Origin of the sequence: Candidatus Arthromitus sp. SFB-mouse-NL (assembly GCF_000709435.1) — a bacterium.
Classification (GTDB): domain Bacteria; phylum Bacillota; class Clostridia; order Clostridiales; family Clostridiaceae; genus Dwaynesavagella.
The window spans coordinates 692,060-749,730 of sequence record NZ_CP008713.1; the positions used below are offsets into that span (position 1 = coordinate 692,060).

62 protein-coding genes, 1 pseudogene and 1 CRISPR repeat array (2 of these 64 running past the window's edge) are annotated in these 57,671 nt (G+C 29.1%); of the genes and pseudogenes, 51 read left to right on the top strand and 12 right to left on the bottom strand.

Features of this window, described 5'->3' with window-relative positions:
- Positions 1-762, top strand: partial view of an aldo/keto reductase gene (locus SFBMNL_RS03355; protein WP_005806479.1) — the 3' portion only. 87 nt of this gene lie to the left of the window's left edge; 762 of the gene's 849 nt are visible here — the last part of the coding sequence; its start codon lies beyond the left edge, outside the window; the stop codon is at positions 760-762.
- A gap of 31 nt (positions 763-793) precedes the next feature.
- The gene (locus SFBMNL_RS03360; protein ID WP_014017904.1) at positions 794-1,888 is read left to right on the top strand and encodes a DUF871 domain-containing protein; all 1,095 of its coding nucleotides are present in this window, start codon (positions 794-796) and stop codon (positions 1,886-1,888) included.
- A 188-nt stretch (positions 1,889-2,076) separates the two neighbouring features.
- On the opposite strand, the gene SFBMNL_RS03365 is transcribed toward SFBMNL_RS03360, so the two are convergent.
- A complete protein-coding gene (locus tag SFBMNL_RS03365) occupies positions 2,077-3,969 on the bottom strand; it encodes a PTS fructose transporter subunit IIABC (RefSeq protein WP_005806477.1) in 1,893 nt (630 codons plus the stop codon).
- Positions 3,970-3,988: 19 nt separating this feature from the next.
- On the bottom strand, positions 3,989-4,909 hold the full coding sequence (gene pfkB / locus SFBMNL_RS03370) for a 1-phosphofructokinase (RefSeq protein ID WP_005806475.1): 921 nt from the start codon (positions 4,907-4,909) through the stop codon (positions 3,989-3,991).
- 198 nt (positions 4,910-5,107) lie between these two features.
- Between pfkB and nusB the strand changes: the two genes are divergently transcribed.
- From nusB to spo0A, 10 genes are all read left to right on the top strand, one after another.
- The gene (gene nusB, locus SFBMNL_RS03375) at positions 5,108-5,557 is read left to right on the top strand and encodes a transcription antitermination factor NusB (RefSeq protein ID WP_005806474.1); all 450 of its coding nucleotides are present in this window, start codon (positions 5,108-5,110) and stop codon (positions 5,555-5,557) included.
- Positions 5,547-6,752, top strand: coding sequence for an exodeoxyribonuclease VII large subunit (gene xseA, locus SFBMNL_RS03380; protein ID WP_042294540.1), 1,206 nt, complete (start codon positions 5,547-5,549; stop codon positions 6,750-6,752). The genes nusB and xseA overlap by 11 nt, the downstream gene beginning before the upstream one ends.
- 13 nt (positions 6,753-6,765) lie before the next feature.
- Complete coding sequence (gene xseB, locus SFBMNL_RS03385; RefSeq protein ID WP_005806470.1) at positions 6,766-6,954, top strand: exodeoxyribonuclease VII small subunit; 189 nt, start codon at positions 6,766-6,768, stop codon at positions 6,952-6,954.
- Between the two features lie 4 nt (positions 6,955-6,958).
- Entirely contained in the window at positions 6,959-7,828 is an 870-nt protein-coding gene (locus tag SFBMNL_RS03390) for a polyprenyl synthetase family protein (RefSeq protein ID WP_005806469.1), read from the top strand.
- A 6-nt stretch (positions 7,829-7,834) separates the two neighbouring features.
- Positions 7,835-8,656: a TlyA family RNA methyltransferase gene (locus SFBMNL_RS03395; protein WP_005806467.1), complete on the top strand. Its 822-nt coding sequence runs from the start codon at positions 7,835-7,837 to the stop codon at positions 8,654-8,656.
- 13 nt (positions 8,657-8,669) lie between these two features.
- The gene (locus SFBMNL_RS03400; RefSeq protein WP_005806465.1) at positions 8,670-9,491 is read left to right on the top strand and encodes an NAD(+)/NADH kinase; all 822 of its coding nucleotides are present in this window, start codon (positions 8,670-8,672) and stop codon (positions 9,489-9,491) included.
- Positions 9,492-9,514: 23 nt separating this feature from the next.
- Positions 9,515-9,976 (top strand): arginine repressor, encoded by a 462-nt coding sequence (locus tag SFBMNL_RS03405; protein WP_040054093.1) that lies wholly within the window; start codon positions 9,515-9,517, stop codon positions 9,974-9,976.
- A 10-nt stretch (positions 9,977-9,986) separates the two neighbouring features.
- A complete protein-coding gene (gene recN / locus SFBMNL_RS03410) occupies positions 9,987-11,651 on the top strand; it encodes a DNA repair protein RecN (protein ID WP_042294541.1) in 1,665 nt (554 codons plus the stop codon).
- 88 nt (positions 11,652-11,739) lie between these two features.
- Positions 11,740-12,924 (top strand): SpoIVB peptidase, encoded by a 1,185-nt coding sequence (spoIVB, locus tag SFBMNL_RS03415; RefSeq protein WP_007440729.1) that lies wholly within the window; start codon positions 11,740-11,742, stop codon positions 12,922-12,924.
- Positions 12,925-13,059: 135 nt separating this feature from the next.
- Positions 13,060-13,890, top strand: a complete 831-nt coding sequence (gene spo0A, locus SFBMNL_RS03420; RefSeq protein ID WP_014017905.1) for a sporulation transcription factor Spo0A — start codon at positions 13,060-13,062, stop codon at positions 13,888-13,890.
- Positions 13,891-13,927: 37 nt separating this feature from the next.
- Here spo0A and SFBMNL_RS03425 read toward each other — a convergent pair whose 3' ends face one another.
- Positions 13,928-14,329, bottom strand: coding sequence for a hypothetical protein (locus tag SFBMNL_RS03425; RefSeq protein ID WP_005806455.1), 402 nt, complete (start codon positions 14,327-14,329; stop codon positions 13,928-13,930).
- Between the two features lie 144 nt (positions 14,330-14,473).
- On the opposite strand from SFBMNL_RS03425, the gene deoC reads away from it, so the two are divergent.
- From deoC to SFBMNL_RS03490, 13 genes are all read left to right on the top strand, one after another.
- On the top strand, positions 14,474-15,130 hold the full coding sequence (gene deoC / locus SFBMNL_RS03430; RefSeq protein ID WP_005806452.1) for a deoxyribose-phosphate aldolase: 657 nt from the start codon (positions 14,474-14,476) through the stop codon (positions 15,128-15,130).
- A gap of 313 nt (positions 15,131-15,443) precedes the next feature.
- Positions 15,444-16,115 (top strand): SGNH/GDSL hydrolase family protein, encoded by a 672-nt coding sequence (locus SFBMNL_RS03435; RefSeq protein WP_005806447.1) that lies wholly within the window; start codon positions 15,444-15,446, stop codon positions 16,113-16,115.
- A gap of 339 nt (positions 16,116-16,454) precedes the next feature.
- On the top strand, positions 16,455-20,021 hold the full coding sequence (gene smc, locus SFBMNL_RS03440) for a chromosome segregation protein SMC (RefSeq protein ID WP_042294543.1): 3,567 nt from the start codon (positions 16,455-16,457) through the stop codon (positions 20,019-20,021).
- A gap of 15 nt (positions 20,022-20,036) precedes the next feature.
- Positions 20,037-20,945, top strand: coding sequence for a signal recognition particle-docking protein FtsY (gene ftsY / locus SFBMNL_RS03445; protein WP_042294545.1), 909 nt, complete (start codon positions 20,037-20,039; stop codon positions 20,943-20,945).
- Between the two features lie 57 nt (positions 20,946-21,002).
- A complete protein-coding gene (locus SFBMNL_RS03450) occupies positions 21,003-21,341 on the top strand; it encodes a DNA-binding protein (RefSeq protein ID WP_005806442.1) in 339 nt (112 codons plus the stop codon).
- A gap of 14 nt (positions 21,342-21,355) precedes the next feature.
- A complete protein-coding gene (ffh, locus tag SFBMNL_RS03455; RefSeq protein ID WP_005806440.1) occupies positions 21,356-22,720 on the top strand; it encodes a signal recognition particle protein in 1,365 nt (454 codons plus the stop codon).
- A gap of 45 nt (positions 22,721-22,765) precedes the next feature.
- Complete coding sequence (rpsP, locus tag SFBMNL_RS03460; RefSeq protein WP_005806438.1) at positions 22,766-23,005, top strand: 30S ribosomal protein S16; 240 nt, start codon at positions 22,766-22,768, stop codon at positions 23,003-23,005.
- Between the two features lie 6 nt (positions 23,006-23,011).
- The gene (gene rimM, locus SFBMNL_RS03465; RefSeq protein WP_042294548.1) at positions 23,012-23,533 is read left to right on the top strand and encodes a ribosome maturation factor RimM; all 522 of its coding nucleotides are present in this window, start codon (positions 23,012-23,014) and stop codon (positions 23,531-23,533) included.
- Positions 23,530-24,198: a tRNA (guanosine(37)-N1)-methyltransferase TrmD gene (gene trmD / locus SFBMNL_RS03470; protein WP_042294550.1), complete on the top strand. Its 669-nt coding sequence runs from the start codon at positions 23,530-23,532 to the stop codon at positions 24,196-24,198. Before rimM ends, trmD begins: the two co-directional genes overlap by 4 nt.
- A gap of 21 nt (positions 24,199-24,219) precedes the next feature.
- Positions 24,220-24,579 (top strand): 50S ribosomal protein L19, encoded by a 360-nt coding sequence (gene rplS, locus SFBMNL_RS03475; RefSeq protein ID WP_005806433.1) that lies wholly within the window; start codon positions 24,220-24,222, stop codon positions 24,577-24,579.
- Positions 24,580-24,655: 76 nt separating this feature from the next.
- Positions 24,656-25,516, top strand: coding sequence for a ribosome biogenesis GTPase YlqF (gene ylqF / locus SFBMNL_RS03480; RefSeq protein ID WP_007440102.1), 861 nt, complete (start codon positions 24,656-24,658; stop codon positions 25,514-25,516).
- 13 nt (positions 25,517-25,529) lie between these two features.
- Positions 25,530-26,321 carry a ribonuclease HII gene (locus tag SFBMNL_RS03485; protein WP_005806430.1) on the top strand — a complete coding sequence of 264 codons (792 nt, stop codon included), beginning with the start codon at positions 25,530-25,532 and terminating at the stop codon, positions 26,319-26,321.
- A gap of 42 nt (positions 26,322-26,363) precedes the next feature.
- A complete protein-coding gene (locus SFBMNL_RS03490; RefSeq protein ID WP_207640344.1) occupies positions 26,364-27,464 on the top strand; it encodes an NADH-dependent flavin oxidoreductase in 1,101 nt (366 codons plus the stop codon).
- Between the two features lie 100 nt (positions 27,465-27,564).
- On the opposite strand, the gene SFBMNL_RS03495 is transcribed toward SFBMNL_RS03490, so the two are convergent.
- Entirely contained in the window at positions 27,565-27,927 is a 363-nt protein-coding gene (locus tag SFBMNL_RS03495) for a YraN family protein (RefSeq protein ID WP_005806428.1), read from the bottom strand.
- Positions 27,928-28,480: 553 nt separating this feature from the next.
- On the opposite strand from SFBMNL_RS03495, the gene SFBMNL_RS03500 reads away from it, so the two are divergent.
- On the top strand, positions 28,481-28,798 hold the full coding sequence (locus SFBMNL_RS03500; RefSeq protein ID WP_007440160.1) for a DUF898 family protein: 318 nt from the start codon (positions 28,481-28,483) through the stop codon (positions 28,796-28,798).
- 43 nt (positions 28,799-28,841) lie between these two features.
- Here the strand turns inward: SFBMNL_RS03500 and SFBMNL_RS03505 are convergent, their stop codons facing one another.
- Complete coding sequence (locus SFBMNL_RS03505; RefSeq protein ID WP_042294552.1) at positions 28,842-29,216, bottom strand: TetR/AcrR family transcriptional regulator; 375 nt, start codon at positions 29,214-29,216, stop codon at positions 28,842-28,844.
- A 499-nt stretch (positions 29,217-29,715) separates the two neighbouring features.
- On the opposite strand from SFBMNL_RS03505, the gene SFBMNL_RS03510 reads away from it, so the two are divergent.
- From SFBMNL_RS03510 to SFBMNL_RS03525, 6 genes and pseudogenes are all read left to right on the top strand, one after another.
- On the top strand, positions 29,716-30,051 hold the full coding sequence (locus tag SFBMNL_RS03510; protein WP_005806422.1) for an MBL fold metallo-hydrolase: 336 nt from the start codon (positions 29,716-29,718) through the stop codon (positions 30,049-30,051).
- A 498-nt stretch (positions 30,052-30,549) separates the two neighbouring features.
- A pseudogene (locus tag SFBMNL_RS08435) lies at positions 30,550-30,879 on the top strand (type I restriction enzyme subunit R domain-containing protein); the annotation flags it as partial.
- A 45-nt stretch (positions 30,880-30,924) separates the two neighbouring features.
- Positions 30,925-31,140 carry a hypothetical protein gene (locus tag SFBMNL_RS08440; RefSeq protein ID WP_242838786.1) on the top strand — a complete coding sequence of 72 codons (216 nt, stop codon included), beginning with the start codon at positions 30,925-30,927 and terminating at the stop codon, positions 31,138-31,140.
- Positions 31,082-31,315, top strand: coding sequence for a type I restriction endonuclease subunit R, EcoR124 family (locus SFBMNL_RS08445; protein WP_042294555.1), 234 nt, complete (start codon positions 31,082-31,084; stop codon positions 31,313-31,315). The genes SFBMNL_RS08440 and SFBMNL_RS08445 overlap by 59 nt, the downstream gene beginning before the upstream one ends.
- Before the next feature lie 302 nt (positions 31,316-31,617).
- Positions 31,618-31,761, top strand: a complete 144-nt coding sequence (locus tag SFBMNL_RS08300) for a hypothetical protein (protein ID WP_005806420.1) — start codon at positions 31,618-31,620, stop codon at positions 31,759-31,761.
- Between the two features lie 118 nt (positions 31,762-31,879).
- Entirely contained in the window at positions 31,880-32,686 is an 807-nt protein-coding gene (locus SFBMNL_RS03525) for an alpha/beta hydrolase family protein (protein ID WP_014017908.1), read from the top strand.
- Positions 32,687-32,752: 66 nt separating this feature from the next.
- Here the strand turns inward: SFBMNL_RS03525 and SFBMNL_RS03530 are convergent, their stop codons facing one another.
- From SFBMNL_RS03530 to rbsK, 6 genes are all read right to left on the bottom strand, one after another.
- Positions 32,753-33,127 (bottom strand): hypothetical protein, encoded by a 375-nt coding sequence (locus tag SFBMNL_RS03530; protein WP_042294556.1) that lies wholly within the window; start codon positions 33,125-33,127, stop codon positions 32,753-32,755.
- A 165-nt stretch (positions 33,128-33,292) separates the two neighbouring features.
- Positions 33,293-34,198, bottom strand: coding sequence for a ribose ABC transporter substrate-binding protein RbsB (gene rbsB / locus SFBMNL_RS03535; protein ID WP_007440332.1), 906 nt, complete (start codon positions 34,196-34,198; stop codon positions 33,293-33,295).
- 23 nt (positions 34,199-34,221) lie between these two features.
- Positions 34,222-35,160, bottom strand: a complete 939-nt coding sequence (locus SFBMNL_RS03540; RefSeq protein ID WP_042294558.1) for an ABC transporter permease — start codon at positions 35,158-35,160, stop codon at positions 34,222-34,224.
- Positions 35,161-35,176: 16 nt separating this feature from the next.
- Positions 35,177-36,682, bottom strand: a complete 1,506-nt coding sequence (locus SFBMNL_RS03545) for a sugar ABC transporter ATP-binding protein (RefSeq protein ID WP_005806409.1) — start codon at positions 36,680-36,682, stop codon at positions 35,177-35,179.
- A 19-nt stretch (positions 36,683-36,701) separates the two neighbouring features.
- Positions 36,702-37,097, bottom strand: coding sequence for a D-ribose pyranase (gene rbsD, locus SFBMNL_RS03550; RefSeq protein WP_005806407.1), 396 nt, complete (start codon positions 37,095-37,097; stop codon positions 36,702-36,704).
- Positions 37,098-37,102: 5 nt separating this feature from the next.
- Positions 37,103-38,032, bottom strand: a complete 930-nt coding sequence (gene rbsK, locus SFBMNL_RS03555) for a ribokinase (protein WP_042294559.1) — start codon at positions 38,030-38,032, stop codon at positions 37,103-37,105.
- A 142-nt stretch (positions 38,033-38,174) separates the two neighbouring features.
- On the opposite strand from rbsK, the gene SFBMNL_RS03560 reads away from it, so the two are divergent.
- From SFBMNL_RS03560 to SFBMNL_RS03610, 13 genes are all read left to right on the top strand, one after another.
- Entirely contained in the window at positions 38,175-40,406 is a 2,232-nt protein-coding gene (locus SFBMNL_RS03560) for a CRISPR-associated helicase/endonuclease Cas3 (RefSeq protein WP_042294560.1), read from the top strand.
- Positions 40,407-40,423: 17 nt separating this feature from the next.
- Positions 40,424-41,104: a type I-C CRISPR-associated protein Cas5c gene (gene cas5c, locus SFBMNL_RS03565; RefSeq protein WP_005806402.1), complete on the top strand. Its 681-nt coding sequence runs from the start codon at positions 40,424-40,426 to the stop codon at positions 41,102-41,104.
- Positions 41,101-42,936, top strand: a complete 1,836-nt coding sequence (gene cas8c / locus SFBMNL_RS03570; RefSeq protein ID WP_042294562.1) for a type I-C CRISPR-associated protein Cas8c/Csd1 — start codon at positions 41,101-41,103, stop codon at positions 42,934-42,936. Before cas5c ends, cas8c begins: the two co-directional genes overlap by 4 nt.
- A 2-nt stretch (positions 42,937-42,938) precedes the next feature.
- On the top strand, positions 42,939-43,802 hold the full coding sequence (cas7c, locus tag SFBMNL_RS03575; RefSeq protein ID WP_005806398.1) for a type I-C CRISPR-associated protein Cas7/Csd2: 864 nt from the start codon (positions 42,939-42,941) through the stop codon (positions 43,800-43,802).
- On the top strand, positions 43,789-44,457 hold the full coding sequence (gene cas4, locus SFBMNL_RS03580; protein ID WP_014017912.1) for a CRISPR-associated protein Cas4: 669 nt from the start codon (positions 43,789-43,791) through the stop codon (positions 44,455-44,457). The genes cas7c and cas4 overlap by 14 nt, the downstream gene beginning before the upstream one ends.
- Positions 44,458-45,486: a type I-C CRISPR-associated endonuclease Cas1c gene (gene cas1c / locus SFBMNL_RS03585; RefSeq protein WP_042294564.1), complete on the top strand. Its 1,029-nt coding sequence runs from the start codon at positions 44,458-44,460 to the stop codon at positions 45,484-45,486. It begins immediately after the preceding gene.
- A gap of 12 nt (positions 45,487-45,498) precedes the next feature.
- The gene (gene cas2 / locus SFBMNL_RS03590) at positions 45,499-45,789 is read left to right on the top strand and encodes a CRISPR-associated endonuclease Cas2 (RefSeq protein ID WP_005806392.1); all 291 of its coding nucleotides are present in this window, start codon (positions 45,499-45,501) and stop codon (positions 45,787-45,789) included.
- Between the two features lie 170 nt (positions 45,790-45,959).
- A CRISPR array of direct repeats spans positions 45,960-47,439; the repeat unit is 32 nt; unit sequence GTCGCACCTTACGCAGGTGCGTGGATTGAAAT.
- 71 nt (positions 47,440-47,510) lie between these two features.
- Positions 47,511-47,879, top strand: a complete 369-nt coding sequence (locus SFBMNL_RS03595) for a DUF2442 domain-containing protein (RefSeq protein WP_042294565.1) — start codon at positions 47,511-47,513, stop codon at positions 47,877-47,879.
- Positions 47,880-48,135: 256 nt separating this feature from the next.
- Positions 48,136-48,561 (top strand): type II toxin-antitoxin system HicB family antitoxin, encoded by a 426-nt coding sequence (locus SFBMNL_RS03600; protein WP_042294566.1) that lies wholly within the window; start codon positions 48,136-48,138, stop codon positions 48,559-48,561.
- Between the two features lie 58 nt (positions 48,562-48,619).
- Positions 48,620-48,793 carry a hypothetical protein gene (locus tag SFBMNL_RS08305; protein ID WP_005806383.1) on the top strand — a complete coding sequence of 58 codons (174 nt, stop codon included), beginning with the start codon at positions 48,620-48,622 and terminating at the stop codon, positions 48,791-48,793.
- Between the two features lie 265 nt (positions 48,794-49,058).
- A complete protein-coding gene (locus tag SFBMNL_RS08450; RefSeq protein WP_242838787.1) occupies positions 49,059-49,238 on the top strand; it encodes a PTS transporter subunit EIIB in 180 nt (59 codons plus the stop codon).
- Positions 49,239-49,250: 12 nt separating this feature from the next.
- Entirely contained in the window at positions 49,251-50,978 is a 1,728-nt protein-coding gene (locus SFBMNL_RS03605) for a glucose PTS transporter subunit IIA (RefSeq protein WP_242838788.1), read from the top strand.
- Positions 50,979-51,003: 25 nt separating this feature from the next.
- The gene (locus SFBMNL_RS03610; protein WP_042294568.1) at positions 51,004-52,419 is read left to right on the top strand and encodes a glycoside hydrolase family 1 protein; all 1,416 of its coding nucleotides are present in this window, start codon (positions 51,004-51,006) and stop codon (positions 52,417-52,419) included.
- Positions 52,420-52,480: 61 nt separating this feature from the next.
- Here the strand turns inward: SFBMNL_RS03610 and SFBMNL_RS03615 are convergent, their stop codons facing one another.
- Complete coding sequence (locus tag SFBMNL_RS03615; protein WP_042294569.1) at positions 52,481-53,215, bottom strand: heparan-alpha-glucosaminide N-acetyltransferase domain-containing protein; 735 nt, start codon at positions 53,213-53,215, stop codon at positions 52,481-52,483.
- A 743-nt stretch (positions 53,216-53,958) separates the two neighbouring features.
- Between SFBMNL_RS03615 and SFBMNL_RS03625 the strand changes: the two genes are divergently transcribed.
- The 6 genes from SFBMNL_RS03625 to SFBMNL_RS03650 form a co-directional block, all read left to right on the top strand.
- Positions 53,959-54,291, top strand: a complete 333-nt coding sequence (locus SFBMNL_RS03625) for a DUF898 family protein (RefSeq protein WP_005806373.1) — start codon at positions 53,959-53,961, stop codon at positions 54,289-54,291.
- A 225-nt stretch (positions 54,292-54,516) separates the two neighbouring features.
- Positions 54,517-55,641, top strand: coding sequence for an HNH endonuclease (locus SFBMNL_RS08085; RefSeq protein WP_052341889.1), 1,125 nt, complete (start codon positions 54,517-54,519; stop codon positions 55,639-55,641).
- An 18-nt stretch (positions 55,642-55,659) separates the two neighbouring features.
- Positions 55,660-56,265: a DUF5780 domain-containing protein gene (locus SFBMNL_RS03635; protein ID WP_042294572.1), complete on the top strand. Its 606-nt coding sequence runs from the start codon at positions 55,660-55,662 to the stop codon at positions 56,263-56,265.
- 38 nt (positions 56,266-56,303) lie between these two features.
- A complete protein-coding gene (locus SFBMNL_RS03640; RefSeq protein ID WP_005806369.1) occupies positions 56,304-56,645 on the top strand; it encodes a hypothetical protein in 342 nt (113 codons plus the stop codon).
- A gap of 86 nt (positions 56,646-56,731) precedes the next feature.
- Positions 56,732-57,286, top strand: a complete 555-nt coding sequence (locus tag SFBMNL_RS03645; protein WP_005806368.1) for a TetR/AcrR family transcriptional regulator — start codon at positions 56,732-56,734, stop codon at positions 57,284-57,286.
- Between the two features lie 148 nt (positions 57,287-57,434).
- On the top strand, positions 57,435-57,671 hold the 5' portion of the coding sequence (locus tag SFBMNL_RS03650; protein ID WP_005806366.1) for a DUF2871 domain-containing protein. It continues 183 nt past the right edge of the window; the window shows 237 of its 420 coding nt (coding positions 1-237); the start codon lies at positions 57,435-57,437; its stop codon lies off the right edge, out of view.

The window sequence follows — 57,671 nt, forward strand, 5'->3', positions numbered from 1 at the left end:
AATGAATGTATAAATCTTGTCAAAGGTGCAATCAAGAATGGATATCGTCTGATTGATACAGCTTCATTTTATGATAATGAGGTGGGTACAGGTAAAGGTGTTCATGAAGGAATTAAAGAAGTAGGTTTAAAAAGAGAAGATATTTTTGTTACTACGAAAGTTTGGAATGCTGGACTTTCTTATGAACAAACTATGGATTCTTTTAATCAAAGTATGAACAAGCTTAAACTTGATTACTTGGATTTATACTTAATACACTGGCCAGGTAATCCATATTCTTTTCAGGAACCATGGAGAGCTTTGGAAGATTTATATTTTCAAGGCAAAGTTAAATCTATAGGTGTTTGTAATTTTAATGAAGAACATTTTGAAAATCTTATGACATTCGCCAAGGTTAAACCAGTGCTGAATCAAATTGAAATTCATCCAAAATTAACTCAAGAAGCTTTAAGAAAATATTGTAAAGATCATGATATATTAGTTCAAGCATGGTCACCTCTTATGAGAGGTCAGGTATTTACAGATGATGTGATTGTAGAACTTTCAGAAAAGTATAGAAAAACTCCGGCACAAATAATTCTTCGTTGGCATTTACAACAAGATATTCTAGTTATATTTAAGTCTTCTAATATGGAAAGGATTATAAGTAATGCTGATATTTTTGACTTTAAAATCAGTCCCGAGGATATTAATAAAATATCATCATTGAATGAAGATTTAAGAACAGGACCTGATCCTAAAGTTTTCAACTTTGTAAAATAGGAGATTAGTGATTTAACAGGAGGATATTCTTATGAAGAGGCTAGGAATCTCCATTTACCCCGAAAAAACTTCGAAAGAGGAATTGCTGGAATATATTGATAGAGCATCTTATGCTGGATTTTCGAGAATATTTTCTTGTTTACTTTCTGTGGTAGATGATAAAGAGAAGATAAAAAAAGATTTTACGTATATAAATGAGTTTGCAAAGTCTAAGGGTTTTGAAATTATCGTGGATGTAGCTCCAAGTGTTTTTTCTAAATTAGGAATTACATATAATGATTTGAAATTTTTCAAAGAAATTCAAGCGGATGGTTTTAGATTGGATGAGGGGTTTACAGGAAACGAAGAGGCGTTAATGACCTTTAATGAGTATAATTTAAAAGTTGAAATAAATGCAAGTATTAATGTTCATACTATAGATACAATTATGGATTATTATCCTAACAAATATAATTTGTATGGATGTCATAATTTTTATCCTCACGCTTACTCGGGTTTGGCTCTTGATTATTTCGATGAATGCACAGATAGATTTAAAAGATACGGATTAAGAACGGCTGCTTTTGTTACGAGTCAGAATCAAAATACATTTGGACCATGGCCTGTTACTCAAGGATTGGTTACCCTTGAGATGCATAGAAATTTATCATTACTGACACAGGTTAAACATTATTTATCTATGGGAAATATTGATGACATCATAATATCCAACTGTTATCCATCGGATGATGAATTAGAGCAATTTAAGGATTTAGACCTTAGGTTCGTGACTTTTGATGTGACTGTGGAAGATGGGGTGCCTGAACTTCAACGTAGAGTTATGTTTGAAGAATTGCACATTAACAGAGGGGATGTTAATTCTAACATGATCCGATCAACTCAGCCTCGGATTAAATATAAAGGAAATAAATTTGAATTATTTAATGTCCCAGAGATAATTAAACGTGGAGATATTGTAATAGAAAGTAGTGAATATGGTCATTATGCAGGAGAGTTGCAAATTGCAAAAAAAGATATGAAGAATACAGGATTTTCAAATGTTGTTGGGAAAATAACAGAAGAAGAATTATTCATATTAGATTATTTGAAGCCTTGGCAGAAATTTAAATTAAAAATTAGTGGTTGATAAATGATTGTATAAAATAGGTTTGTAAAATAATGTGTATGTCTAATGTATAGATTAGCTATTAAAAAATTATTAGAGAAAGTATATTAAGATAAAAAAGGTTAGACTAAGGTTATAAGAGATTATAGAATGATAAATTCAAACTAAAAAATTAATTCTAATGAGGGAGAAAGCCTAAGATTTAAATCTTAGGCTTTCTTTATTTTATTATTCATGTTTTTTGTTAACATTCCAAGTATCAAAGCTCCAATAATTGATCCAATAAGTATTGATACTAAATACATTATCCAATTTTCAACAATTGGAAATACAAATATTCCTCCATGTGGTGCTCTAAGCGTGCAATTAAAGATCATTGATAAAGCTCCAGTAATTGCAGATCCTATAACACAAGATGGTATAACTTTAAGTGGATTAGCTGCAGCAAAAGGAATTGCTCCCTCTGTGATAAAGGATAATCCCATTATATAATTAACTTTTCCTGCATTGACTTCTTCTTTAGTGAAATTATTTTTAAATAAAGTTGTGGCAATAGCTATTACTAGAGGAGGAACCATTCCGCCAGCCATAACTGCAGCCATTACATAGAAGTTTCCAGATTCAATTGATGCAATACCAAATACGTATGCAGCTTTATTAATAGGGCCTCCCATATCTATTGCCATCATGGCTGCAACTATAGTTCCCAATAAGATTTTTGAGTTAGTTCCTAAATTTGATAAAAATGTAATAAGTGAATTATTTAGAAATGTAATTGGTGGATTAAATACAAATGTCATTATAATGCTTATTAATAACGTTCCAAACAGTGGGTACAGGAGTACTGGCTTGATTCCTTCGAGTGATTTTGGTAAAAATGAAAAGATTTTTCTAAGTGCAATAACTAAGTATCCAGCAAGGAATCCGGCAATTAGTGCTCCTAAAAATCCAGCACCGCTAGTTTTTGCTAAAATTCCTCCAACAAAACCAACAACCATAGCAGGCCTGTCAGCAATACCTACAGCAATAAATCCAGCAAGTACTGGCAATAAAAATTCAAATGCTATGTCACCAGTTGTTTTAAGAAATTTTGATAGAGGAGTATTTGATCCAAAATTTTCAGGATTTATTTCGTAATTATCGAATAAGAATGCGAGTGCAATTAAAATCCCACCAGCAACAACAAATGGTAGCATATGAGATACGCCATTCATTAAACTCTTGTAAATTTTACGTCCTGCATTTTCTTCAAAGCTTTCATCATTTCTATTATTTATTCCAGAATTATAAGTTGGAGCATCTCCAGAAATGGCACGTCTAATTAATTCTTCTGGCTTATGTATTCCATCTGCAACTTTAGTTTGAATAACTTTCTTACCATTGAATCTTTCCATTTCAATTTTCTTATCTGCTGCTACTATTATTGCATTACAATTGTCAATTTCATCTCTTTTTAATGCATTTTTGATTCCAGAAGAACCATTTGTTTCAACTTTGATACTAACACCCATTTCACGAGCTTTATTTATTAAAGATTCGGCTGCCATAAAAGTATGAGCTATTCCTGTTGGACACGCTGTAACAGCAAGCACTTTTGGAAAGGGTGAATCTTGGTTAGATGTATCATTTTCTTCAGCCCCAAATTTTTCGTTTTCCTTTTTGTCTATAAGAGATATAAAATCTCCAGGAGATTTTGCACTAATTAGAGATTTGCGAAAATTTTCATCCATTAGTAGAGTAGATAGTCTTGCAAGTACATCTAAATGGATATTGTTAGCTCCTTCTGGAGCACCAATCATAAAGAATAATTGGGCATCAGAACCATCTAGGGATTCATAATTGATCCCATTTTTACTAACACCAGCAGAAAGACAAGCATTTTTGACAGCTGATGTTTTAGCATGAGGTATTGCAATACCTTCTCCTATTCCTGTTGTGCCTTGATTTTCACGTTTTAAAATTTCTTCTTTATATAATTTTTTATCAGATATATTTCCACTCTTTTCGATTAGATCTACCAGTTCATTAATCACATCTAGTTTATTTTTTGAACTTAAATTTAAACTTATTGAATTTAAATCTAATAAGTCAATAATTTTCATAAATTATTACCCCCAATTGTTATAATTTTTTGATTTGTATTTGGTTTACTAAAAGATTAATTAGGGATATTTTGCCCAAATTATCTGAAAATGCAGTGGCACTTCCACTAGCAGCTCCAAGTTTTAAAGCCTGAGTATAATCGTTTGTTTTTAAATATCCAGCAATGAATCCAGCAACCATTGAATCTCCAGATCCTACTGAATTTTTCAAAACACCATTAGGTATGTTGCTTAAATAGATTTCATTAAATTCATTTATTAAAATTGCTCCATCTTTTCCCATTGATATAAGAACGTTTATAGCTCCCATTTTTTTAAGTTTTTTTCCGCACTCAATTAAATCTTCAATAGTAGGATCAGATAAATTAAATATTTCCATTACTTCATGATTGTTTGGTTTTATCAAAAAGGGTTTATACTTAAGTACGTTAAGTAACAAATTCTTTCTAGCATCAACAATCACTTTTATGTTTTTGGATTTAATTCTCTCTATGATATCTTCATAGAAGTTGTCTGATAGTGAATTTGGGATACTACCTGACAATACAATGATATCACTATCACTAATTGCATCAATTTTACTATTCAAAAGTTGAACATGAGAGTCTGATATTCTAGGTCCCAAACCGTTAATTTCAGTTTCAGTTTCTCCGATTTTCATTTTGATATTGATACGTGAAAAGTTATTTTCAACGCTTATAAAGTCAGTTAAGATATTGTCATTATTAAGAGATTCTTCAACAAATTTTCCTGTAAAACCACTAATGAAACCTAATGTCTTACTTTTAATGCCGTGTTCGCTTAGAATTTTTGATACGTTTATTCCTTTTCCTCCAATGTAGACATCATTAGAATTTACTACGTTTATGCAATTTTCATTTAATTTTTCTAAATTTATTACGTAGTCAATAGAAGGATTTAGTGTAACAGTGTAAATCATTTTATTTAAAATGCCTCCTTTAGATATTTTTTTATTTATTGATAAACTTATACACTTATCGATTATAGTAGTAAATTTAAATAAAATAAATATATAAAGTAGTTAATTTTGTATTTTTAATCTCAAGAGTTGTTATGATTATGATATAATTAATTTAAAAAGTTTTTAAGATTAGGAGATAATAATTTAAGAAAAATTATGGGTGGTTATAGAAGTAAATCAAGGGAATTACTTTTGCAAATTATATTTTGTTTAAATTTTAATAAGGTTAATCAGGGATATAAAGAATTTATAAATGATTTTGAGAAAGAATTTAAAGAAAATGATTCTGATATCGAAATGAGGTTCCTAAATAAAGATTATTGTTTGAATGTTTTGAATGGAATAAATATTCATAAAGATGAAATTGATGATCTTATACAGAAAAATTTGAAGCGCTGGAAAATAAATAGAATATCAAAAGTAGATTTATCGATTCTTAGATTAGCTGTTTACGAAATGTGTTTTGATGAATTGCCTCCGAATATTGCAATAAATGAGGCGTTAAATCTTACCAAAAAATATAGTATAGATAGATCTAAGGGGTATATTAATGGGGTTTTGGATTCCATTAAAAGATTTAGAGAGGGCAATTTAAATGAAACTTAAAAAATTTACTGTCTCATCTCTAACAAATTACATAAAAGTTAGTCTTGAAAGTGATATTCTTCTTTCAAACATAAATGTAAGTGGCGAAGTTTCAAATTTTAAAAAGCATTCTAACGGGAACATATATTTTTCTCTTAAAGACGATGCATGTAAGATTAATTGTGTGATATTTACAAAATATATGGATGAAATGGATATTGTTGATTTTAAAGATGGAGAAAAGATTGATGTTTTAGGAAAGATATCTGTGTACAGTAAAGAGGGATCGTATCAAATAATCTGTTATATAGTAGAGAAGCAAGGCGTTGGGGATTTACATAAAGAATTTGAAAAATTAAAGGATAAACTTAGGGAGAAGGGATACTTCGATGAATCAAATAAGAAACAAATCCCTTCTTTTTCATTTAATATAGGAGTTATTACTTCAAAGACTGGAGCAGTAATACAAGATATTTTAAATGTGGCGAAGAGAAAGAACCCTTTTGTTAACATAAAAATTTTTGATTCCCTCGTGCAGGGTATAGATGCATACAAAGATATAATACAAGGCATTAGGTATTTTAATATAGAAAATAATGTCGATGTGATAATAATCGCAAGAGGTGGAGGATCCATTGAAGATCTTTGGACTTTTAATAATGAAATTTTAGCTGAAGAAATTTATAAATCAAAAATACCAATAGTGAGTGGTGTTGGTCATGAAACAGATTTTACTATTTGCGATTTCGTTAGTGATTTGAGGGCATCTACGCCTACGGCATCTGCAGACATATGTATACCTGATATGGATTCTATTTTGTTTTTGATTGATAGTGCTAGAGATAGTTTAAATAAAAACATGGATAGAGTAATCAGTAATTTTAAAAATAGAGTTTATGAATATAAAATGTATATAAGTTCCTATTCGCCTAAGAAAATTTTAAATGAAAAATCAATTAAAATTAATAATGTAGCACTATATTTAAATGGGAAAATGAAGGATTTGATTTTTGAATTTAAAGATCGATTTAATGAATTAAGATTAAAACTTGAAAAAAATGATATAAATCAAATACTTGATAAAGGATTTGTTTTGGTTTGTGATGAGGATTTAAATATAATAAAAGATCCTAAAAAGATGAATAGAGAGAGTGATATTTCACTCATGTTTAAAAATGAAACTATAAGAGGGAAATTTATTAAAAAGGAGGTTTAGATGATTGAATAATATGACATTTGAACAGAAGATGGGATTACTTGATAAAATTGTAAAGGAACTTGATAAAGGTAATTTATCCATAGAAAAGATTTTTGAGAAATATAAAGATGGAATTGAATTATGCAATGAACTTAATGGTTTTATAAAGGAATTAGAAGGTAAGGTTGAGTATATAGAATCATCCTTAAAGGGAGATTAATATTATGAAGTTTGATTATTTAAAACAAGAAGTTGATTATGAAATAAATAATTTGTTTTCAAATAAAGAGGGTTTAAATAAGATAATCTATGAATCTATGTCTTATAGTTTATCAATCGGGGGTAAGAGGGTTAGACCTATTTTATTTTTATATACATATTTGCTTTTTAAGGATAATTATAAGGATCTTATTCCATTTGCGTGTTATATAGAAATGATTCATACATATTCACTAATACATGATGATTTGCCAAGTATGGATAATGATATGTTAAGGAGAGGTAATTTAACTAATCATGTGAAATTTAGTGAGTCCATTGCGTTATTATCTGGTGATGGTCTCTTGACTGAAGCTTTAAAAAATATGATTGAGTTTTCTATAAGGTATGGAATGAAGGCATTGTATGCAACTTTTGTAGTTGCTAAAAGTATTGATTGTGATGGAATGATTGGCGGACAAGTAGTAGATATTATAACAAAGAATAAAGAACTTAATGAATATACCCTAAAGTATATAAACAGAAATAAGACAGGAGCACTCATAAAGGCTTCTGTGTTATCTGCAGCTTATTTTGGTGATGCTAGAGATGAAGAAATTGTAAAATTATCCGAGTACGCTCATTATATAGGTTTAACTTTTCAAATAATTGATGACATTTTAGATAAGACAAGCGATACTCAGACTCTTGGTAAAACTTCTAATATTGATAATCGAAATAAGAAGTTTACATACGTTGATTTGTATGGAATTGATGAGTGTAAAAAGATTTGTGAGGAGAATACGAATAAAGCTATAAATATACTTAATTCTTTAGATAAAGATGTATCTAATTTAATTGATTTTACAAAATATATGTTGAATAGGAAGTTTTAATTATTTATGGGTGAGAAAAAGAGATTAGATATTATCTTAGTTGAGAGAGGATTTTTTGACTCAAGGCAAGTATCTAGGACAAACATAATGTGTGGTAATGTTGTTGTTGATGGTATTAAAATAACTAAGGCTGGAGAAAAAGTTGATTGTGACTTGAATATTGAAATACTTAAGCAAAAAGAAACAACTTATGTTAGTAGAGCAGGAGCGAAGTTAAAAAAGGCAATTGATGTATTTGGAATTAATTTAAGTGATAAAATATGTTTTGATATTGGTGCATCGACTGGTGGATTTACTGATTGTATGCTCCGTGAAGGTGCTTTTAAGGTTTTTGCTATTGATGTTGGGTATGGACAATTTGATTACAAACTTAGAACAGACGAGAGAGTTGTAGTGTTTGAAAGGATGAATGTTCGTTATGCAGATTCGGAAAATTTTCCAAATAAAGGGGATTTTGCATCAATTGATGTTTCATTTATTTCTTTAGAGAAAATATTAAATAAGGTTCGAAGTTTTTTAAAAGATAATGCACATATTGTTGCATTAATAAAGCCGCAGTTTGAAGCTGGAAAAGGGAAAGTGAATAAAAAAGGAATAGTTAAAGATAAGGAAGTACATTTTGAGGTTATAGATAAAATTGTAAAGTTTGTTAGAGAAAACAATTTTGGAGTACTTGATTTAACATATTCACCCATAAAAGGTGGACATGGGAATATTGAATTTCTTGTATATCTAGGTGTTAAGAATGCACATAGTAATACTGTGGTTGATAATGAATTTATTGAACGAGTTATAAATGAGGCACATATAGAGCAAAACTATAATTAAGGAGAAATCTAAGATGATATTTGGTATATCAGTTAATACCTCTAAAAACAATTATGACAAGATTGTTAGTATGATAGAATTTGTACTGAAAGAGAAAATCGATAATTGTGAGGTTAGAATATTTTTAGATGGAGCTAACCTAGAGAATGAAAAACATGAACTTTCATTTTTGTTTATAGTTGGTGGTGATGGAACAATTCTTAGGGTTGTGAAAATTATAGATGCCTATGATCTCCCTCTAATTGGAGTTAATTATGGAACTTTAGGATTTATGGCAAGTATCGAGTTGAATGATATTGAAAGGGCAGTCGATCAGATAACGAATAATGAATATTACATAGAAAAGAGATTGATGATAGAAACTTGTGTAGATGGATCTTATGATAAGGGATATATGGCTTTAAATGATATAGTTATAACTAAATTGCCGCTATCAAGGTTATTAAAATTTAATATATTTATTGATGATAAATATTATGCTTCTTTTTATGGTGATGGAATGATAATTTCAACTCCTACAGGCTCAACGGCATACTCTTTATCTGCTGGGGGGCCAATAGTTTCTCCAGATATTGAATCAATCATTATAACTCCAATATGTCCACATTCGCTGAATGCTAAAAGCTTAGTGATTAGTCCACGAAGTATTATAAATTTAGAAATTGATGGAGCAGATGATAATTTATATGTGATTATAGATGGACAAAATCAAGAGATGAAGATAGAAAATAAAATTCTTAAAATACAAAAATGTAAGAAATATTGTTCACTTGTTAGATTTAATTTTTATGATTATTATAGTGTTTTACGCGAGAAACTGATTAATAGGATTTAAACTTTAGGGAGATTTGGGAAATGATAAAAAATAAACGCCATGAGAAGATAATAGATATTATAACAAATAAAGATATTGAAACTCAGGAAGAATTGGCAGATGAACTAAGAAGTGCGGGGTTTGATGTAACTCAGGCAACAGTATCTAGAGACATAAAGTTATTGAAACTTATAAAAATTTCTACAAATTCTGGGTCTTATAAATATGGAATTTTAAATAATCAAGAATTTAGTGAAGTTACTAAAGTTGAAAGATATAAAAACATAATAGCTAGTAGTATTTTATCGATGGAACAAATCGATAAAACTTTAGTAATACGTACACTTCCAGGAGCAGCTTCAGTTGTTGGTGAAGTTATAGATTCATTAAATATAGAAGATATTGCAGGGAATGTAGCGGGCGATAATACTATTTTTGTTATGGTTAGAAATGAAAATTCTATAGCTAGTATACAGGAAAAAATAAATTACCTTATAAAGAATTAGGTGAATTTTAATGTTAAATAAAATGAGGATAGAAAAGTTTGCTTTAATAGATAATATGGATTTGGAATTTAAAAATGGATTTACAGTAATTTCCGGAGAAACGGGATCAGGGAAATCTATTTTAATCGATGCCATATGTTTTATACTTGGATTTAAATTTAGCAAAAGCATCGTTAGAAATGGGGAAGACAAAACGTCTGTTGAAGCAATTTTTGATATATATCATGAAAAAATAAATGAAATTCTTAATGAAAATGGCATTGAAATAGAAGATTATCTATTTATAAGGCGTGAAGGCTATGTAAATGGAAAGAGTATCGTTAGAATAAATGGTCATGTTGTAACAAATAATACCTTAAAATTAATCTCTAAATATTTGATGGATATACATACACAGCATCAAAATTATGAGTTGTTAAATAACGCTAAGCATATTAATTATTTAGATAAATATATAGGTAAGAAAATTGATTTTAAAAATTATTTGGACGTATTTAGAGAATGGAATGAGATAAGATATAAAATAAATGAGATTAAAAATAATGATCTTAATGATAGTTATATAGAATATGTGAAGTTTCAAATAAATGAGCTTACTTCTGCAAAACTTATTATAGGTGAGGACTATGAATTAGAAGAAAAGATAAAGTTGCTTAATAATAGTGAAAAAATTAGCAAGACTCTTAATTTTTCATTAGACTCGTTGATTTATAGAGAGCAGTTTGCTATAAATAGTGAGTTGATTAATATTATAAAGTCTATTAGAATGATTGATTTGAAAGATCTTAATGAAATTTCAAATAAATTGGAAGGAATTTACTATGATTTAGAAAGTATAAGTGAAGATATAAAAGCGATATGTGATAAAACTCATTTTGATGTAAATGAATTTGATAGTATAAATGCGAGAATATATAAAATAAATGCTTTGAAGAAGAAATTTAACAAAATGAATGTTGAAGAGCTAGTTAAGTATAATGAGGAATTACAATTATATTTGGATAATGTTTTAAATCAAGAGAGGGTTCTTAAAGATTATGAAAAAATCGAGTATGAAAAGCGTAAGCAACTTAAAATAGAGGCAGATAAAATAACAGAAATACGTAAAAAGTATGCAAAAATGATTGAAAATGAAATAGTTAATGAATTAAATTACATGGGAATGGAAAATATAATTTTTAAGATTAATATTGAAAAAGATAAAGATTTTACACAAACTGGAAATGATAACGTTAACTTTTTTATTTCTACAAATAAAGGTGAACCCTTAAAAGATTTATCAAAAGTTGTATCTGGCGGTGAATTATCTAGAATAATGCTAGCCTTAAAAATTGTATTTTTAGGAAATGAACCTATTTCTGGGATAATTTTTGATGAGATTGATACTGGAGTTAGTGGTAAGATAGCTCAGAAGGTCGGAGAAAAAATGTATTCATTATCTAAGAGATGTCAAGTTTTTTGTATAACTCATCTTGCTCAAATTGCAAGCTTATCTGATAATCACTATGTTGTTTCAAAAAAGATAGAAAATGATAAGACATATTCTCATATAAAAATGATAGGTGATGAAGAAAAGGTAAGTGAGATTGCTAAGATGATTGGTGGAGAGAGTATTACTGAAGGAGCATTTATTAGTGCTAAGGAACTTATTGGCAATAAAAAATTATTAGAATAAAATATGCCCAAAATGAAACAATAAATCGTGAGTGTATATGCTCATGATTTTTTTTGTCTATATAGTTAATGTAAAAGGAGGAATGAGTATGCGAATAAAAAAGTTTTTAAAGATTTTCGCAGTATTTACTCCTATATTAGTATTATTTTTGTATATTTCCTCTGTTTTAGTTAGTATACCAGAGGTTGTATTTTTGAGAGATGGAAATAATTTAAAATCTAATAAAGGGATAATAAATTATACACTAGATAAGATTTACGATAATATTGCAGAGTATAATGCTGAATTTTTGGGTTTTAAAATTCGAACAGTTGAGGTTATGGCAATTTCTAAAGAAGTTGAACTTTATCCTGGAGGTCATATTGTTGGAATTAAATTAAGAACTAATGGTCCACTTATTGTTGGATTTTCTGATATAGAGAATGATTTGCAAAAACCTTATAGTCCATCAAAAGATGGTGGACTTAATGTAGGAGATATAATTTTATCTATAAATGATATTGAGATTAATTCATCTGAACTTTTATCAGAAACATTGAATAGTTTGGATGCTGATGAATTGGATATTAAAGTAGAGCGAGATGAAAAAATTATTGTAAAGAAGATACATCCAATTAAAAGTGTTGATGGTAAGAATAAAATAGGACTTTGGGTTAGAGATTCAACAGCTGGGATTGGGACAGTAACATTTATTGATCCTGTTACTGGTATTTACGGAGCGTTAGGCCATCCTATAACAGATGTTGATACAGGGGATATAATTAAAATTAGTAAAGGTAATATTGTTAGTTCTTCGATTGTCAATGTTAAGCGTGGAGAGAAAGGAAATCCTGGAGAACTTAAGGGAGTTTTTATAAATGATGATATAAATTTAGGAAGTGTTGAGCAGAATACGAAGTTTGGTATATTTGGAAAATATAGTTTAGAGAATATTTATACTGAAAAGTTAAAGATAGCCTTAAAAGATGAAATTCAGGAAGGACCAGCTCAAATAATTTCGACAGTTGATAATGGAGAACCAAAGTTATATGATGTTGTTATTGAAAAATTGCTTCAACAGGATAATCCAAGTTCTAAGAGTATGATAATTAAGGTAGTAGATGAAGATTTACTTAAAAAGACAGGAGGAATTGTACAAGGAATGAGTGGAAGTCCTATAATACAAAATAATAAAATAGTGGGCGCAGTAACTCATGTATTAGTTAATAAACCAGATACTGGTTATGGGATATATATAGAATGGATGCTTAAAGAAAGTAAAATTTTTGATTAGAAACTACATTAATTTAATTAATGTAGTTTTTTGTTTAGATAAAAAAAGATAAAAATAAAAGGAAATGTATTTTCTTTGTCGAACAAGTTTAGGGAAGGTTATAATGAGGCGAATTTTAGAAGGGGCGAAAAAACATTGGAAAATAAGAAAATAAGAATTTTGATTGCTGATGATAATGATGAGTTTTGTATAATTTTAAAAGATTATTTGAATAATGAAGGTAATTTTGATGTTGTTGGGGTAGCTAAGAATGGGATTGAAGCATTGAAGCTCATATCTGAAAGCAAACCTGATCTACTTATACTTGATATAATAATGCCGCATTTGGATGGATTAGGTGTATTAGAAAAATTAAGTTTAAATAAGGATTCAGAGTTAGCTCCTAAAATTATTGTATTGTCAGCTGTTGGACAAGATAAGATAACACAGAATGCTATTAAGTTGGGTGTAGATTACTATGTTTTAAAGCCTTTTGATATGGATATTTTTATCAGAAGAATAAAAGAAATGTTTAGTATTACATTAGATCAAAAGTATTTTGTCCAAAAACCAGAAAATATGATTAATTCTAATAATGGTGATTCGACTAATTCTTTTAAGCAATCGGAACCTGTTGATTTAGAGAGTGAAATTACGAGTATAATACATGAAATTGGAGTCCCAGCACATATTAAAGGATATTTTTATTTAAGAGAAGCGATTTCGATGGTTGTTAATGATATAGAATTATTATCTGCAGTTACAAAAGAGTTATATCCTTCTATTGCTAGAAAGTATAATACGACATCAAGTAGAGTTGAGAGGGCTATACGTCATGCTATTGAAGTTGCATGGAGTAGAGGACAAGTAGAAAGTATAAATAAAATATTTGGATATACTATACATAATGAGAAGGGGAAACCAACAAATTCTGAATTTATTGCGATGGTAGCAGATCGCTTAAGACTTAAAAATAAAGTTGGATAAAAATAAAAGCAAGAGTTTTAAACTCTTGCTTTTAAAATTATTTTCTGATTCTTTGTATCTTAGTTATACTTTTAGGTTGAGGTTGGTTAACAGGAATTAAGTCTTGTTTGTTTGAAAGATTTCTTATATTTAATATCTTTAAATTTTCATGGTTTTTCTTGTCCCTTAGAGCTTGAATTATAACTAAATGTCCTTGGTTGATATTCATGAAGTGAGGTTTTTTAAACCAACGTTTCTTTTTGTAAATGCATTTTATAATATTTCTGCTATTCTGTGGCTTTATAACAACTATAGCTGTTAATATGTAGAATATCCATAGATATTTTTTGATGTTAACTTTTACTGAAAGTATATTTCCTTGAGATTGAGTTAATCTATCACCATATTTTTTGAAATATGATTTTGTATAATATTCTGTTAGTTTATCTCTAAAACCCATGTACAAACTCCTTTTTCCACAAACTATATATCTATATATAGTATTATTTTATTTTTTGTAATTCAATATTTTTTTAATAAATAATATGTAATTTTTAATTTATGATAGAATTGTACTATAATTTAAATTAAAGGAGTTTTTAATATGTTTAGTAAGTATTTTGATCACACTATATTGAGTGCTAATTTAACTAAGAATGAAATTATTAAATTATGTAATGAAGCAAAAGAATATAATTTTGCTTCAGTATGCGTGAATCCTTGTTATGTAAAACTCTGTTATGAACAACTTAGAAATACAGATGTTAATATTTGTACGGTTGTTGGTTTTCCCTTAGGAAGTATGACTACAGAATCTAAATTATTTGAAACAAAAGAAGCATTGAAGAATGGTGCTTCTGAAATAGATATGGTTATAAATATTGGAAAACTAAAAGATAAGGAATATGATTATGTTAAGAATGAAATTAAGCTTCTTAAGGACGCTTGTGGAAATAAAGTTTTGAAAGTTATAATAGAAACTTGTCTTTTAACTGACGAAGAAAAAATAATGGCTTGTAAATTATCAAAAGAGGCTGGAGCTGATTTTGTTAAAACATCTACAGGAATGTCTAAAGCTGGAGCTACTAAAGAAGATATAGAATTAATGAGAAAGGCAGTTGGTAACGAGTTAGGGATTAAAGCATCTGGAGGGGTTAGAGATCTTGAAACTGTAAATTGTATGATAGAGGCTGGTGCTACGAGAATAGGATCTTCTTCAACAGTTAAAATTATTAAAGATTATATCGAATTAAATAAATAGAATGATTTATAATACTTAATAATATAATTCTGGAAATAAATTTTATAATTTATGCCAGAATTTATTTTCATAACTTGGACTATTTTAAATGGGGGCATATCTTTGGGTGTTATAAATTAAAAGAGAGGGGGAACTAAATATGAAAAAAGGAGAAATTAACATTATAACAAAATTGGATGATCAAGATTATAAAGATATAATAAATGAATCCTTAAAGGAGACACTTTAGTAAAATTATATTTAATTGAGTATTATTTTCAAATTATGTAATAGTATTATTTTGTAAGACATTTTTATTTAAGGTGGTTTAAGATTGCAAGAATTTAAGTATATTTATTCAGATTTTCAGATTGAAGAATATATGTTAACATTTTTAAGAAGTGTCATTTCGACTGAATGGGATGGAGATAAAAAAGAAGTTGTTTTTTTGGGGGATTCTATAATTAGAGATTATGATTTAGATAGATTTTTTCCAAAAATAAAAACAAAGTTATTTAATTGTGGTGTATCAGGTATAACAACGCAAGGTTTGCATAATATTATAAAGCAAGGCGTGATTCGTCATAAACCGAGTACTATTGTTATTCTTGTTGGAACAAATGATATGAGTGAAGAAAATAGTAAAAGGGATAACGAAATAATTGATAATATCGCCAAATTAATAATCGATTTAAAAATTATATTAAATGGAGTTAATATAGTTTTTATATCTATTTTGCCATGTGATGAGGATAGATATGGTAAAAATTCTATAGCTGGTGGTGGGCGTACCAATGAGCGTATAGAAAAATTAAATAGTGTGTTTAAAGAATTTGAGAAGTACTATAAAGATTATATCTTTGTAGATGCATTTAAGGAATTATCTGATGATAATGGTAATTTAATTAAACAGTATACTCATGATGGATTGCATCTTAATGTTGATGGATATGAAAAATTAACGAAAGAACTTAATCCGATTATTGAAAAATTGATAAAGAAGTAACCCGATTATTTTAATTTATTTACAATTATTTAGGGGTGAATCAAATGAAAAATAACAGAAAAAAAACACTTATATCAATTATAACAGTTGCAATTTTGTTAATTTTTACGATCAGTATTTTTTTAGGATTGTTTATGAATTTTTAGTTTTTATATAATATTACAGAGAGATAATTTATGAATTATCTCTCTTTTTTTATGTTGGAGTCAAAAACTTTTTGGTGCTACTTAGAGGTTACATATTATAATATCCTTGAAAGAATTTTGTTTTTATGAGATAGTTTAAGTGAATATCTCATGTTTATTAAAATTTAATTATTAGAGGGGATTTAAATTTATTATGATTCTTAAATCAATAGAGATAAGGGGATTTAAATCTTTTGCAGACTCAACTGAACTTATATTTAAACAAGGTATAACATCTGTGGTAGGACCGAATGGAAGTGGTAAGAGTAATATAGCAGATGCGATAAGATGGTGTTTAGGGGAACAAAGTGTAAAAAGTCTCAGGGGTGGGAAGATGGAAGATGTTATTTTTTCCGGAACTCAATATAGGAAACAATTATCTTTGGCACAGGTGTCATTAATTATAGATAATTCGGAAAGGGAACTTCCAATAGATTATAGTACTGTTATAATATCTAGAAAATTATATAGATCTGGAGAGAGTGAATATTTAATAAATAATAAACCGTGTAAATTGAAAGATATAAATGGGTTATTTTTTGATACAGGTATCGGTAAGGAAGGGTATTCTTTAATTGGACAAGGAAAGATAGATGTTATATTAAATGGAAATTCTAATGATAGAAGAGCTATAATTGAGGAGGCAATAGGTATAACTAAATATAAATTTAAGAAGGAAGAAGCATATAATAAAATTAATCATGCCAATGAAAATATTGTTAGGATTAATGATATGCTTTTTACATATGAAGAATATTTGGAACCATTAAAAATTGAGAGTGAAAAAGCTAGAAAATTTATAGATTTATCAAATGAACTTAAAGATTTGGAAATTTTAATTTTGTATAATAATTTATATGATATTCATGAAGAAATACAGAGTATAAAAAGGGATATAAGTTACCATAATTTGAAATTAAGTGAATTAAGTAGCGAAAAAAGAATTATGGAAAATAAGAGGTATTCATTTGAAAAAGAATTTGAAAATCTGAAAATAATAGAGAAGAAAGATAAGAAGAAATATTATAAGATTAAGGATATTATACATAAAAATACAAATATTGTAAATCTTAAAAATAATGACATAAGTATACTTATTAATTCAAATAAGATATATGAGAAGCAGATTTATGAAAATAAATCTAAAATAGATAATATAATCCTTAGAGAAAATATAATTAATAAAACAAGAGATGAATTGGAGAATGAATTTAATAGTATTCTATGTAATCTAGAGGAAAATAAAAAATTAAGCACGGATAATAGTATGACATTACATAATTTAGAAAATAAGATTAATACTATTCTACTAGAAAAGAATAAAATTGTTAATATCAATAACAATATACAAAATAAAATTGAATTTATAAGAATGAGTTTTTCTAATATAGATAATGATAAGAAGGCATATTTAGATGAAAAACAGTTGATAGAAGATAGAATTAAAAAAATTGATAAAGATATAGAACATATAGAACATATTTTATATGATTTACATATTCGTGAAAGTGAAGTTAAAGTTTTATCTGAAAATTTATTAAATAGTATTGAAAAAGAAAACAAAAAAATAGAGATAGTTGATAGTCAATTGAATGATTTAAATAAGGATGTAATAATAAGGCAGGCAAATCTTGATGCATTAAGAGGGCTTGATAGTATTTATGATGGATTTAATAAATCTAGTAAAACTTTAATGAATGAAATTAATTCTGGTTCATTAATTAGATTCAAAGATAGATGTTTTATTATAGGAAATATTTTAGATACGGAAGAGAAATATACATCTGCTATTGAGACGGTTATTGGAGGACATATTTCTGACATAGTGATTGATGATTATGTTTTCGTAAATGATCTTATAAATCATCTTAAAGAGAATAATCTTGGGCGTGTTACATTTCATCCTTTAAATAGTGTTAGTAAATATAATATAAAATTTAATAATGAAGTTAAGTTGTATAAAGGATTTATAAATTTTGCCATAAATTTAGTTAAGTATGATTCAAAATTTAGTAATATTATTAGTAATATCTTAGGAAATACAATTATTTGCGATAATATTGATAATGCATTAAATATTGCTAAGAGTATAAATTTCTCTAATAGAATAGTTACTTTGGATTCCCAAATTATAAATTCTGGAGGATCTATTACAGGTGGATCAAGTTATTTTAAGAAATTTAATATACTTGGTAGACAACGGAAAATTTCAGTTGAGGAAGATGATATTAATAAGAAATTATTATATATATCTGAATTGAAAACTAAGTTAAGTAATTATCATGATGTAAAAAATAATATACAGAGTGAGTTTGATATAAATAATAATTTATTAAAGGATATTACTATAGATATATTTAAGAAAAATGAAGAGTTAAAGAGATATATTGACTTAAGATCAAGAGATCTTAAAGAACTAGATAAGAAGAATATTGTATTGAATAATCTAGATGATATTTATAGTTCAAATGATGAGGAAATTAATAAGTTGAATTATGAATTGAATTTAAATAATGAGAAGTTTAGCGTTTTAGAAAATGATGAGAAAAATATAAGGATAGAATGTGAAAATTATAAGAAGATAATTGAAGGTAGGGAAAATGAAATTACAAATTATAAAATTAGGAAAGCAAAAATTGAAGAAAATATTTCAAATATTTATGATGAAAGCAAGAGAATTGCATTAGAAAAGAAAGATCTAATTTGTGCTAACGTTAAGATTAACGATAATATAAATTTAAATAATGTTAATATAGTGAAAATTGAAGATAGTATACAAATTTTTAATAAGAGAATAGATAATTTAAACCAGAAATTTAATGAATATAATTTTGATTCCTATATATTAGATCAAAATAGGATACAACAAGATATAAAAAAATTAAATGGGGATATTAATGAACTGGATTTAAGTATACATAAAATCGAACATGATATTAATGTTTTAAATATTAAAAATACTAAAAAAGAAGTGGAATTTAACATAAATAATGATAACTTATTTGACAAATATTCTATCAATTTTGATACAAATGATGCAGAAAAGTACATAATAGATTCGAATGAACTTAGTAAGTATAGTATAAAAATGAAAAAGATAACTAGTGATATAAGTGATTTAGGGAATATAAATATTAAATCTATTGAGGAATATGAAGCACTTAATGATAAAGTAAACTTTATCACTAGACAGAAGGAAGATTTAGAAAAGAGTAAAATGGAGCTTGAGGGTTTTATTAAAAATATAACATCAGAAATGCGGAATATGTTTAATCAAAGTTTTAAGCTCATAAATGAAAATTTTAATTTTACATTTAAAGAATTATTTAAGGGTGGAAGTGCACAACTTTTATTAGGAGATGGGGATGAATTAGAAAGTGATATTGAAATAATCGTGCAACCACCAGGTAAGAAACTTCAAAATATTAATTTATTGTCGGGTGGTGAAAAAGGACTTTCTGCAATATCTCTTTTATTTGCGATTTTAAAGTTAAAACCTGTTCCATTTTGTGTTTTAGACGAAATTGAGGCTGCACTTGATGATAATAATGTTATTAAGTTTTCTACATTTTTAAAACAATATTCTTCTAACGTACAATTTATAGTTATAACTCATAGGAAGCCTACAATGGAGGCAAGTGATGTTATCTATGGTGTTACTATGGAAGAAAAGGGTGTATCTAAGGTGGTATCGATTAATTTAGCCAATTATAATACATAGAAGGGGAAATAAGTAATGTTAAATAATTTTTTCTCAAAATTGAAAGATAGTTTAACGAAGACTAAGGAAAATTTTACAGATAAATTAAATTCTATATTGGGATTAGCTATAACTATAGATGATGATTTATATGAGGAAATTGAGGAAATGTTAATTGTAGGAGATATAGGTATAGATGTTTCATGTGATATTATAGAAAAACTAAAAACTATAGTACGTGAAAGAAAAATTAAGGATCCTAATATGATTAAGCCTGTTATAAAGGAAATTATATTGGATATGTTGAATGAATCAGTTGATATAACTCAAGAGAAATTTCCTAAGATAATAATAATGATAGGTATAAATGGAGTAGGTAAAACAACTAGCATAGGTAAGATGGCTAATTATTTTAAAAATAATAATAAAGATGTTGTTATTGCTGCAGGAGATACTTTTAGGGCAGCAGCAATTGATCAATTGCAAGTTTGGGCTGATCGAGTTGATGTTAAAATGATACGACATAATCAAGGTTCCGATCCTTCAGCGGTTATTTTTGATGCAATAAAATCATTTAAATCTAAAAATTCAGATGTTTTGATTTGTGATAGTGCTGGGAGGTTGCATAATAAGAAGAATTTAATGAATGAATTAAGGAAAATGAACAGAATAATAGAAAATGAATGTAATGATGTTGATAGAGAAATATATCTGGTTTTGGATGCAACGACTGGACAAAATGCTTTAAATCAAGCTATAGAGTTTAAAGAAGTTGCAAACATTACAGGGATTATTTTGACTAAACTTGATGGAACTGCAAAAGGGGGAATGATCATTTCAATTAAAAATAAACTAGGTATACCAGTTAAGTATATAGGTACTGGTGAAGGAATTGATGATATTCAACCGTTTAATGCAGAAGAGTTTGTTGATGCTTTAATATAAAAATGTCAAGTTATTTTACTTGACATTTTTTTTTGTGCTGATATAATGAAATAGATAATGGATAAGAAAGATTTGAAAAATAGAAATGAAATTATATTGCTTATAGATATCTATGGAGAGTTATTGACGGAGAAGCAAAGGAAAATTCTTGAGCTCTATTTTTTTGATGATTTTGCATTAGTTGAGATAGCATCTATTAATAAATCGAGTCGCCAGTCTATACTGTATTCTATTAATAAGAGTATCGAACAGTTGTATAGTTTTGAGGAAAAGTTAAAAGTATTGGAAAGAGATAGGGAGCTGGATAATAAAAAAGATCAGTTAATAGAAAAATTAGAAGAGTTTTTGGATTTTAGTTTAAATCAGGAATTATATAATTTTATTCAAAATTTATAGATTGGAGGTAGGGTATGGCTTTTGATGGTTTAGCGAGTAAGCTTCAAGGTGTTTTTAAAAAACTCAGAGGTAAAGGTAAGTTGTCAGAACAAGATATAAAACTTGCTATGCGTGAAGTTAAGTTAGCCTTGCTTGAATCGGATGTTAACTATAGGGTTGTTAAGACATTCATAAGCAGTGTTAGTGAAAAGTCCTTGGGTAAAGAAGTGTTGGAAAGTTTAACTCCTGCACAACAAGTTATAAAAATTGTAAATGATGAACTTAAAGCTATAATGGGAAATGATCAAAGCAAGTTAAACTACAATGTTAATGGTACTACTATTATAATGCTTGTTGGTCTTCAAGGAGCTGGTAAAACTACTATGGCTGCTAAACTTTCTCTTTATTGTAGAAAGTCAGGTAAGACTCCTCTTATGATTGCATGCGATGTATATAGGCCTGCTGCAGTTAAGCAATTAGAGGTGTTGGGAAATCAAATTAATATACCAGTATTTTCAATACCAGACAGCAAAGATCCTTTATATATTGTTAAAAAAGGTCTTGAAGAAGCTGAAAAAAATATGAACAATGTTGTTATTATTGATACAGCAGGACGTTTACATATTGATGATGCGCTTATGAATGAGTTGAAAGAAATAAAGGAACTTTCAGATCCTTCTGAAATATTGATGGTCATTGATTCGATGATTGGTCAAGAATCTGTAAATATAGCAGAGACATTTAATGATAAATTAGATGTTACGGGTTTTGTTTTAACCAAATTGGATGGAGATACTCGTGGTGGGGTAGCACTGTCTATAAAAGAGGTTATTGGAAAAAATATTAAATTTATTGGTGTTGGTGAAAAGATTGGTGACTTGGAAGTGTTCCATCCTGATCGAATGGCATCTAGGATTTTAGGAATGGGTGATGTCTTATCGTTGATTGAGAAGGCTCAAGAAGCTATTGATCAAGATGAGGCACAGAAACTTAGTGAGAGAATGCTTGCTAATGAGTTTAATTTTGAAGATTTTAAGAGTGCTATGCAACAAATGAAGAAAATAGGTTCTTTTTCAAAAATACTTCAAATGATACCAGGTTTTGGAAATTCTATGAAGGAACTGAAAAATATAAATTTAGATGATAGTGAAAAAGAGTTATGTAAAATTGAAGCTATTATTAATTCGATGACGATAAAAGAGAGGAAAAATCCAAAATTGCTCATGGGTTCGGCATCAAGAAAATCTAGGATAGCAAAAGGTTCTGGAAGTACAGTTAATCAAGTTAACAAGCTTATAAAAGATTTTGAAAATATGAGTAAAATGATGAAACAATTTAAAGGAATGGCTGGAAAAGGGAAATTTGGAAAGAAGGGATTTTTTCCTAAATTGCCATTTTAGGTAATTAGGATTAAAATATTTAAATTTTATTAGGAGGAATTTTAAATGGTAAAAATTAGATTAAGAAGAATGGGAAGCAAAAAGAAACCTTTTTATAGAATTGTTGTTGCTGATTCAAGGAGTCCAAGAGATGGGAAATTTATAGCTGAAGTTGGAACATATAATCCAATGAAAAATCCAATTGAGTTTACATTAAAAGAAGAAGAAGTTAAGAAATGGATTTCTAATGGGGCTCAGCCTACTGACGCAGTTAATAGATTATTAGTTAAAGCAGGTATAAATTAATTTAGTATGATAAATTTATTTTCTATTGGTAGAATTTCTAAGCCACATGGTATTCGTGGTGAAGTGAATGTTATACCATTTGATGAGAATTTAGATATATTTAAGAATTTGGAATGCGTTTTTTTAAGTAAGAGTGATACTTCAGAGGATGATTTAACTCCAGTTAACATAACATCTATAAAATTTAAAAATAATAGAGTTGTTATGGGTATTGAGGGTTGTTCTACTTGTAATGAAGCAGAACTGTTCAGGAATAAGTTTATAAGAATAAAACGTGAAGATATACCTATACAAGATGGTGATTATTTTATTGCAGATATAAAGGAATGCACTGTATATGATGAAAATGGTGTGTTTTTGGGTAGAGTATCGGAGGTTATAAAAACCAAGAATAATGATGTTTATTGGATAAAGAAGACCAATTTAAATGATGAATTGCTTATACCGGTACTTAAGTCTATTGTGGTAGATATAGATATCGATGAAAAGAAGATTATTATTAAAGAAGTTAAAAGTTGGACCTTATGAAGATTAGTATTTTAAGCTTATTTCCACAAATGTTTGAGGTTTTCAATCATAGTATTGTGGGGAAAGCACGGATGAATAATTATGTTGATATTGAAATTATCAATATCAGAGATTTTTCTAATAATAAACATAATAAGGTTGATGATTATCCTTTTGGTGGTGGAGCAGGTATGCTCATGAGTGTTGAACCGATATATAATTCTATATGTTATGCTAGACGTAATTTGGATGGGAGGGTTATATATCTAGGACCAAGAGGGGATACTTTTAATCAAAATAAGGCATATGAATTGTCTGATAATAATCATTTGATATTTTTGTGTGGTCATTATGAAGGTATAGATGAGAGATCCTATAATTTTATTGATGAAGAAATTTCTTTAGGTGATTTTATATTGACAGGTGGAGAAATGGCGGCTATTCCAATCATTGATAGTATAGTTAGACTTTTGTCTGGGGTTATAAATAAGAATAGCTTAGATAATGAGTCTTTTACTAATGATTTAATGGATTTTCCACAATATACAAGACCGAGAGAATTTATGGGAATCGCTGTTCCTAATGTTCTATTATCAGGGAATCATAAAGAAATCGATAAATGGAGACGAGAAGAGTCTTTGAAAATAACACGAAAATATAAAAGGTATTTATTAAAAGATAAATAATTTTTAGGAGGGTTTTATAAAATGCATGATTTAATTAAATACATAGAATCACTACAAATGAAAAAGGAAGTTCCTTCTTTTAGCGTTGGGGATACTGTTAAAGTTAGTATTCTTATAAAAGAGGGAAATAAAGAGAGAGTTCAGGTTTATGAAGGTACTGTTATAAAAAGGCAAAACGGTGGAATAAGAGAAACTTTTACAGTTAGAAGAATTGCTTATGGAGTTGGTAGTGAGAAGACTTTCCCATTACACTCACCTAAAGTTTTAAATATTGAAGTTGTAAGATATGGTAAAGTTAGAAGATCTAAGCTTTATTACTTAAGAGATAGAGTAGGAAAAGCGACTAAGGTTAAAGAGAGAATTGTGAATAGAAATAAATAAAGCTGGATCATATTTTAGATAGTAAATTTCTTTTTGGGAATTTACTATTTTGTTTTTTAAGGAGGATATGAAAATTATGAATATAAATTGGTATCCAGGTCATATGTTTAAGACTAAAAAAGAGATAAAGAATATGATAAATTTAGTAGATCTTGTGATAGAAATAAGAGATGCAAGATCTGTTATTTCAACGACAAATCCAGATATTGAAATGTTGACTAAGGATAAACCTAAAATTATTGTTTTGAGTAAAGTTGATTTGGCCGATAATAATACGACAAATAAATGGATTGAGTACTATAAGAATCAAGGAATCCCATGTATAGATGTGGATATTATAAGAAATAAAAATATTAAGAATATCAAGGCTCAAATTAATTTTCTTATGAAAAGTAAGCTTGACAGGTACAGGAGTAAAGGGGTTAAGAATTATACATTACGAGGTATGATTTTGGGAATTCCGAATGTTGGTAAATCATCTCTTATAAATAAAATTTCTAACAATAAGATAGCGAAAGTAGGAAATAGGCCCGGTGTTACAAAATCTAATCAATGGATTAAGACGAAGTGGGATATAGATTTATTAGATACTCCAGGGATTTTATGGCCTAAGTTTGATAGTACAGAGGTTGGTCTTAATCTTGTTTATATTGGATCGGTAAAGGATGAAATTTTAGATGTTCAAGATGTTTGCTATAATATGCTTGAATATCTTTTGAAAAATTATAGAATGAATTTGGAGAGTAAATATAAAGTTGAAGTATCGGATGATGTGTCGGACAGCATGGATATTTTAGGAAAGAAACTTGGTTGTTTATCAAAAGGAGTTTCGATTGACTATAATAGGCTTGCACATATAATAATTGGAGATTTTAGATCAGGGAAAATTGGTAATATATCACTTGAACGACCTGAAGATTTATTGAAAGAGGAATAAATGAGGAATAAATATGGATTTTAAAAATTTGACGGTTTCTCAAATAAAAAATTTATTAAATGAGATTGAGATTATAGATGAAAATATTGATGAAGTTATAAATTCACTTTTGAAAGATGTGAGGATATCAGTCAATAAACTTGCGAAACAAGTTGAAAATAAATATGATATTCTTAAAAATAATAGGATAATGAATGAAAAGTTTTATGGGTTTGACAAAGAATATATTCTTAACAACAATTATGTAGTAGCTGGATGTGATGAGGTAGGTCGTGGACCGCTTGCTGGACCGATTGTATGTGCTTCAGTTGTTCTTGATTTGTATAATAGTTCAAAAATTATAAGTGATATAAATGATTCTAAGAAAATAAAGAGTAGATATTTCAGGAAAGTTCTTAGTGATAAGATTATGGAAAATGCAAAAAATTTTAAAATAATAGAGATATCTAATGATGAAATAGATAATATTGGTATTAGTGAAGCAAATCAAAAAGGTTTTAGAGATTCAATACTGGGTCTAAATATGGATATTGATTTAGTTTTGTCTGATGGATATCCAGTGAAAAATTTAAACTTTAGAAATATTCATGTGGTGAAAGGTGATACAAAGAGTGCTAGTATAATGTGTGCTTCTATTATAGCAAAGGTTTATAGAGATGAATTGATGTTTAGATATCATGATGAATTTCCTCAATATGATTTTTTGAATAATGTTGGATATGGTACAAAGAAACATCTTGAAGCTATAAAAAAATTTGGTATATGTAAATATCATAGGAAGACATTTTTGAAGAATTACATTTAGAATGTTGAAAATTTATTAGTATGATTATATAATTTTTTAGAAATGACAGTAGAAAATAATTATTATAAAGGTGTATTTTTAACAATGAATACAAAGCACGGTAATTTATTTGAACAATTTAAATTTAAAAATTGTATTACACTCAAAAATAAAATTGTTATGTCTCCGATGACAACTTGGTCTAGTAATAATGATAATACGATTTCTGATGAAGAGATAGAGTATTATAAAGTGAGAGTTAATGGAGTGGGGCTTGTCATAACTGGTTGTACTTATGTGCATCCAAATGGTATAGGATTTTTAAATGAGTTTGCAAGTTATGATGATAAGTTTATTCCAAGTTTACGTAAGTTAGCAAATGCTGCAAAAAGTGGAGGAGCTAATGCAATACTTCAGATTTTTCATGCTGGCAACAAAGCTCTTCCTAATTTAGTTCCAAATGGTGACGTAGTTAGTGCTAGTGCTATTAAGACTGAGGCTAGTGCATTTGCACCAGCATTATTACCAAGAGAACTTTCACATGAAGAAGTCTTAGATATTGTTAATGCATTTGGAGAAACAACAAGACGTGCAATTGAGGCAGGTTTTGATGGAGTTGAGATTCATGGAGCACATGGTTTCTTAATCCCAAATTTCACATCTCCATTGTATAATAAACGTAGTGATGAGTGGGGTGAATCACCAGAAAAACGATTAATGTTTCCACTTGCAATTGTAAATAAGATAAAGGATGTAATTAAGGAGTACGTTAAAAAGCCTTTTATTTTAGGATATAGACTTTCTCCAGAAGAATCTGAAAAGGGAGGATTAAGAATAGGAGATACTTATAAATTGATTAATCATCTTATTGAAATAGATATTTATTATATCCACATTTCATTGACAAGTGCACTTTCATCAAAACCTATTGATAGCAAAGATGAAAAAACATATCTTGAGTTAATTAGTAAATATGTGAATGGAAAAGTTCCAATAATAGTTGCAGGTTCTATGTTGACACCAGATGATGTAGAACAGGCATTAAATAATGGGGCATCTTTGACAGCCATAGGACGTGCTTTAGTGATTAATCCAGATTGGGTAGAGAAAGTTAAAAATGATAAAAAAATGAAATTAAGATGTCAATTAATTCTTCGAAAGTAAATGAGTTTACATTACCTCAAAATTTATGGAATGTAATTAAAGCTTCTGCACCTTGGATTAATATTGAAGAATAGACTATTCTATCATTAGAATAGTTGTTTTAAAAAATATTTTCGATGTAATTGTAACTATATTTTTTGTTACCCCAAAATTTTATTTCCATTAGATCAAATTTGTAAAAAATATTATTTAGGTTATTTATTGTTAGAAAATAGTTTGCTGTATTTCTGATTTTAAATATTTTTCTATTATTAATTTGTTCTCGTGGTTCTAAGATAAAATTATTTTTGAACATACATATACTTTTTACCTCAACGAATGATATAACATTATCTTTAGAGCATATGATATCAATTTCACCTCTTTTGGATCTGAAATTTTTATTTATGATTTTAAAATTTTTGTTTAATAGGACTTTTACTGCTAAAATTTCTCCTAAATTTCCAATATCTTTTGTTGTCATTATTGGATTTCACCTCCTAATATTAACAGTGTTGACACATTCTTGTAAAAAAATAACTAGAGTTTATCTTAAATAAAAAAGGATACAAGTTTTCTTGTATCCTTTTTTTTTGGACATCAATAATATCAACTTTAGCAGTTTAACTAATAAAAGACTAGATAAATTAGCATAAGCTACTACTTGTAAGTTGATAATGTTATACAGGTATGATTTTTGAGAAAAGACATACATATGATGTTTGTTTAAGAATTATTAACAATCTTCCAGTTAGAATACAAAGTTAATATGATTTTACTGATGGAAAGTATTTTAAGAAAGTAAATTATAGTGATGTTAATTTAGTTAATGGAGAATCTTATGGTGAAGATGGATGGTTTGTCTATATGTAATGATAATATTGCGAAATTTAAAGCGATATTAGTTTCTTATATTGATTTTGGCAATAACACATAGTACAATTTATTACTGGAATAATTCAAAAAAAATTATACGAAGATACGAAATTAGTTAAGTAGAAGAAATTATTTAGATTTTATACATGGAGGATTTTTATATGAACTTAGATAATCATGAAAAATCAGAATTTGACGGAGGAATATTAGGACTTATAGGAGTTAATATATTGTCTACTATAATTACTTTTGTAACTTTTGGCCTTGGATTTACATGGGCTATGTGTGTTAGAGAAAGATATATAGTTAATCACACCATTATTAATGGACAAAGGTTAAGGTTTATTGGGAGTGGGGGAGATTTATTTCTGAATTGGATTAAATGGGCGATATTGACAATAATAACATTAGGAATATATGGGTTTTGGTTGACTATAAAGTTACAACAATGGAAAGTTAAAAATACTATATTTGATTAATAAATAAAGGATAGCTGAACAGCTATCCTTTATTTTAAATTATTTAAACCACCTTGAATAATACTCGATATTTTGACGAATTTATAATGCGTTGGCACACTGGAAGTAATATATCATTTTTTTGTATTTTTTCTAGATATTCTTTCTTTGTAAGAGTAGATATAATATTATCTTTATCATGATTTGAATTTTTTTCTCCTACTTGTAGAGCGTCTTTTAATAGTTCGTCTAAAACATCAGTTATGTTTGAAAAATGTAAGTAAAACGTGGTCCTTGTAATTTTAGCTTGTCGGCATATATTAGAAACGGTTATCTTATCAAAGGTTTCTTTTTTTAATAATTCTAATAGTACGTCTTTAATTGTATTGATTGTATAGGTAGTACGTCGATCTGGTTTTCTTTGTTTTATATTACTCAATTTTAAGGCCTCTTTTTATTTATTTGTTTACAGATTTATAAATATGTTAAGAACAATCCCTACTTTGTATAATGTGTTATTCTATTATATAAATTAATTATAATATAATAAAGTCCATTACATGTAATAGGTAGCAATTTTTATAAAGGAGAATAAAATAATGTTTATTACTTAAGTTAGAAATGCAACATTATTAATTTATTATGCAGGTAAAAAATTTTTAATTGATCCTATTTTTGCTGACAAAGCGACATATCCACCGTTCCCAAGTATACTTAGGAGTACTGAAAAAAATCCTCTTTATGATTTATCAATTTCCATATCTGAAATGATAGAGGTTGATGCTGTTATTATTACGCATTTGAATATAGATTACTTTGATGAGGAAGCAAAGCAGCAGTTACCTAAAAATGTACCCATATATGTATAAAATTAAGAGGATAAAGAGGTATTAATTTCAGCTAATTTTCAAAATGTATAGATTTTAGGTAGTGATACTATGTTTGAAACAATACATCTTATAAAAACAAATGGACGACATGGATATGAAGATGAAATTGTAACGATATTGGGAGATGCTTGTGGCGTTATTATGCAATATGAATATGAAAAAACTTTATACATTGCAGGTGATACAGTATGGTGTGATGAAGTAGATAAGGCTATTTCTAAGTATAGTCCACATATTATTATTGTTAATGCAGGTGCTAATAGTGTTATAGATAAACGACTTATTATGGGAAAAGAAGATGTATTAAAAGTTCATAAAGCTTATCCATCTGCCCAGATAATTGCTACGCATATGGAAAGTGTTAATCATTGGGTACTTTCTTGATCAGAATTACGATTATTTTCAGAAGAAAATAGATTTGAAAGACAGTTATTTATTCCAGATGATGGAGAAACATTAGAATTTTAATATTATGATAGAGTAAATAATAAGTTGCTTTTAATTAAGCAACTTATTATTTTTTATGTTTCGATATGTAAAATCTTTATGTGATATATTATAATAATCTTGAATTTATAGTGAATGGAGTAGAAAAGTTTGATAGATAATAAGAAGGAGCAAGAGAGGGAAGAAGTATATAGGGCGATATAGAGTATAGCAGATGATTTAAGAGGTAATGTTGACGGCATATATCTGAAGATTTCAGGAATTATGTAAATAAAAATGAAATTTAAGATGGAAAAATTAATTTTGATTATGCAAAACTTAGTGATGAGGAAACTGGTCAGATTAAATATAAAATGACTGTTAGTAAAGTATTCTTTATTTTTCCTTCAGAGCTTTTTGAAAATTTTAGAGCTAAAGCAAAAATTGAAGATATCTGTGATTTATAATTATGGAGTTAATGAAGAAAATACTGGCGGACTTGTAGATGATGAAAATTCTGATAGCATAGAAGGACTCTCTGATTCTTCAAGGGATTTTTTAGAAATGGCAATAAAAGATTATAATGAAGAATTTGGTACATCTTATGATACTTCAAGTGAAAAATTTTCAAACTTTTATAAAGATGTTTCTTATAAAATGAAATCTAGAGAACTCGATTTACTTATTGTAGTGAATATGTTTTTAACTGGGCTTGATGCTACGACATTAAATACTCTATGGGTTGATAAAAATTTAAAAATGTATGGACGTATTTAAGCTTTTAGTAGAATAAATAGAATATTAAATTCAGTAAAAACTTTTGGAAACATTGTGTGTTTTAGAAATTTACAGAAAGAAACAGATGAGGCAATTGTTCTTTTTACTAATAGTGAGGCAAGAGGAACCATAATCTTAAGAATTTATGAGGATTATTATTATGGATATGAAGATGAAAATGAAAAATATTATAGAGGATATAGTGAAATAATTGGGGGAAGAAGTAGAAAAAAGTTTTATCGCTTTATTCAGCAGTGTATTAAAGCTTAAAAATATATTATCTAGTTTTGATAACTTTGAAGAAAATAAAATTTTAAATAAAAGAGAATTTCAAGATTATACAGGTATGTATAATGATTTACATGAAAAAATAAGACACGTAGGAAATGGTGATAGAGAAAATATAAATGATGATATCGTTTTTGAAATGGAACTTGTAAAATAAATTAAAGTTAATATCGATTATATTTTAAATTTATTAATACAATTAATGCAGAAAGTGAAGTAATAGATGATTGGAGAAAATTTGTTAAAAATATTTTTAGAGATGGCGAAGTTAAAATTATAGGAACAAATATTTTGGAATAGTTTATAAAGAAGATGTTAGTGAAAATTATAAGGAAGTTGTTTTGATTTAAGAAATATAATTTTTATATTTCGTAACATTATATAAGTCGAGATAGAGATTTAAAGTTGGAAGCTGCGGGTAGATTTCATAGATTTTTGAATATCTAGCTCGCTTTTTTTGTGTATAGATATGTTCCAGCAAATCAATATGGTGTTAAGGCACCCTTTGAAGTCGAAGATGAAAATTTTATGGCAGTATGCTTTAATGAAAACAAAGACAAATTGAATGGAATTATAGAATACGAATCAGCTTTTGGGATATAGTTTAAATTTTAGTTTATCATAGCAAGGATAAAAATTGTTATTTATGTAAGTTCTTATATATGAATTATGAAAGGTTTGAAAGAAGGTCTTTAACAATTTGAGAGTGGGGGATGAAAATATGTTTTATATGAAAGCAAAAAAAGAACATAACATATCAAAAACACGGTTTGAATGTAGAAGAGATAACCTCACAATTCGTGGAACGGGGTATAGACCAATAGGAATAAATTTACCAATAGCAATAGTTTGTCATGGGTTTATGGCATTTCAAAGTATTGTAAGACAATATGCAATCGAATTAGCAAATATGGGATATTTAACATATACTTTTGATTTTTGTGGAGGGAGTGTCATAATGGGGAAAAGTGATGGCTTAACCACTGAAATGTCTGTATTAACAGAAGTTAAAGATTTAGAAAGAGTTATTGACTATGCTATTAACAGAGAATATGCTGACAAAAATAATATTGTTGTTATGGGATGCATTCAGGGAGGTTATGTTTCTGCCTTGACTGTAGCAAAGGGAAAATATAATGTAAATAAATTAGTTCTTTTTTATCCAGCATTTTGTATTCCAGATGATGCTAATGCAGGAAAGATGATGTTTGCAAAATTTGATCCGAACAATTTACCAGAAATTATTAGATGCGGTCCTATGAAACTTGGGAAATGTTATGTTGAGGATGTCATAAAAATGAATCCATTTGAGGAAATTAAAGGCTATAAGAATGATGTTTTGATTGTTCATGGAGCGAAAGATAAAATTGTAGACATTAATTATTCAAAAAGAGCTTTTGATGTATATAAAAACAGTATTTCAAATAGGAATGTCAGATTTGAAATAATAGAAAATGGAAGACATGGGTTTTCTAAAAAAATCGATAAAATTGCTATAGAAACATTGAGAGATTTTATAATATCTTAATATTTATATGTACTGTTAAAAAATTAAAGAGAACTTGTTAGTTCTCTAAAAATAAAATTTCATAAATTATTGTAAATTCAAAATTTCTACCTTTTGATTCACAATTTTTCTTGGTTTAGAATCTTTTTTAAACTGTAGTGATAGTACGTTATCATTGAAAGTTACTGTTTTATTACCGCTTGTATTTTTAGTTTGAACTGATTCAGAACTAGTAGAAAGTGATGATACTCTTTTTAATATGGGTTCTATTTCTGAGTTTTGTGTAGTTGATCTAATAAAGTTATAAGAATTATTTCTACTGGTAAGAGGTCTAAAACTTGAACGAATTCTTTGTAAAATTCTAGTAAAGACAGATGCACTACTTATGCTAGAATTTATAGCGATAGGACTTGCAATAACTATACCTAGAAGTGTTATAATACATTTTTTATTAATTTTCATTAAATCATCACCTATAAAATTATTATTATAAATTTAAAAATTTACTCTGATATTAAAATATAGTGAGTTCAATTATATTAAAATAATCTTTGATATACAATAAAATATTTAATATTTGGTGTATTTAAAAAACAAGGTAGCCAGTTATGGCTACCAATTTTTATATTATCTGCTTACTATTTTTAAATCAGCTGCTATTTCTTTATCAACAGTTTGATTATTGTCAATTTTTTGTGCAATTTGTACTCCAAGTTCACCAATTAAATCTGGTTGTTGTGCAACTGTTGCTTGCATTTCACCATTTTCAATGGCGTCTAGAGCGTCGTCTCCTCCATCAAATCCTATAACAGTAGCATCTATGTTATTTGCCATTATTGCTTTTGCTGCACCCAATGCCATTTCATCATTATGTGCAAAGACAACCTGTATGTCTTTATTTCCTTGTATTATGTTTTCCATGACAGAGAGACCTTTTTGTCTATCAAAATCTGCTGCTTGACTTGATATAAAAGTTACATTTGATTTATCATCTAGTACACTATGGAATCCAGCCCCTCTATCTCTTGTAGCTGAAGCACCTGGAATGCCTTGAATTTCTACTATGTTTACATTTTGAGTAGTACCAAATTTTTCTAACACAAATTCTCCAGCCATTGCTCCACCTTTAATATTGTCTGAAGCTATATGCGTTGTTACTTCACCACCATTTGATTGTCTGTCTAAAGTTATTACTGGAATATTGCTTTGATTTGCAACTTCTATAGCTTTGACAACTGCATCACTATCTGTTGGGTTTATCAATAAAGCTACAATGTCTAGTTGTATTAAGTCTTCTATATTTGATCTTTCTTTTACTGGATCATTTTGAGAGTCTAAAACGATTAAATCATATCCTAATTTTTTTGATTCTCTTTCAGCTCCATCTTTCATGCTTACAAAGAAAGGATTATTTAATGTTGATAAGACTAATCCTATTTTTTTATTATTTGTCTTATCTGAACAACTCGTAAAAAGTCCAATTGTTAAAAAAGTTACTAAACTTAAAGATAATATTTTTTTTAGAAATTTCATATTATCCCTCCTTACTTTGTAAATCATGCTTTCTTCCTGCTCTTTTTATCTAATAATACAGCTATTAAAATAACTAAACCTTTTACAATTGATTGATAAAATGGAGATACGTTCATTAAATTTAATCCGTTATTCAATACACCAATAATTAAAGCACCTATTATAGTTCCAGTAATTTTTCCTTCTCCACCAGATAATGATGTACCACCAATAACAACGGCAGCTATTGCATCTAATTCAAAACTCGTTCCAGCATTTGGAGAAGCAGATCCTATTCTACTAGCAATTATAATTCCAGCGATTGATGATGCAAATCCAGATATCATATAAACAAGTGTTTTTATTTTATTTGTATTTATTCCCGAAAGTTTCGCTGAATCTTCATTTCCACCTAAAGCATATAAATATCTTCCAAATCTCGTTTGGGTTAAAAGATATATTGAGATGATTAAAATGACTATAGTAATTATTACTGGAATTGGAATAAATCCTATTTTTCCATTACCAATTTTCACGAAAGTTTCTGATAATTTTGATATCGGAGTACCATTTGTAAATACTAACGTTGCACCTCTAAATATTGTCATAGTTGCAAGTGTAACTATAAATGCTTGTAATTTACCTTTTGATATTAATATTCCATTTATTAATCCAATAACTATACCAGTTATAGCAGCTACTAAAATAGCTAAAGGTATATTATTTGTAGACTTTAATATAGATGCTGCTAAAGCACCACTTATTGCTACAGTTGATCCAACAGATAGATCTATCCCACCTGTTAGAATAACAAATGTCATACCTATTGCAATTATTGCATTTGTTGAAACTTGTGTAAAAATATTTGTTATATTAGATAGAGTCATGAATGCAGGTGATACAATGGTTATTACAACACATAAAATAATTAAACCTATTAGTGATTTATATTTATCTAGGATTTCTTTAAAATTATTGTTCATTTTTAATTCCTCCAAATTATTGATTAATGCCAACGGATAATTTCATAATTTTCTCTTGAGTTGCTTCTTCTCGATTTAATTCACCAGTAATTTTTCCTTCACTCATTACTAAAATTCTGTCGCTTATTCCTAAAACCTCGGGTAAATCTGAAGAAATCATTATTATTGCTTTACCTGATTCTTTAAGTTCATTTAATAATTCATATATTTCTTTTTTGGCTCCTACATCTATTCCTCTTGTTGGTTCATCTATTATAAGAATGTCTGGTGATAGAAGAAGCCATTTTGCAAGTATAACTTTTTGCTGATTTCCACCACTTAAATTTTTAATTAATTGATCTTTATTTGGAGTTTTAATATTGAGTTTTTTTATATAGAAGTCAATATCTTTTTTTGTCTTATTTTTGTTTATAATTTTAAAACCATTTTCATATTTACATAAATTTGATAATATCATGTTATCTTCAACAGATAACCCGAGTATACATCCTTCTTTCTTCCTATCTTCTGATAAATAGCAAATTCCATTATTTATTGCTTGCTGAATATTTTTGATATTTATTCTTTTACCTTTTAATTTGATAGTTCCTTTTTCCTTCTTATAATATCCAAATATAGTTTTTGCAAGCTCCGTTCTTCCAGCTCCCATTAGGCCAGCAATACCAACTATTTCTCCTTCTCGAACAGTAAAAGATATATTATTAATGCCAACTTTTGAAGTTAAATTTGAAACTTCAAGTAATACTTTTCCTTTTTCAATTTTCTTATAAGGGAATTGTTCTTCAATTGTTCTTCCAACCATCATTGCGATTAATTTATTGTTGTCAATTTCTTTTATTAAAGCATTTCCAGCATATTTACCATCTCTTAAAACTTCAACTCTATCACATATTGCAAATATTTCTTCCATCCTGTGAGATATATAAATGATTGCTATACCTTTCTTTTTTAAATTTTCTATGACTTTAAAGAGGTTTTGAGTTTCAATTTTTGTTAAAGCAGTTGTTGGTTCATCCATTATTATAATTCTTGCATTTTTAGTTAAAGCTTTTGCGATTTCAACCATTTGTTTTTCACCAACATTGATACTACTTACTAATTTATTTGGATCTAAGTTGCATCCTATTTGATCTAAAAATAATATGCTTCTTTCAACCAATAGCTTTTTATTTATCTTCTTTGTAAATTTATTAAATTTTTCATTTCCAAGAAAAATGTTTTCAGCGATAGTTAAATTATTAATAAGACTCATTTCTTGATGTATTATTGTTACACCATATTCTTCAGCAGATTTTATATTTTTGATATGAGCTTCTTCACCTTCAATAAAAATTTTTCCTTCATCTTTTTGATAAACTCCGCTTAATATTTTCATCAATGTTGATTTACCAGCACCATTTTCTCCCATTAAAGCAGTTACTTCTCCTTTATAGGCAGTTATGTTTATATTGTCTAGTGCCTTAACACCAGGGAATATTTTAGAAACACCTTCCATTTTTAACATTGGGATTCGTGTATTCATAGTTAAACCTTCCTTTTAATTAAAATACAACTCCTGATTTTAAAATTATATTTGCATATGGTGTTTGTTCTCCCGTTCTGATTACAGCCTTACATTCTTTTAAATTCGTTTTGAATATTTCATGAGATACAAATGTTATTTTGGCATTTCCAATCAAATTTTTAATTTCGTTAAATATTTTTGGGCTTGTCTCTTCTGTTTCTTTAGCTATTATGATTTCTTCAATTTCTAATTCTGTAAGAGTAGTTTTTAAGGTATCTAAAAAACTTGGAATTCCTTTGGTTAATGCTAGATCTATTCTTTTAGTTTCTTTTGGAATTGGCAATCCACAATCACCTATTGCAATCATATCTGTGTGACCCATTTTTGAAATTACTGAACTTATGCTATTATTTAATAAACATGTTTTCTTCATAATTATTAATTCTCCTTATAAATCTTTTTTACTTCTTCAAGATAAGGTATAGATGGTTGAGCACCTTTTCTTTGTACAGTTATTGAAGATACTTTGTTTCCAAAATATACAGATTCTTTTAATGTTTCTCTAGTTAAATTTTTGAAATTTAACTTTGAACTTAAAGCTCCTATAAAACTATCACCAGCTGCAGTTGTGTCTACAGCATTTACTTTAAATGATTTTACTAATTCGTAAAAATCATTTCCTATGATAAGAGCTCCATTTTCTCCTAATGTAATTATTGCGAATTTAACTCCTTGGTTTATGAAAAATTTTCCTGCTCTTTTAGCATCATCTATAGAAGTTATTTTGATTCCTGTTAAGACTTCAGCCTCTGTTTCATTAGGTATTATGATGTCTGTTAATTTTAATAGCTCAATATCTATTTTTTTTGCTGGAGCTGGATTAAGTATAGTTATTTTATTGAACTCTTTTGCTTTTTGAAAAGATTTTAAAGTCATTTCTTCATTAGTTTCAAATTGTGCTATTAGTATATCTGATTCTTTAATTTTTGAAATTGATTTATTTATTTCACTATCATTAATTTTCATATTTGAACCTGGAACAACTATTATTGAATTATTTCCGTTTTTATTTACCATAATCAAAGCAAGTCCAGTTGGATTTTGTTCGTCTTCGAAAATACAACTTACGTCTATTCCATCTTCCTTAAGTTTTCCTTTCAATATTCTACCATTTTCATCTTTTCCTATTTTAGCTATCATGGAAACATCAGCACCGCATCTTTTGGCAGCGATTGCTTGATTTGCTCCTTTGCCTCCTGCTATTTTCTCAGATGAGTTAGATAGGATAGTCTCTCCTATTTTTGGTATATCATTAACTTTTAAAACTAAGTCCATGTTTAAACTTCCAAGAATACATACTTTATTCATAAAATCACATCCTCAATATATATAATACATTTTTGAAAAGATGATGTAAACGTTTTTTTATTTTTTAAAAAATATAGAAAATAATTGTCGAAAAGTATATAATTTTAGTGGTTTATATTTTTAAAACCATTTGGGAGGAAAAATGAAGTACACAGAAAAGCTAGCTAGACGGATAGAAAAGGAAGATGGGAAGATTGAGTACCAGAAATTAATAGATCATATATGTGGAGTTTCTGAGTTTTCAGAAGAGTTCGTAAGTAAATTCTTTTTGAAGAATTCAGGAAAGATTTTAAGTATTTTACATGATTTGGGAAAATATTCTGATGAATTTCAAGATAGAATACGTGGAGCAAACATAAGAGTGGATCATTCAACAGCAGGTGCTATAATTTGTGATGATTTGGAAAAAGAATTTAAAGGTAGGGGAGAGTATGTAATTTATAAAATTTTTAAGTACATAATTATTGGACATCATTCAGGACTTTTAAATTATGGGACAGAAATGGATGATGAGGGCACTATAAGTTCAAGACTTAATAAGAGAGATATATTATGCGATTTTTCAGATTGGGAAAATGAAATAAGTATCGATGATATTAAGCAAATTAATTTTAGTGAAGAGGTATTAGGGTTCTTTAAAAATAATTTTTCGGTGCAAATGCTCATAAGATTCTTGTTTTCTTCTCTTGTTGATAGCGATAGGCTTGATGCACAAAGGTTTATAGAGGGAGAGAATTCAATTGTTAATTCTAAAAAATTAATGAGCTTAGAAGAAATGTTAAACGTTTTTAATGATTTTATGAAGTCAAAGAGACTGCAAGAATCGGATAATCCAATAAATTTAATACGTAATGAAATTTTTAATGATTGCATTAATAAATCAAGAGGGGATAGAGGATTTTATTCACTATGTGTTCCAACTGGTGGAGGAAAAACTCTTTCATCTTTAGGTTTTGCTTTGAATCATGCAAAACAAAATGGTCATGATAGGATAATTTATTCTTTACCGTTTACAAGTATAATAGAGCAAAATGCAAGAGTGTATTCTGAAATCTTTGGTGAAGAAAATGTATTAGAACACCATTGTAATTTTAGTTTTTCAAATGAGATCGGTGAGGATGAATACTCAGAAAATCAACTAAAATATAAGCTTGCAATTGAAAATTGGGACATGCAATTAATCGTAACTACTAATGTTCAATTATTTGAGAGTATGTATTCGAATAAACCTTCTTCCGCAAGGAAGCTCCATAATATTTATAATAGCATAATAATTTTAGACGAAGCTCAGGTAATACCTAATGAATATTTGAAACCATGTATAAAGGCCTTAGAAGAATTAGTTAGAAATTATTCTTGTACAGTATTGTTTTGTACAGCAACTCAACCAGAATTTAAGAAGAATGGTTTAATAGAAAATTTTGATGTAGTTGAGATAATAGACGATACATATAAGCTTTTTGATGATTTGAAACGTGTTAGTGGAAAATTTATTGGAAAGAAAAGCGTGGAAGATATATGTAATGAAATGAATTCACATAAGCAAGTTTTGACTATTGTTAATACAAAAAAACACGCTAAAGAAATTTTTGAAAACTTAGGTGATAGCGAAGGGAATTTTCATCTCTCAACAAATATGTACCCTAATCACAGAAAAGAGGTTATTAAAATTATAAGAGAGAGATTGAAGAATGGGGAAGAGTGCAGAGTTGTTTCAACTCAATTGATTGAGGCTGGAGTTGATGTTGATTTTCCTGTTGTATTTCGTTCAATCGCAGGAATTGATTCGATTGTTCAAGCTGCAGGTAGATGCAATAGAGAAGGAAAACAAAAAAATTCAACTGTATATGTATTTAAACCTGAAGAAGAATCTCATTTGGGATTGGGATATCTAAAACTCACATCACAAATTGGTGAAGGGATAATAGATGATTTTGAAGATTTTCTATCAATAGATGCAATCTCTAAATATTTTTTTGAATTATTCATTGATACTGACCACAGGCAAGATAAACATAAGATTTTGAAAATGATAAATAAACACAAAAAACTAGAAATTAATTATGATTTTAGAGAGATTAATGATGAATTTAGATTCATTGAAAATTTAGGTGCACAGGTCATTGTACCAATTAATGAAGGAGAAAAGTTTTTAAATATTCTCAAGTATTCTAACAGAGGAGTTAAGAGTGTTTTAAGAAAACTAAGTGGATGCTCTATCAATATACCAAATTATATTTTGAGGGAATTATTGAGAGATGGATGCGTTGAACAATTTTCCGATGATATATTTATCTTAAAAAATATAGGTATGTATGACTTGAAGATAGGTTTTGATAAAGATAACTTAAAGAATTATGAGTATATTATTTAATTTTATGGAGGAAATTTATGGGATTTACTTTAAGAGTTTGGGGAGATTATGCTTGTTTCACAAGACCAGAGATGAAAGTTGAGAGGGTTAGTTATGATGTTATAACTCCTTCTGCAGCTCGAGCTATATTTGAAGCAATTCATTGGAAGCCAGCTATAAGATGGGTTATAGATGAAATAAATGTAATTAAGCCGATCAAATTTCAAACAATTATGAGAAATGAAGTTGAGAGTGTTATGAGCACACAATCAATAAAAAAGTCAATTAATAACAAAGAAGAACAATTTTATATTGATTCTAACAAGGTAAGACAGCAAAGAAATTCAATGGTACTTAAAGATGTTGAATATATTATAAAAGCTCACTTTGAAATGACTAAGCACGCAGGTGGTAGTGATGATGAAAAGAAACATTATAACATCTTTTTAAGACGAGCTAGAAATGGAGAATGTTTTTCTCAACCATATTTTGGATGTAGAGAATTCTCATGTAATTTTGAGCTTTTAGAAAATGAAGATCTGCCATTAAATATTCAGGAAACAAGAGACTTGGGATGGATGCTTTATGATATAGATTTTGTGAAGAAAGGAGATTCGTATAAAGGAGTTAAAGAATATAATCCGAAATTTTTTAGAGCTGAAATGATTAAAGGTAAGGTAACTATTCCTAAAAATCTTCAGATGGAGGTTAATAAATGATTCTAAAAGAATTGGTAGATTGTTATGATCTGATGGTAAATTCAGATAAATTTGAAGTTTCCGATAGTAATTTTAGCAATGAAAAGGTATCTTTCAAAATTACTATTGATGAAGATGGATTGATAACAAAGATAATTGATTTAAGAGAGGGTTCAGGGGCAAAGAAAAAAACTATATTAGTTAATGTTCCATATCAATCTGGACGAACAAGTGGAATTAAACCTTATTTTTTATGTGATAATGCTAAATATTTTTTTGGATATGAAATAGACAGTAAGTCATTGGAATTGAAAAGATGCGATCAACATATTGAGGCATCGAAAAATTTACATATGGAAATATTAGAGAATTCGTATTCTAAATATAAATTAATTCTTGAAAGATTTTTTGATAATCATGATAAAAATTTAGAGATTATTAAGGAAAAGGATCCAGAAGTATTAAAGGGTGGATCTATCATTTTGCGTCTTAAAGACGATATGAAATGTATTCATGAACAAGGTGAGGTAAAGAAAGCATTTGCTTTATACAGGCAAAACAAATTTGAAAATGTGGAAGAAGTAAGGGGAACTTGTTTAATAAATGGAGATTCAAATGCTCCAATTGCAAAAATTCATAAGACAATTAAAGGGGTATCAGGATCAAGTATTTCTGGAGCAATGATTGTTAGTTTCAATGCAAGTTCTTTTGAATCTTATGGGAAAAGTCAGGGTTATAATGCGAGTATTTCTACTGAAAATGAATTTAAATATACAACTGCATTAAATAAACTTTTATCTACCGATGATAACAATATGTATTTGTCAGGAAATACAATTGTATTTTGGAGTAGTAAGCTTGGTGCTGAAGAAGAACAAATCATACCAGCTTTTATGAAAGATGATGATGAGGTTGAAGATGATAATGGAGAAACTGGTGGAGCTAAGTATAACCAGGAAGGGGTTGATAAGATTGAAAGTATTATAAAACTTATTAAGCAAGGAAAGACAGTTAATGTAGATAGAATAAATTTAGATGATTCAGTAAATATGTATGTGTTGGGTCTTTATGGAAGTAGGTCTAGAATATTTGTTAGATTTTGGTTTAAAAATTCTTTAGAAGATTTTATAAAATTAACAAATAAACATTTCGAAGATACAAAACTTAAGAAGAAACGCAAGTTTAGCAAAAAAGATTTTATCTATGAGGAAGTTGGTGTGAAATTATCATCAATATTAAAAACAATAACTCCTTACGGTAAAAGTCAAAACACACCGAAGACTTTAATCAATAGTCTTTTTAAAAGTATTTTAACTGGAGGAGTTTATCCGATATCTATTTATAATAAAATTCTTGAAAGGATTAGAGCGGAGTCTGGAGAAGATTTTGCTATTAATCACACAAGAATTTCATTTATAAAGGGATATTTAAAAAGATATTATAGATTAAATAATTTAAAAGATAAAGAGGAGGAAGTAACTGTGTCATTAAATAAAGAAAGTACAAATATTGCGTATAATTTGGGAAGAATTTTTGCAATACTTGAAAAGATACAAATGGATTCTAGTAATGGTGCAACCAATATTAGAGAAAAATATTTATCTTCAGCATCTTCTACACCAAAATCCATTTTCCCAAATTTATTAAATTTAGCACAATATCATATAGCTAAGATAAATAAAGAGAACAATACAAAATTTAATTATTATGACAAAGTAATAGGTGAAATATTGCTGAATGTTAATGAGTTTCCGGCAGTTTTTTCAAGTGATGAGCAAGGAATGTTTATACTTGGATATTATCATCAAAGAGAAGATATATATACGTCAAAAAAAGATAAGGAGGAAAACTAATTATGTTATTGAGTAAAAGATATGAATTCGTAATATTATTTGATGTTGAGAATGGAAATCCTAATGGAGATCCGGATTCAGGAAATATGCCGAGGATTGATCCGGAAACAGGTCATGGAATTGTAACAGATGTTTGTATCAAAAGGAAAATTAGAAATTACATAGAAGTAGTTGAAGGTGAAAGACAAGGATTTGATATATACGTTAAGAATGGGGCTGTTTTAAACGAACAGCATAGAAAAGCCTATGAAGCTTTTGAATTAAAACCTGAAAATAAGAAGCTTCCAAAAGATGAAAAGCTCGCAAAAGAACTCACAGGATATATGTGCAAGAATTTTTATGATATAAGGTCGTTTGGAGCTGTGATGAGTAATGAAGTTAATTGTGGACAAGTTAGAGGACCTATACAGTTAAATTTTGGAAGGAGTATAGACCCGATTTTTTCTCAAGATCTAACAATTACTAGATGTGCAGTTACAAATATGAAAGACTTAGAAAAAGGACAAACTATGGGAAGAAAACAAATAGTTCCGTATGCTTTGTATAGAATGGAAGGATATGTTTCAGCACATTTAGCACAAAAAGTTACAGGATTTAATGAAGAAGATTTAAATATTTTGTGGCAAGCTATTATTAATATGTTTGAATATGATCGTTCTGCATCGCATGGGAAAATGGCAACAAGGAAACTTTATGTTTTTGAACATGAAACAGCACTTGGAAATGCCCCATCTCATAAATTATTTGATTTGATAGAAGTTGAAAGGAAAGATAAATCAAAACCTTCTAGACATTTTAATGATTATGAAATTAGCATAGATAGGGATAGTTTACCTAAAGGCGTAGATCTTATTGAAAAACTTTAGTATGGATTATTTGATGATTTCAGGAATTCAACATTTTATTTTTTGCCCACGTCAGTGGGCACTTATACATATAGAACAAATTTGGGAAGATAATGTTAGAACTTTTAATGGACATAAATTTCACAAAAAGGTTGATGATCCATATATTTTTGAAAAAAGAGGAGAAATTATAATTTCTCGTTCTTTGCCTTTAATTTCACATAAATTATCTGTAAAAGGTATTAGTGATTGTGTTGAATTTCATATGAGAAATGATAATTTGGGAGCTAAGCTTGTAGGTAGAAATGGAAGTTATGATGTAATTCCAATTGAATATAAGGTTGGAGATATTAAAAAAGATGATAGTGATATTTCGCAACTTTGCATTCAGGCTATTTGTCTTGAAGAAATGTTTGATACGACAATTGAAAAAGGATATCTATATTATGGTAAATTAAGAAGGAGAGTTGAGGTTAACTTTACAAATGAGCTTAGAGAAAATATTAAAGAATTAGTTGAAAAGATGAGGTATTATTTTGATAATGGAGTAACTCCAAAAGCTCGTTATAAAAAACAATGCATAAATTGTTCACTATATGATATTTGTTTACCTAAATTAAATTGTAGTTATTCTAAGGTTAAAAATTATATTGATTCTTACGTTGAGGATATTTAAATGAGAAAACTATTGAATGTTTTATATGTAACCAACGAAGATGCTTATTTATCAAAAGATGGTGAGGATATATCTATTCGTATATCAGATCAGAAACCTATAAAAATTCCAAGTCATAACTTAGAAGGAATTGTATGTTTTGGATATCAAGGAGCAAGTACAAAGCTTATGGCAATGTGTGCTGAAAAGAATATTGGAATGAGTTTTCATACCCCATTTGGCAAATTTCTTTGTAGAGTACAAGGAAGAGTCTCGGGTAATATTTTGCTTAGGAAGAAACAATATAAAATTTCAGATGATGAAAATAAGTCTTGTTTGATTGCTAAAAATTTTATTATTGGAAAGCTTGTTAATTATAAAAATGTATTAAATCGTTTTAAAAGAGATTATAGAGATAAATTTGATGAAAATATGAGGAGATCAATTGAATATTTGTCAGATACTATAAAAAGTGTTTCTAAATCTGAAGATTTAAATAGTTTGAGAGGACTTGAAGGTATTGGTAGTAAATATTATTTCGATGTTTTTGATAATTTGATATTAGTTGATAATAAAAGTTTTAGATTTGATTCAAGAAATAAAAGACCGCCTCTTGATAGAGTTAATGCATTACTTTCTTTTGTATATGTGATTCTTTCACATGATATTGAATCTTCTCTCGAAAGTGTTGGACTTGATCCTCAAGCAGGATTTTTACATAGAGATAGACCAGGAAGAAGTGGATTAGCTTTAGATATGATGGAAGAATTGAGATCTTATTTGTGTGATAGATTTGTATTAAAATTAATAAACACAAGAGTTATAAAAGAGAATGATTTTATTGTAAAAGAAAATGGAAGTGTATTTATTTTAGAAGACGCACGTAAAAATATACTTACTGCCTGGCAGAAAAGGAAGAAGGATTTTATAATACATCCATTCCTAAATGAAAAAATAGAGGTTGGACTCATACCATACGTTCAATCTTTATTACTTGCTAGGTATTTAAGGGGAGATTTGGAAGAATATCCTCCATATTTAATGAAGTAGTGAGGTGATTCAATGCTTATTTTAGTTACATATGATGTGGGATTGAATTTTGATGATGGCGCAAAAAGACTTAGAAAAGTATCAAAAATTTGTGAGAATTATGGGATTAGAGTTCAAAATTCTGTTTTTGAATGTGTAGTTGATAATTTACAATTTGAGATGCTTAAGTCAGATATAGATAAAGTTATAGATAAAGAACGAGATAGTGTAAGATATTATAATTTAGGTAATTCTGGAAGAAAAAAGGTAATTCATATAGGTAATAAACATTCCATTGATGTTGAAGATGTTATTATAATTTGATTGCGAAGTATAAGCTTACATTAAATTTATAAGTGCTTCGCGAAGCTATATTAATACTTGATTGTAGCAGAATAATTGGTATTGATATTTATAGATAAATTATGTAGAATATTAGTGTTCGCATAAGTAGTATGTCTATTTATGATTATCAGCTATTTTTAAATTTAACGGTCGCACCTTACGCAGGTGCGTGGATTGAAATATTCGTTCTCCATAAATGCATAACAACCAACACGTCGCACCTTACGCAGGTGCGTGGATTGAAATAAAGAGAGCCTGATAATGAAGGTTTGACTTATTGGTCGCACCTTACGCAGGTGCGTGGATTGAAATTCTTCTTTGCCTAATTTCTGCATACTCCGAAACTGGTCGCACCTTACGCAGGTGCGTGGATTGAAATGCAAAAAATCACAAATATGACTGGTTCTTTTAAGTCGCACCTTACGCAGGTGCGTGGATTGAAATTTTTGCTATACGGAAACAAAGCATAAAAGTATAGTCGCACCTTACGCAGGTGCGTGGATTGAAATTAAAATATCACTCATATTAATACGACTATATCTGGTCGCACCTTACGCAGGTGCGTGGATTGAAATCTGTCTCTGTGTAAGTCCCACCTTCTGGTAATAGTCGCACCTTACGCAGGTGCGTGGATTGAAATATCGATAATATATAAGGTTTTCATCTTAGCGTTAGTCGCACCTTACGCAGGTGCGTGGATTGAAATTATCTCATATAATGCATATAATACTATATTTATGTCGCACCTTACGCAGGTGCGTGGATTGAAATTAATGCTTTTGGGTCTATATTGTTACTCTTAAAAGGTCGCACCTTACGCAGGTGCGTGGATTGAAATATCGGCTCTATCTATATAATCTTTTTTGAGCCAGGTCGCACCTTACGCAGGTGCGTGGATTGAAATATCAAACAAAATCACTATTTTATGTGGATGTGGGTCGCACCTTACGCAGGTGCGTGGATTGAAATTCAATTTCCCGTACAGTAAATCCTTTACCGTACAAGTCGCACCTTACGCAGGTGCGTGGATTGAAATCAGTCGGAACATCACCATTATTAATCACATCAATGTCGCACCTTACGCAGGTGCGTGGATTGAAATTACAATACACGTATTATTTAGATTACAATCGTTTGTCGCACCTTACGCAGGTGCGTGGATTGAAATAATCATTGACCTATTTCCTCCTTAATAAAACAAGGTCGCACCTCACGCAGGTGCGTGGATTGAAATCAGATAAATTATATTGTTTTCCATTACATCTTTTGTCGCACTTCACGCAGGTGCGTGGATTGAAATCCTGTATGCATTAGGTGTCCTTTTATTATCAATGTCGCACCTCACGCAGGTGCGTGGATTGAAATATCTGAATTATTTTCGAGGTGTTAATGGATAGAAGTCGCACCTCACGCAGGTGCGTGGATTGAAATTCAGGCTCACCATTAAATTTTAATTACTTTATGGTCGCACCTCACGCAGGTGCGTGGATTGAAATTGGTAAAGTAGCATATTCTAAGGGAAATAAAATGTCGCACCTCACGCAGGTGCGTGGATTGAAATCTAACCATTCAACAGGTGTATCAAGATAAGTATTATGTCGCATCTCACGCAGGTGCGTGGATTGAGAAATTAGCTTAAAATAGTTACGAATTATTTGGTATAGATCCGTTGAGATAAACGGTTCTATAGGAGGAATAATATGGATAAAAAAATAAAGTATTATCTTGATAGAGGCATGGATTATGATATGGCTAAATATTTTGCAACAGCTGAAAGAACAATTATAGAAGTTATTCCAAATAATGATTATACATTGACTCTTAAATTTGATAATGATGAGATACGGAAATATGATTGCAATGATTTAATAGAAAAAGGAACTGTATTTGAATTTTTAAGTGATTATTATAACTTTAAAAGAGTATATCTGGATGAAAGTAACGTAGTATCTTGGGATAAAGATCCAAATATTGATAGTAATTTAAATTGGAGTAATAAAGTTGATTTAAGTTCTGACACTTTGTATGTTAAAAGTATTCCTCAAGATCTGGGCAAAATGAAATTGTAGACTATTTTTATAATCAGTTATACTTTGAACTCTGAAAATTACTTGGAAATGTAAATAGTAGATGCAATAGAGATATAGGGAAAGTCCTAATTTATTTATTTGGATGATTTATAAATTTAAATTAAGTGTGTAAAATGAATCTTATAATTTATATAAATATTTTTGATATACGCATTTTCAATATACGCGTATACATGATATAATATCAAAGTTATGTCAATCAACATCCTTAGAATTAATATGGAGGTTAATTTAAATGATAGTTTCATATCCAGCTGTTTTTTATAAATATCAAGAAGGTAATTATGGTGTTTCACTACCTGATTTTAATGTTGCTACATGTGGAGAAGATTTAGAAGATGCAATAAAAATGGCAATTGAATGTCTTGCTGGAGAGATAAAATGGTGTAAAGAACAAGGTGAAGAAATTCCTAAACCAACTTTAGATTTAGATTTAGTTGAGGTTGATGAAAGGGATGAAGAAAATAATTATGTTGAATTTATCAAACAAATAATAACAGTTGATGCGGATGAGTATGCTAAAAAGTATTTTAATAAATCAGTAAAGAAAAATTTAACTATACCTAAATGGTTGAATGATGAAGCGGTGGCATTGAATATAAATTTTTCTAAAGTTTTACAGAAAGCGTTATTAGATGAAATTAATCGCCTTAAAGATTAAGAATACGGAATTGAAAAATAAGGTAAATAGTAACTTTATAATAATATGAAATTTTTAATTGAAGAGCTGTATAGCTCTTTTTTATTTGATATTAAAAACATTGTTGGCTTTAACTATATTTTCTTTCACAGGATTTGGTACATACAATTTTGGTATTAATGATATAAGAGTTGTACAAGCATTAACTATATATTATATAATAAGGGTAAATTTATATATCTTAAACAAGTAGAAGATTTTTTAATTTATTTAAAGCTGAAAAGTTGAAAAATTTTTAAAAGGTCTTGCATCGTTTTTCTAGGTATGTTATTATCTACTCAAATTAATAAGGAACGGAAGACTATTACTGGTAGTGCAGGCAAGATCGGATGTAAGATTAGCTGATGTGTAAATATCGTGTCAGTATTCTTATCCGGTCTTTTTTTGTTCCTGATTTTCTGATGTTTTGATCAGAACTGACGAAAGCGAATTTCCAAATATATTTAAGGAGGGTATTTATGGATTACAAGAAAATTGCCGGTGACATTATCCAGAACGTCGGCGGTAAGGAAAACATCAAGGGTATGACGCACTGTTTTACCAGACTCCGCTTTGTATTGAAGGATAGTAAGAAAGTGGATAAGGCTGTTATAGAACGGTTGGAAGGTGTTATCTCTGTTGTGATTGCAGGCGGTTAATTCCAAGTTGTTTTGGGAAATAAAGTGACTAAAATCCATGACGCAGTGGTAGAACTTTTGGGCGGCGAGGTTGGCGAAAGTGGCGATATAAGCCATGTATCGGCAGAAAAGCAAAGCATCGGTAACGTGATTATTCAAAAGCTTGGTGAGATATTTACTCCACTGGTTCCAGCAATAGCGGCGGCTGGTCTTATTAAGGGCCTGCTGGCAGCAACTGCGAAGATTCCTGGTTTTGATTCTACAGCCAGCACTTATGTCATTATGAACACCGCTAGTAATATTATTTTCTATTTTATGCCGATTTTCTTGGCCTTTACTACTGCAAAGGCACTTAAGTGCAGTACCATTATTGCTATGATGTTAGGTGGATTTATTTGCCATCCCACTATTGACGCCATCGTACAGGATGTAGCGACAAAGTCCAACATATTCGGACTACCAGTAATAAAAATGGCGTTTACTGTAGGTGAATCTTCTAGGGTATTTGCTTATACAGAGTCCGTTATACCGATTATATTGGGAGTTATTGTCCTGAGCTTTCTGGAGAAATTCCTGAAAAAATATGTCCCTGAAATTCTCCAGCTGATCCTTGTTCCTGGTATTTCCTTGATTGTTATGGTACCAGTTATGCTGGTAGTTGTTGGTCCCGTGGGAATTTATGTTGGTTATATTGTTCAGTTTCTGTATACTGCACTTTACGGATTCAGTTCAATTTTGGGTGGTATCATAGTTGGCGGTCTGTGGGGTATATGTGTAATTTTTGGTGCACATCGTGCTCTTCTACCTATCGGTTTGAATGATGTAGCACTGACTGGTACGAATACGCTTATGTGCTTTGCCGGTTCCGCAAATTTTGCCCAGGCTGGTGCCGCGCTTGGAGTTATGTTCAAGACCAAAAGTGCGAACCTTAAACAGGTCTCCGCTTCTGCTGCACTTTCGGCCTGGCTGGTGGGTGTCACTGAACCTGCCGTTTATGGATGTAACCTTAGGCTGAAAAAGCCTATGATTTGTGCAGTTATTGCTGGTGCAGTAGGTGGTGCAATTATGGGAATTGGCCATGCAGTTAATACAGGTTTTGCCAACAATGGTATCCTGACTATTATGTCCTATTGGGGCGAAGGTACTAGTTTCGGGCAGTTTGTGGCATATATCCTTGGTATCTGCGTTGCTTTCTTCGGTTCAGCTGTGCTAACTTATATTGTAGGCTTTGAGGATGATCCTATTGCTACTCCGGTGGTACAGTCTGCTATTGCGACTCCTACGGATAATGTAACTGAGGTATCTGGCGACACTGTTCTCGTTTCCCCTGTAAAGGGAAGTGCTGTTGCACTCTCTCAGGTGGATGATAAGGTTTTTTCTACAGGTATGTTAGGACAGGGGTATGGTGTGATTCCAACGGAAGGAAAGATTGTGGCCCCTGCAGACTGTCAGATTCAGGTTATTCATAACACTAACCATGCAGTTGGACTGTTGACAGATGATGGTGTTGAACTATTGATCCATGTTGGTATCGATACAGTCAAATTGAACGGTACACACTTCACCCGCGTTTCTAAAGACGGTACATATGTTGCTAAAGGAACGACACTACTTACTTTTGATATTGATAAAATCAAAGCTGCTGGTTATGATACTACTGTCGTTATTATTGTGACTAATTCTGATGACTATTCTGAGATCCGTACTATTACGACTGGGCAGGCTGATAGCAGCAAAAATGCCATAGCTGTTGTCCGCTAAACATATTTTATGATAGGAGGTTATTATGAAACAAAAATTTCCTGAAAATTTTCTTTGGGGTGCATCTTCATCCGCTTTTCAAATCGAAGGTGGATGGGACGAGGATGGAAAAGGTAAAACTGTTGCTGACTTTAATTCTTTCAAGCGTTCCGACAAACAGGCTGATACTAAGGTAGCTAGTGATTTTTATCACCATTGGAAAGAAGATATCGCTATGATGAAAGAACTGGGAATGCAGATTTATCGCTTTTCTCTTTCCTGGGCTAGAATTGTTCCAGATGGTGACGGCGATATTAATGCGGCTGGTATTGACTTCTATAACAAATTAATCGATGAGTTGATTGCTAATGGTATTCAGCCCTTTGTTACATTATATCATTTTGATTTGCCCTATGCACTGGTAGAGAAGTACAACGGATGGGAGTGCCGAAACTGTGCATTTGCTTTTGAACGCTATGCACGTGTGTGTTTCAAGGAGTTTGGTGACCGTGTTAAATACTGGCAAGTTATCAATGAGCAAAACTTGATGATTCGCGTTAACGAGCGTATGAATATTTATGTAGATGATTTATGGGAAGCTGATAGAATCCGAGCTCAGATGGATTATCATATGTTCCTAGGTCATGCCTTGGCTGTTAACTCTTGTCATGAACTAGTGGAAGGCGGAAAGGTAGGTCCAGCAGTGTCTTCCACTTGTACTTATCCATTGACCAATAAGCCGGAGGATGTCTGGGCAGCTAAGATGAATGATTGGCTCAAAACTAACTATTGTTTGGAAATGCACATTAACGGTGAATATCCTGGATATTATATGCGCTATTTACGAGAACGTAATATCGTACCGAAGATGGAGCCAGAGGATGTGCCAATTCTGAAAAGTGCAAAGATTGATTATATTGCACTAAACTATTACCGAACCCTCTGTGCTAGTTATCTACCTGCATCGGAGGAACATCCAATTGGCGAACGTGTTTATCGGGATAATGAGGTTGACTTTGATCAGTATGGATACTGCCGTAATGAGAAAAACGCAAATCTTTCTGCAAGCGAATATGGTGCACAAATAGATCCGATGGGTCTTCGTATTGTACTTAATGAGTACTATCGCCGTTATCATCTTCCTATGATTATCACGGAAAACGGACTAGGAATGGCAGACGTATTGACAGAGGATGGGAAGGTGCATGACTCTTACCGTATCGATTATATACGAAGTCACATCCAAGCCTGCGCGAATGCGATTGAGGATGGTGTGGAGTTGATTGGCTATAGTCCTTGGTCTGTAATGGATCTGTTGAGCTCCCACCAGGGTTTCCGCAAACGTTACGGTTTCATCTATGTGGATCGGGACGATTTTGATGTGAAGCAACTTCGACGTATAAAAAAAGACAGTTTCTATTGGTATAAGCACGTAATTGAGACCAACGGCGAAGAACTGTAATAATATAGTGTTAAAGGTTGACTCTATTAAGAGTCAACCTTTTACTGTTTTTTAAAATTACTTAAAGAAATAGTATGATTAAAAAATATATAAGTGGTTGATGAATAACATATAAAGCGAGGGAGTTGCGTCCTATCCATTCAAGAGATTTGATTTTACTTATTTTTAAATATTTAAGGAGTCCTTGACGCTTGAATATTTGGTATGAAAAGTATCCTGAAATATATAAGAATATCCATGGCATTAAAGAAAAATAATCAGTTGAATAAAAGTTTGGCATAGGAAATCCTAGATATGTAGTTATAGAATTTTTGTATAGATTACTTGGTAATTTTATTAAATTTAAATTATTAAATCCAAGATAACCATCATTAATATTTTTTGTTAGGAGAAATAATGCAATAGAAAGAATTAATCCAAATATTGATGGAAACTTTTCTAAAAATTTTTTTGCAGGAATTATTAAAATTGCACATGATCCAAGTAGTGTTAGAATGCCAAATCTTACTCGATTTTCTGGAGTTGCAATCATTGTGACTATCTCTATTAAAATTCCAAGTCCTAAAATTATAATACCTCTTTTAAGTTTTCTAGTACCTAGAGGTTCACAAAAACCAGAGATAAAGATAAATGTGCAACATATAAATTGTTGCCATATGTATGAGATTTCTGACTCAAACCAAGGTATATCAAATCTAAATATATAAACTAAATCCCAAATGAAATGATAGATAATCATATTTATTACTGCAAATCCTCTTATTCCATCTAGAATAAAATATCTTTTTTCATTCATTTTGATATATCCTTTCAAGATTAAATTTAGCAAATGTATTTTATTTATATATCATTATTTATTCGAAAAAATATTGTACTTTTGTTGCGTTAGAAATATTTGCATTATTGACTCTAGGCATTTTTAAACCTGTATATGTATCTACAAAATCAGATCCATCTAGGTAAAGTTTCCACATTGGTCGTGGGAATATACCGTTTTGCATTGCACGTGCATTATTTGAAAACACCATCTCATTTCTCAATTTTTGGAAATCATCTGTATCATTTAGATTAGATACACTTGCTGAAGTTCTAGTAGTCATGATAGGTTGACCAAACTCAAAAAATTTTCTAAAATTTTCATTAAACANGTTGTTAAATGTTATATTGGGTAAACTTTTAGATCTTCTTAGAGGTGATGAGTTAGCATTAATAGTTGATAAGATAGTGAATGGTATGCAAGCAATAATTGTGTTTTTAATAATTTTTCTTAAAGTATTCATGTTTATTTTATACCCTCTTACTATAAATTTTATCTTATGTGTTTATTAGTTTTTATGAGAGAATATTAAGAATTGAAAGAACAATAAGATAATTAATAATTTAATTAATACAATTATATAACATTCAAAGATTAATGCAATATTTTGAATTACTTAGTATATCTTTAGAAAATGTATTTTATAGTATAGGATGGGCAAATTATTTAAGACTAGTTAAATAAGATTTGTTAATAATGTGGTTATATAAGGGGAATTTTTTATGCGTCCATGGTATTTTGAGGAATCAGAGTTTGATGGAAAATTAGCAGAACTTTTGGGTATTAATATACTATCATTTTTACTTATTATTGTAACTTTAGGAATTGGTTTTTCATGGGCTATGTGTATGAAGGAAAAATATAGGATTAATCACACTATAATTAATGGACAAAGGTTAAGTTTTGTTGGGAGAGGTGGAGATTTATTTGTTAATTGGCTTAAATGGATTCTTCTAACAATAATAACATTAGGAATATATGGTTTTTTATTGAGTATAAAACTGAGACAGTGGAAGGTAAGGAATACCATATTTGATTCTTATAAAGTGGGATAGCTATTAGCTATCTCACTTTTTTTAAATATAGATTAGGTGCGGTAAATAACAAATTTCTTATTATTTTGCATTTTAAATGAAGATATTTGATAAAATATTGATAAAATTGACATTTTGGTAGTTGACAGCCGTTTTTTTTTTATAATAGTTGCGATATTTGTTTATGGAGGTTAAATTATGTGTCGTTTTAGATGTTGAAGTTTATAAATAGAAAGGGGAGTTATTTTGGAATCCTTAATAGAATTTTTATACTCATATAAAGGCATGTTAGTTTCGATATTTATTACTCCTATTATTTTGTTTTTAATGCATCAATTATATAAATATGGATGTCATAAAGAAAAATATCCTAAAGTTAATTTAGACAAAATGAATGGAAAGGGAATTAAATTTTGTGTATGGGGTTATACAGTATGGATAGTTATAATTATGCCATTAGGTTTACTAGCTTCATTGATCTTGTTTTCAATCTGGAAGATATATGAGAATTCCTACTATAAAAGTATCAAATTTAAAATCATAAAAAAGGAATTAAGTGATTATGTTACCAATTGTCACGAACTGAATGAACATATTGAGGAACTTAAGGATAGTTATTCAGGTATAGAGAAGAAGAATTATGGTAGAGCTGAAATAGAAGATAATAGTAGATATAATTATAAAGGTGCTAAACAAGTAGATCAAAAGTCAAAATTTACATATGATTGCTCTATTGCAATATATAGAGCTGCTGAACAACAACCTTTTAAATATTTGTGTAAATATTTTAATATAGATTCAACAGAAGAATCATTGGAGAAGTTTGAAGATTTATTAAATAAATTTTCAGCTGCTGAAGAAGGTAAAGTTGTATTAAATAATGAGCTTGAAAGGATAAAGAGATCTCTCAAAAATAGAAAGGATATACCATTTTTAATTAATTTCCTTGGAATGGAAAAATTTATAAAAGAAATAGGTATTATTCAAAGAGTTGATTTTAATGATTTATATTTTCCTGTGTATACGTTTAGATATAGGAGTCCTGGAGGGAACAAGTCTTCACTTTGTAAGATAAAATTGGATATTGAAAATTTGAATGAGTTTGTAGAATATCTCTCTGAACTTGTGAATTTTAGAAAAAGTGTAGCAGGTCAGAGAGCTTTAATGACATCTAAATTAAGGGAATCAATAAAACAAAGAGATAATTACACTTGTAAACAATGCGGTTTATCAACTTATGATGAACCTAATTTGCTTTTAGAAATAGATCATATAGTTCCGATTTCAAAAGGTGGATTATCTACAGAGGAAAACCTTCAAACTCTTTGTTGGAAATGTAATCGTACTAAAGGAGCTAAATTAGTTAGTTAATTTTAAGGAGGATAAAATATGTTAAGAAAATTATTAATAATGATGTTTATTGTAGCTGGAATTGGTGTTTCAACTGTTTCTTGCGGTTCAAATAATAATACTAATAGTACAAGCAATGTAATGAATAATCAAGATTCAACTAATGTAGAGGATAAAGTATCTGAACCTAAGAAAGAAGATAAAAAGGATATGACTTCAGCAGAGCTAGATGAGGCATTGAATAATCAACCTGTGAAAATTATAAGAACTGAGTATATTTCTCAAGAGGATCAATTTTTACGTCCTGATCTTTTGTCCGCAGTTTTTCAGAATGATAGTGGTGTTGATATAAAAAATGCTGTATTAGGATATGTAGCATGGGATAGTAATAATCTTCCAGTTAAAATACAAAGTCAATACGATTTTACCGATGGAGAGTATTTTAAGAAAGTAAATTATAGTGATGTTAATTTAGTTAATGGAGCATCTTATGGTGAAAATGGAGGTTTGTCTATAGGTAATGATAATATCGCAAAATTTAAAGCGATAGTAGTTTCCTATACTGATTTTGATGGAAATATATGGGACAATCCTTTGTTAGAAGAATTTAAAAAATTATATGAAGATAAGAAATTAGCTGAATAGATTAAATTTATTATACTTTAGGGAGAAAGTTATTAATTATGAAGAGAAGTAAATTGTTATTAGTATCTGCTATATTGAGTACTCTTTATTTAATATATATTTTCATTTATTTTTTTAATGGTATATCTTCATCTTCAAATGGAGCAGAAGCATTAGGAGTAGGTTTAGCAGGTGTTTTGGTTGCACCACATATTCTTTTTGTTGGATTGGGTGTTTTGTTTAATTGGATAGGATGGGGAATGAATAAAAGATGGGCAGCATTAGTATCAGGCATATTATACTTTGTATCTATTTTCCTTATGATTTTATATGCGATATTTGTTATTGTACAAGTTATTTTGTGTTTTGTTGGATATGCTAAAATGAAAAAAGAAGGATAGCTAATTGGCTATCCTCTTTTTATATGATATTTGACAAAATAAGGACAATCCGCTATAATGAACATTGTTCATATTGAGGTGATTAGATGAATACAGTTGTTACATCAAAAGAGGATATTTTGAAAGCTAGCCGAGAATTAATTAGGAAACAAGTATGTTCTGTTATTAATATTCGTTCTGTTGCGGCGGCTTGTGGAGTGTCAGTAGGGTCTATTTACAATTATTTTGATTCTAAAGCTGAGCTTGAAGGGGCTACTATAGAAAGTATATGGTATGAAATTTTTCAATGTAAGGGTAGTGAAGTATTTAAGGATACGCAAGATTATATTAGATGGATGTATAATCAGATGGAGTATGGATGTCAACAATATCCCGGATTTTTTACGTTTCACTCTTTGAGTTTTATGTATGAAGATAAATCTAGTGCTAAATGGAGAATGCAAAGAGTTTGGCAATATATTATAGATAGGCTGTGTTGTGTTTTGAAACAGGATAAGAGAATCAGGATTGATGCTTTTACTAAGCAGTTTACAGTTGAAAAATTTGCAGATGTATTATTTTCTCTTATACTATCTAATTTGTTAAAGAAGGATTATAATCCAGCTACTGTACTGGAAATAATTAATAGGACTATTTATTAAAATTCTACTGAGGTTAGTATTTTTTATATAGTAAATTGAACAATGTTCATTAAAGTAGGTAGATTATAAAAGTGGAATGAAATACCTTGTTGTTATTTGATATTACCATGATTTAAAATGAAATGTAAGTAAAGGAGAGGAATAAATTATGAAACGTTATATAAATATGGCTATACTATATTCTATTCTTGCGATGGTTGGTGGTGTATTTTATCGAGAGTTTACTAAATTCAATGTATATACTGAAAAAACTGTTCTTTCGGTCATTCATACTCATTATTTCTTTTTAGGTATGGCATTCTTCTTATTGTTACTTTTGTTAGAAAAGAGCTTTTCTTTTACTAATGCAAAGACTGTGCGTATATTAACTGTTTATCATATTGGA

Coding starts and splice junctions, on each gene's coding strand:
- ftsY (WP_042294545.1), top strand. CDS start 20,037: ATGTTAAATAATTTTTTCTCAAAATTGAAAGATAGTTTAACGAAGACT.
- cas8c (WP_042294562.1), top strand. CDS start 41,101: ATGATTCTAAAAGAATTGGTAGATTGTTATGATCTGATGGTAAATTCA.
- pfkB (WP_005806475.1), bottom strand. CDS start 4,909: ATGATTTACACTGTTACACTAAATCCTTCTATTGACTACGTAATAAAT.
- ffh (WP_005806440.1), top strand. CDS start 21,356: ATGGCTTTTGATGGTTTAGCGAGTAAGCTTCAAGGTGTTTTTAAAAAA.
- SFBMNL_RS03400 (WP_005806465.1), top strand. CDS start 8,670: ATGATATTTGGTATATCAGTTAATACCTCTAAAAACAATTATGACAAG.
- SFBMNL_RS03395 (WP_005806467.1), top strand. CDS start 7,835: ATGGGTGAGAAAAAGAGATTAGATATTATCTTAGTTGAGAGAGGATTT.
- cas2 (WP_005806392.1), top strand. CDS start 45,499: ATGCTTATTTTAGTTACATATGATGTGGGATTGAATTTTGATGATGGC.
- SFBMNL_RS03450 (WP_005806442.1), top strand. CDS start 21,003: ATGGATAAGAAAGATTTGAAAAATAGAAATGAAATTATATTGCTTATA.
- SFBMNL_RS03390 (WP_005806469.1), top strand. CDS start 6,959: ATGAAGTTTGATTATTTAAAACAAGAAGTTGATTATGAAATAAATAAT.
- SFBMNL_RS03635 (WP_042294572.1), top strand. CDS start 55,660: ATGTTAAGAAAATTATTAATAATGATGTTTATTGTAGCTGGAATTGGT.
- SFBMNL_RS03495 (WP_005806428.1), bottom strand. CDS start 27,927: ATGACAACAAAAGATATTGGAAATTTAGGAGAAATTTTAGCAGTAAAA.
- SFBMNL_RS03360 (WP_014017904.1), top strand. CDS start 794: ATGAAGAGGCTAGGAATCTCCATTTACCCCGAAAAAACTTCGAAAGAG.
- SFBMNL_RS03600 (WP_042294566.1), top strand. CDS start 48,136: ATGATAGTTTCATATCCAGCTGTTTTTTATAAATATCAAGAAGGTAAT.
- SFBMNL_RS03615 (WP_042294569.1), bottom strand. CDS start 53,215: ATGAATGAAAAAAGATATTTTATTCTAGATGGAATAAGAGGATTTGCA.
- rbsB (WP_007440332.1), bottom strand. CDS start 34,198: ATGAAATTTCTAAAAAAAATATTATCTTTAAGTTTAGTAACTTTTTTA.
- SFBMNL_RS03490 (WP_207640344.1), top strand. CDS start 26,364: ATGACAGTAGAAAATAATTATTATAAAGGTGTATTTTTAACAATGAAT.
- xseB (WP_005806470.1), top strand. CDS start 6,766: ATGACATTTGAACAGAAGATGGGATTACTTGATAAAATTGTAAAGGAA.
- SFBMNL_RS03425 (WP_005806455.1), bottom strand. CDS start 14,329: ATGGGTTTTAGAGATAAACTAACAGAATATTATACAAAATCATATTTC.
- cas5c (WP_005806402.1), top strand. CDS start 40,424: ATGGGATTTACTTTAAGAGTTTGGGGAGATTATGCTTGTTTCACAAGA.
- deoC (WP_005806452.1), top strand. CDS start 14,474: ATGTTTAGTAAGTATTTTGATCACACTATATTGAGTGCTAATTTAACT.
- SFBMNL_RS03500 (WP_007440160.1), top strand. CDS start 28,481: ATGAACTTAGATAATCATGAAAAATCAGAATTTGACGGAGGAATATTA.
- SFBMNL_RS03540 (WP_042294558.1), bottom strand. CDS start 35,160: ATGAACAATAATTTTAAAGAAATCCTAGATAAATATAAATCACTAATA.
- SFBMNL_RS03645 (WP_005806368.1), top strand. CDS start 56,732: ATGAATACAGTTGTTACATCAAAAGAGGATATTTTGAAAGCTAGCCGA.
- SFBMNL_RS03625 (WP_005806373.1), top strand. CDS start 53,959: ATGCGTCCATGGTATTTTGAGGAATCAGAGTTTGATGGAAAATTAGCA.
- SFBMNL_RS03595 (WP_042294565.1), top strand. CDS start 47,511: ATGGATAAAAAAATAAAGTATTATCTTGATAGAGGCATGGATTATGAT.
- trmD (WP_042294550.1), top strand. CDS start 23,530: ATGAAGATTAGTATTTTAAGCTTATTTCCACAAATGTTTGAGGTTTTC.
- cas1c (WP_042294564.1), top strand. CDS start 44,458: ATGAGAAAACTATTGAATGTTTTATATGTAACCAACGAAGATGCTTAT.
- rbsD (WP_005806407.1), bottom strand. CDS start 37,097: ATGAAGAAAACATGTTTATTAAATAATAGCATAAGTTCAGTAATTTCA.
- SFBMNL_RS03560 (WP_042294560.1), top strand. CDS start 38,175: ATGAAGTACACAGAAAAGCTAGCTAGACGGATAGAAAAGGAAGATGGG.
- SFBMNL_RS08450 (WP_242838787.1), top strand. CDS start 49,059: ATGGATTACAAGAAAATTGCCGGTGACATTATCCAGAACGTCGGCGGT.
- ylqF (WP_007440102.1), top strand. CDS start 24,656: ATGAATATAAATTGGTATCCAGGTCATATGTTTAAGACTAAAAAAGAG.
- recN (WP_042294541.1), top strand. CDS start 9,987: ATGTTAAATAAAATGAGGATAGAAAAGTTTGCTTTAATAGATAATATG.
- spoIVB (WP_007440729.1), top strand. CDS start 11,740: ATGCGAATAAAAAAGTTTTTAAAGATTTTCGCAGTATTTACTCCTATA.
- rimM (WP_042294548.1), top strand. CDS start 23,012: ATGATAAATTTATTTTCTATTGGTAGAATTTCTAAGCCACATGGTATT.
- SFBMNL_RS03640 (WP_005806369.1), top strand. CDS start 56,304: ATGAAGAGAAGTAAATTGTTATTAGTATCTGCTATATTGAGTACTCTT.
- nusB (WP_005806474.1), top strand. CDS start 5,108: ATGGGTGGTTATAGAAGTAAATCAAGGGAATTACTTTTGCAAATTATA.
- xseA (WP_042294540.1), top strand. CDS start 5,547: ATGAAACTTAAAAAATTTACTGTCTCATCTCTAACAAATTACATAAAA.
- SFBMNL_RS03610 (WP_042294568.1), top strand. CDS start 51,004: ATGAAACAAAAATTTCCTGAAAATTTTCTTTGGGGTGCATCTTCATCC.
- SFBMNL_RS03365 (WP_005806477.1), bottom strand. CDS start 3,969: ATGAAAATTATTGACTTATTAGATTTAAATTCAATAAGTTTAAATTTA.
- SFBMNL_RS03545 (WP_005806409.1), bottom strand. CDS start 36,682: ATGAATACACGAATCCCAATGTTAAAAATGGAAGGTGTTTCTAAAATA.
- SFBMNL_RS03530 (WP_042294556.1), bottom strand. CDS start 33,127: ATGAAAATTAATAAAAAATGTATTATAACACTTCTAGGTATAGTTATT.
- cas7c (WP_005806398.1), top strand. CDS start 42,939: ATGTTATTGAGTAAAAGATATGAATTCGTAATATTATTTGATGTTGAG.
- rbsK (WP_042294559.1), bottom strand. CDS start 38,032: ATGAATAAAGTATGTATTCTTGGAAGTTTAAACATGGACTTAGTTTTA.
- smc (WP_042294543.1), top strand. CDS start 16,455: ATGATTCTTAAATCAATAGAGATAAGGGGATTTAAATCTTTTGCAGAC.
- SFBMNL_RS03510 (WP_005806422.1), top strand. CDS start 29,716: ATGTTTGAAACAATACATCTTATAAAAACAAATGGACGACATGGATAT.
- SFBMNL_RS03525 (WP_014017908.1), top strand. CDS start 31,880: ATGTTTTATATGAAAGCAAAAAAAGAACATAACATATCAAAAACACGG.
- rplS (WP_005806433.1), top strand. CDS start 24,220: ATGCATGATTTAATTAAATACATAGAATCACTACAAATGAAAAAGGAA.
- SFBMNL_RS03485 (WP_005806430.1), top strand. CDS start 25,530: ATGGATTTTAAAAATTTGACGGTTTCTCAAATAAAAAATTTATTAAAT.
- rpsP (WP_005806438.1), top strand. CDS start 22,766: ATGGTAAAAATTAGATTAAGAAGAATGGGAAGCAAAAAGAAACCTTTT.